Origin of the sequence: Pseudomonas fluorescens, from assembly GCF_000968015.1 — a bacterium.
GTDB classification, from domain to species: domain Bacteria; phylum Pseudomonadota; class Gammaproteobacteria; order Pseudomonadales; family Pseudomonadaceae; genus Aquipseudomonas; species Aquipseudomonas fluorescens_W.
In genome coordinates, this window is record NZ_LACH01000051.1 from 1 (window position 1) to 46559 (window position 46559).

At 59.3% G+C, this 46559-nt stretch carries 38 protein-coding genes, 1 other RNA gene and 2 pseudogenes; 23 read left to right on the forward strand and 18 right to left on the reverse strand.

The window, feature by feature from the left end; translation table 11 throughout:
• Positions 1-115: 115 nt before the first annotated feature.
• Genes recC through recD form a run of 3 tightly spaced genes read left to right on the forward strand, consistent with a single transcriptional unit; the run spans position 116 to position 9350 of the window.
• Positions 116-3565 carry an exodeoxyribonuclease V subunit gamma gene (gene recC / locus VD17_RS21660; RefSeq protein ID WP_046055584.1) on the forward strand — a complete coding sequence of 1150 codons (3450 nt, stop codon included), beginning with the start codon at positions 116-118 and terminating at the stop codon, positions 3563-3565.
• A complete protein-coding gene (recB, locus tag VD17_RS21665) occupies positions 3565-7251 on the forward strand; it encodes an exodeoxyribonuclease V subunit beta (RefSeq protein WP_046055585.1) in 3687 nt (1228 codons plus the stop codon). Before recC ends, recB begins: the two co-directional genes overlap by 1 nt.
• A complete protein-coding gene (recD, locus tag VD17_RS21670; protein ID WP_046055586.1) occupies positions 7248-9350 on the forward strand; it encodes an exodeoxyribonuclease V subunit alpha in 2103 nt (700 codons plus the stop codon). Before recB ends, recD begins: the two co-directional genes overlap by 4 nt.
• On the opposite strand, the gene VD17_RS21675 is transcribed toward recD, so the two are convergent.
• Entirely contained in the window at positions 9347-10294 is a 948-nt protein-coding gene (locus VD17_RS21675) for a LysR family transcriptional regulator (protein ID WP_046055587.1), read from the reverse strand. The two genes, recD and VD17_RS21675, sit on opposite strands and share 4 nt — an antisense overlap.
• A gap of 163 nt (positions 10295-10457) precedes the next feature.
• On the opposite strand from VD17_RS21675, the gene VD17_RS21680 reads away from it, so the two are divergent.
• Both VD17_RS21680 and mmsB read left to right on the forward strand, forming a co-directional pair.
• Complete coding sequence (locus VD17_RS21680) at positions 10458-11984, forward strand: CoA-acylating methylmalonate-semialdehyde dehydrogenase (RefSeq protein ID WP_046055588.1); 1527 nt, start codon at positions 10458-10460, stop codon at positions 11982-11984.
• 10 nt (positions 11985-11994) lie between these two features.
• Positions 11995-12882 (forward strand): 3-hydroxyisobutyrate dehydrogenase, encoded by an 888-nt coding sequence (mmsB, locus tag VD17_RS21685; RefSeq protein WP_046055589.1) that lies wholly within the window; start codon positions 11995-11997, stop codon positions 12880-12882.
• Positions 12883-13084: 202 nt separating this feature from the next.
• Here mmsB and VD17_RS21690 read toward each other — a convergent pair whose 3' ends face one another.
• Both VD17_RS21690 and VD17_RS21695 read right to left on the reverse strand, forming a co-directional pair.
• On the reverse strand, positions 13085-13429 hold the full coding sequence (locus tag VD17_RS21690) for a cupin domain-containing protein (RefSeq protein ID WP_007946320.1): 345 nt from the start codon (positions 13427-13429) through the stop codon (positions 13085-13087).
• A gap of 112 nt (positions 13430-13541) precedes the next feature.
• Positions 13542-14423, reverse strand: coding sequence for a LysR substrate-binding domain-containing protein (locus tag VD17_RS21695; protein ID WP_046055590.1), 882 nt, complete (start codon positions 14421-14423; stop codon positions 13542-13544).
• 234 nt (positions 14424-14657) lie between these two features.
• On the opposite strand from VD17_RS21695, the gene VD17_RS21700 reads away from it, so the two are divergent.
• Positions 14658-15422: a sulfite exporter TauE/SafE family protein gene (locus tag VD17_RS21700; RefSeq protein WP_046055591.1), complete on the forward strand. Its 765-nt coding sequence runs from the start codon at positions 14658-14660 to the stop codon at positions 15420-15422.
• Here VD17_RS21700 and VD17_RS21705 read toward each other — a convergent pair.
• A complete protein-coding gene (locus VD17_RS21705) occupies positions 15412-15726 on the reverse strand; it encodes a putative quinol monooxygenase (protein WP_046055592.1) in 315 nt (104 codons plus the stop codon). The genes VD17_RS21700 and VD17_RS21705 overlap by 11 nt on opposite strands.
• A gap of 160 nt (positions 15727-15886) precedes the next feature.
• Between VD17_RS21705 and VD17_RS21710 the strand changes: the two genes are divergently transcribed.
• The 10 genes and pseudogenes from VD17_RS21710 to VD17_RS21755 all read left to right on the forward strand — a co-directional run.
• Positions 15887-16477 carry an NAD(P)H-dependent oxidoreductase gene (locus tag VD17_RS21710; protein WP_046055593.1) on the forward strand — a complete coding sequence of 197 codons (591 nt, stop codon included), beginning with the start codon at positions 15887-15889 and terminating at the stop codon, positions 16475-16477.
• Between the two features lie 145 nt (positions 16478-16622).
• The gene (locus VD17_RS21715; protein WP_046055594.1) at positions 16623-17534 is read left to right on the forward strand and encodes a LysR family transcriptional regulator; all 912 of its coding nucleotides are present in this window, start codon (positions 16623-16625) and stop codon (positions 17532-17534) included.
• 103 nt (positions 17535-17637) lie between these two features.
• Positions 17638-18531, forward strand: coding sequence for an NAD-dependent epimerase/dehydratase family protein (locus VD17_RS21720; protein WP_046055595.1), 894 nt, complete (start codon positions 17638-17640; stop codon positions 18529-18531).
• 208 nt (positions 18532-18739) lie between these two features.
• Positions 18740-20185, forward strand: coding sequence for a SulP family inorganic anion transporter (locus tag VD17_RS21725; protein ID WP_046055596.1), 1446 nt, complete (start codon positions 18740-18742; stop codon positions 20183-20185).
• A gap of 189 nt (positions 20186-20374) precedes the next feature.
• The gene (locus VD17_RS21730; protein WP_008149082.1) at positions 20375-21724 is read left to right on the forward strand and encodes a GntP family permease; all 1350 of its coding nucleotides are present in this window, start codon (positions 20375-20377) and stop codon (positions 21722-21724) included.
• A gap of 15 nt (positions 21725-21739) precedes the next feature.
• Positions 21740-22600 (forward strand): MurR/RpiR family transcriptional regulator, encoded by an 861-nt coding sequence (locus VD17_RS21735; protein ID WP_008149080.1) that lies wholly within the window; start codon positions 21740-21742, stop codon positions 22598-22600.
• Between the two features lies 1 nt (position 22601).
• On the forward strand, positions 22602-24059 hold the full coding sequence (locus VD17_RS21740) for an N-acyl-D-amino-acid deacylase family protein (protein WP_046055597.1): 1458 nt from the start codon (positions 22602-22604) through the stop codon (positions 24057-24059).
• Between the two features lie 120 nt (positions 24060-24179).
• Positions 24180-24548, forward strand: a complete 369-nt coding sequence (locus VD17_RS21745) for a glyoxalase superfamily protein (RefSeq protein ID WP_046055598.1) — start codon at positions 24180-24182, stop codon at positions 24546-24548.
• A gap of 82 nt (positions 24549-24630) precedes the next feature.
• Positions 24631-24876 (forward strand): FitA-like ribbon-helix-helix domain-containing protein, encoded by a 246-nt coding sequence (locus VD17_RS21750; RefSeq protein WP_008149074.1) that lies wholly within the window; start codon positions 24631-24633, stop codon positions 24874-24876.
• Positions 24873-25289: pseudogene (locus tag VD17_RS21755) on the forward strand (type II toxin-antitoxin system VapC family toxin); the annotation flags it as partial. The gene VD17_RS21750 and the pseudogene VD17_RS21755, both read left to right, overlap by 4 nt.
• Positions 25290-25341: 52 nt before the next feature.
• On the opposite strand, the gene VD17_RS33150 reads toward VD17_RS21755, so the two are convergent.
• Both VD17_RS33150 and VD17_RS33155 read right to left on the reverse strand, forming a co-directional pair.
• The gene (locus VD17_RS33150; protein ID WP_411741511.1) at positions 25342-26205 is read right to left on the reverse strand and encodes a methyl-accepting chemotaxis protein; all 864 of its coding nucleotides are present in this window, start codon (positions 26203-26205) and stop codon (positions 25342-25344) included.
• Positions 26200-27261: pseudogene (locus VD17_RS33155) on the reverse strand (methyl-accepting chemotaxis protein); the annotation flags it as partial. The gene VD17_RS33150 and the pseudogene VD17_RS33155, both read right to left, overlap by 6 nt.
• Positions 27262-27521: 260 nt before the next feature.
• Between VD17_RS33155 and VD17_RS21765 the strand changes: the two are divergent.
• The 3 genes from VD17_RS21765 (at position 27522) to VD17_RS21775 (ending at position 30350) form a co-directional block, all read left to right on the forward strand.
• Positions 27522-28193, forward strand: coding sequence for a histidine phosphatase family protein (locus tag VD17_RS21765; RefSeq protein ID WP_046055600.1), 672 nt, complete (start codon positions 27522-27524; stop codon positions 28191-28193).
• Between the two features lie 26 nt (positions 28194-28219).
• Positions 28220-29053, forward strand: a complete 834-nt coding sequence (locus VD17_RS21770; RefSeq protein ID WP_046055601.1) for a phosphatase PAP2 family protein — start codon at positions 28220-28222, stop codon at positions 29051-29053.
• 364 nt (positions 29054-29417) lie between these two features.
• The gene (locus VD17_RS21775) at positions 29418-30350 is read left to right on the forward strand and encodes a metallophosphoesterase (protein WP_080932054.1); all 933 of its coding nucleotides are present in this window, start codon (positions 29418-29420) and stop codon (positions 30348-30350) included.
• Between the two features lie 12 nt (positions 30351-30362).
• Here the strand turns inward: VD17_RS21775 and rimJ are convergent, their stop codons facing one another.
• The 11 genes from rimJ to VD17_RS21825 all read right to left on the reverse strand — a co-directional run bounded on the left by rimJ (position 30363) and on the right by VD17_RS21825 (position 42609).
• Positions 30363-30929, reverse strand: coding sequence for a ribosomal protein S5-alanine N-acetyltransferase (rimJ, locus tag VD17_RS21780; RefSeq protein WP_046055602.1), 567 nt, complete (start codon positions 30927-30929; stop codon positions 30363-30365).
• A 211-nt stretch (positions 30930-31140) separates the two neighbouring features.
• Positions 31141-32547: a DUF2252 domain-containing protein gene (locus VD17_RS21785; RefSeq protein WP_046055603.1), complete on the reverse strand. Its 1407-nt coding sequence runs from the start codon at positions 32545-32547 to the stop codon at positions 31141-31143.
• Positions 32548-32788: 241 nt separating this feature from the next.
• The gene (locus VD17_RS21790) at positions 32789-33250 is read right to left on the reverse strand and encodes an isochorismatase family protein (protein ID WP_046055604.1); all 462 of its coding nucleotides are present in this window, start codon (positions 33248-33250) and stop codon (positions 32789-32791) included.
• A 182-nt stretch (positions 33251-33432) separates the two neighbouring features.
• Positions 33433-33826, reverse strand: a transfer-messenger RNA (tmRNA) gene (gene ssrA / locus VD17_RS31785).
• A gap of 95 nt (positions 33827-33921) precedes the next feature.
• Positions 33922-34200 (reverse strand): hypothetical protein, encoded by a 279-nt coding sequence (locus VD17_RS21795; protein ID WP_046055605.1) that lies wholly within the window; start codon positions 34198-34200, stop codon positions 33922-33924.
• Positions 34201-34611: 411 nt separating this feature from the next.
• Positions 34612-34884, reverse strand: a complete 273-nt coding sequence (locus VD17_RS21800) for a hypothetical protein (protein WP_046055606.1) — start codon at positions 34882-34884, stop codon at positions 34612-34614.
• Between the two features lie 119 nt (positions 34885-35003).
• On the reverse strand, positions 35004-37823 hold the full coding sequence (locus VD17_RS21805; protein WP_046055607.1) for an FAD-binding and (Fe-S)-binding domain-containing protein: 2820 nt from the start codon (positions 37821-37823) through the stop codon (positions 35004-35006).
• Positions 37820-38491 carry a LutC/YkgG family protein gene (locus VD17_RS21810; protein ID WP_046055608.1) on the reverse strand — a complete coding sequence of 224 codons (672 nt, stop codon included), beginning with the start codon at positions 38489-38491 and terminating at the stop codon, positions 37820-37822. The genes VD17_RS21805 and VD17_RS21810 overlap by 4 nt, the downstream gene beginning before the upstream one ends.
• On the reverse strand, positions 38491-39945 hold the full coding sequence (locus VD17_RS21815; RefSeq protein ID WP_046055609.1) for a LutB/LldF family L-lactate oxidation iron-sulfur protein: 1455 nt from the start codon (positions 39943-39945) through the stop codon (positions 38491-38493). Before VD17_RS21815 ends, VD17_RS21810 begins: the two co-directional genes overlap by 1 nt.
• Positions 39942-40766 (reverse strand): (Fe-S)-binding protein, encoded by an 825-nt coding sequence (locus tag VD17_RS21820; RefSeq protein WP_046055610.1) that lies wholly within the window; start codon positions 40764-40766, stop codon positions 39942-39944. The genes VD17_RS21815 and VD17_RS21820 overlap by 4 nt, the downstream gene beginning before the upstream one ends.
• Before the next feature lie 151 nt (positions 40767-40917).
• Positions 40918-42609 (reverse strand): lactate permease LctP family transporter, encoded by a 1692-nt coding sequence (locus tag VD17_RS21825; protein ID WP_046055611.1) that lies wholly within the window; start codon positions 42607-42609, stop codon positions 40918-40920.
• Between the two features lie 262 nt (positions 42610-42871).
• Between VD17_RS21825 and VD17_RS21830 the strand changes: the two genes are divergently transcribed.
• Entirely contained in the window at positions 42872-43639 is a 768-nt protein-coding gene (locus VD17_RS21830) for a GntR family transcriptional regulator (RefSeq protein ID WP_008149047.1), read from the forward strand.
• Between the two features lie 131 nt (positions 43640-43770).
• Here the strand turns inward: VD17_RS21830 and smpB are convergent, their stop codons facing one another.
• Entirely contained in the window at positions 43771-44253 is a 483-nt protein-coding gene (gene smpB, locus VD17_RS21835) for an SsrA-binding protein SmpB (protein WP_008149046.1), read from the reverse strand.
• 118 nt (positions 44254-44371) lie between these two features.
• Between smpB and VD17_RS21840 the strand changes: the two genes are divergently transcribed.
• Genes VD17_RS21840 through VD17_RS21850 form a run of 3 tightly spaced genes read left to right on the forward strand, consistent with a single transcriptional unit; the run spans position 44372 to position 46524 of the window.
• The gene (locus tag VD17_RS21840) at positions 44372-45775 is read left to right on the forward strand and encodes a sodium-dependent transporter (protein ID WP_046055612.1); all 1404 of its coding nucleotides are present in this window, start codon (positions 44372-44374) and stop codon (positions 45773-45775) included.
• A gap of 7 nt (positions 45776-45782) precedes the next feature.
• Entirely contained in the window at positions 45783-46217 is a 435-nt protein-coding gene (locus VD17_RS21845) for a type II toxin-antitoxin system RatA family toxin (protein ID WP_046055613.1), read from the forward strand.
• Entirely contained in the window at positions 46210-46524 is a 315-nt protein-coding gene (locus VD17_RS21850; protein ID WP_046055614.1) for an RnfH family protein, read from the forward strand. Before VD17_RS21845 ends, VD17_RS21850 begins: the two co-directional genes overlap by 8 nt.
• The last annotated feature ends 35 nt before the right edge of the window (positions 46525-46559 follow it).

Genomic DNA, 46559 nt, shown 5'->3' on the forward strand with positions numbered 1-46559 from the left:
TTGTTTTGTCCGCAGGAAAGTTCGTACAGCAATACCGGACGGCTCCCGGCTGTCACAGCCTCCCGACAATGCTAAGGTTCGGCCCTAGCTTTTGTATTTTCCCAAGGAAGCCTTTATGCCGGACGCGACGTCCCTCAGTGCTGGTTTTATGGTGGTCCACGGTAACCGCCTGGACGAGTTGCGCAGCCTTGTGGTCAGCTGGATGCGGCGTTACCCCTTGGCACCCTTGGAAAATGAAATTGCCCTGGTGCAGAGCAACGGCATCGCCCAATGGCTGAAGCTGGCACTGGCCGAAGACCCTGAAGACGATGACATGGGCGGCTGCGGAATCGCAGCAGCCATCGACGTGCAGTTGCCGGGTAGCTTCATGTGGCAGCTCTATCGCATGGTGCTTGGCCGTGACGAAATCCCGGTCAAATCCCTGCTTGATAAAGCTCCCTTGACCTGGCGTCTGATGCGTCTGCTTCCGCAGTTGATCAATCAACCGCACTTCGAACCGCTGCAGCGCTTCCTTACGAATGACACAGACTTGCGTAAACGCTATCAATTGGCGGAACGACTAGCGGATCTGTTCGACCAATACCAAGTGTATAGAGCCGATTGGCTCGAAGACTGGGCCGAAGGTCGCCATCAATTACGAAATGGCAGAGGCGAAACCAAACCTCTGACCCCGGCTAACTGCTGGCAGGCGGAGTTGTGGCGTGCGCTGTTGCTGGATGTGGGTGAACAAGGCATGGCGCAAAGCCGAGCCGGCGTCCATCAACGGTTTATCGAGCGCATAAACAGCCTCGACGTAGCCCCCAGCGGATTGCCTTCACGGGTGATCGTTTTCGGGATTTCTTCACTGCCCGCTCAAGCCCTGGAAGCACTGGCGGGGCTGGCCCGGTTCAGCCAGGTTCTGCTCTGCGTGCACAACCCGTGTCGTCATCATTGGGCGGACATCGTCGCCGATAAAGACCTGTTGCGGCACCAGTACAAGCGTCAGGCTCGCAAGAGTGGAATGCCGGTTGTGCTCGACCCGCAAACCCTTCACCAGCATGCCCATCCACTACTGGCGGCATGGGGCAAGCAGGGGCGGGACTATATCAATTTGCTCGACAGCTACGACGATCCCAACAGCTACCGCTCGGCATTCCGCGATGGTCGTATCGATCTGTTCAGCGATAGCCAGCCGCAGAACATGCTCAATCAATTGCAGGACGACATTCTTGAGTTGCGTCCCTTGAACGAGACGCGCGAGCGCTGGCCGGTTGTCAACCCGGCAAACGACGAGTCGATCCGTTTTCACATTGCCCATAGCGCCCAGCGCGAAGTGGAGATCCTCCACGACCAGTTGCTCGCACGCTTCAGCGCTGATCCGGACTTAAGGCCTCGCGACGTGATCGTGATGGTCCCGGACATCGACAGCTACGCACCGCATATTCGAGCGGTATTTGCTCAGCTTGAACGCCACGACCCGCGTTTCATTCCCTTCACGCTCGCCGATCAAGGCCAACGTGGCCGTGATCCGCTACTGATTGCTATCGAGCATCTGCTCAAACTGCCCGACAGCCGTTTCCCCGTGAGCGAGATCCTCGATCTGCTGGACGTTCCTGCACTGCGCGCTCGCTTCGGGGTAGAGGAACGTGATCTGCCGACCCTGCACCGTTGGATCGAAGGCGCAGGCATCCGCTGGGGTATGAATGCCGAGCAGCGCGCGGGTCTTGGTCTGCCGCAGGAGCTGGAGCAAAACAGTTGGCGTTTCGGCCTGCGACGGATGTTGCTCGGTTATGCCGTGGGCAGTGCCAGTGCCTGCGAGGGTATAGAACCCTACGACGAGATCGGAGGTCTGGATGCCGCGCTCATTGGGCCTTTGGTCGCGTTGCTGGACGCATTGGAGATTGCCCACCAGGAACTCACTCAGCCCGCAGCTCCCAAACAATGGGGCTTTCGATTGCATGCACTGGTTCAGTTGTTTTTCCTGGCCAGTAACGAGCATGACGACTATGTGTTGGCCCAGCTCGAAGAGCTGCGTGAAACCTGGCTTGAGACCTGCGAGTCAGTTGGCTTGCATGATGCACTGCCATTGACCGTGGTCCGTGAAGCCTGGCTTGCCGGCCTCGACCAAGGCCGTCTGTCCCAGCGTTTTCTGGCCGGTGCGGTTAATTTCTGCACCTTGATGCCCATGCGAGCGATCCCGTTCAAACTGGTCTGTCTGCTGGGCATGAATGACGGGGACTACCCGCGTGCCCAACCGCCACTGGACTTCGACCTCATGGGCAGTGATTACCGCCCTGGCGATCGCTCCCGACGTGAAGATGACCGCTATCTGCTGTTGGAAGCCCTGTTGTCGGCACGTGACCAGCTCTATATCAGCTGGGTCGGTCGCAGCATTCGCGATAACAGTGAACGCCCAGCGTCGGTACTGATTGGCCAGTTGCGAGATCATCTGGCCAGCGGTTGGCGACTGCATGATGTCGACGAAGATCTGCTGGAGGCCATCACTCAGGAACATCCACTGCAACCATTCAGCGCCCGCTACTTCCATGAAGGCGATGATTTGTTCAGTTACGCGAATGAATGGCAGGTGCTGCATCAAACCAGTGAGCCATCGACTGATATCGAGGTCCTTGATCCCTACATTCAGGAAGAGCCGCTGAGTCTCGGTCAACTGCAGGACTTTCTGCGTAATCCTGTGCGGCATTTCTTCAGTCAACGACTGAAGGTGTACTTCGAAGCGGCTGAAGTGCCCTTGGCTGATGAAGAGCCATTTGTACTCGATGCGTTGCAACGTTACAGCCTCAGCGACAGCTTGCTCGAAGCGGCGCTGGGACATCTGGATAGCACCGACCAGGTACTGGAAGCACAGGCCAAACGTCTGCAAAACAGTGGGCTTCTGCCCATGGCCGGATTCGGCGAATGCCTTCAGCGAGAGTTGATCGAACCGTTGCCGGATCTGTTGCAGCGTTACCAACAGCTTTTGGCGTTATGGCCAACGCCGCTTACCAACGCTCTGCCAGTGAATCTGGAGTTGCAGGGGCTGAGCCTGGAAGGTTGGCTCAGCGGCCTGCATCAACGAGCGGACGGTGGTTTGCTATCAGTCACTACAATCCCCAACAGCATCGGCTCGATCAAGTCGCGCAAATGGCATCGGCTGACACGGCCATGGGTCAATCATCTGGTTGCTTGCGCCAGTGGTATGGCGATGACCACCGCGTTGGTGGCCAGCGACGACAGTCTGCTGCTCGGTCCGATGGTGGAGGATGCAGCGTTGCGGATTCTGGGCGACCTGTTAATGGCTTGGCAAACCGGCATGCGTCAACCACTGCCGATTGCGGTGAAGACTGGCTTCGCATGGCTTGGTCAAACGGATCCGGTCAAAGCTCAAGCCGCAGCCCGCAAGGCGTATGAAGGCGATGGCCTGACTACCGATGGCGAGCGTCGGGAAAGCCCGGCACTCGCACGGCAGTTCGCCGACTACGACACACTTACCGCAGACGAAACATTCCCGGATTGGTGCAACGCATTGTACCGGCCGTTGCTTGAAGCGCCTTGGTGTTCGTTGAATAGCGAGGAGGCGCGCTGATGACCACAAAACCTTTGGCCTTGGCATTTCCCCTGCGCGGCAGCCAACTGATCGAAGCCAGCGCCGGGACCGGCAAGACCTTCACCATTTCCGCGCTTTATCTGCGCCTGGTCCTTGGCCACGGCGCAGAGTCGAGCGGCTTCGGACGTGAACTGTTGCCGCCGCAAATCCTCGTTGTGACGTTCACCGATGCGGCGACCAAAGAATTGCGCGAACGTATCCGCACACGTCTTGCTGAAGCCGCGCGATTTTTTCGCGATGAAACACCGGCGCCCGATAGCCTTATCGCGGAGCTTCGTAAGGAATACCATCCCGAGCAGTGGTCCGGGTGCGCAAACCGCCTGGACATTGCCGCGCAGTGGATGGACGAGGCAGCCGTTTCAACCATCCACAGTTGGTGCCAGCGCATGTTGCGCGAACACGCGTTCGACAGTGGCAGCCTGTTTACACAATCCCTGGAAACCGATCACAGCGATTTGCTGGGCGAAGTCCTGCGCGATTACTGGCGCCTGTTTTGCTACCCGATGCAAGGCGATGCGCTGAACTGGGTGCGCGGAAATTGGGGCGGTCCAGCGGCTTTACTGCCGCGAGTACGTGGTTTGTTCGCCAGTGAGCGAGACAGCGTTGAAGGCAAAGAGCCTGCCGAGCTGATCATTGAGTGTCTGCAAGAGCGACGGGCAGCCTTGCTCGAACTCAAGATGCCCTGGCGCCAGTGGGCGGACGAATTGCTTGCTATCTGTCACCAGGGTGTTGCGAGCAAGAGCGTCGACGGTCGCAAGATGCAGGCGCGCTATTTCGAACCCTGGTTCGAAAAGATCAGAGCCTGGGCTGAAGACGAATCCCTTGAGCAATTGGATATCGGCACCGGATTCACGCGCCTGACTCCCGACGGTATGGCTGAAGCCTGGAAGGGCGAAGTACCCCGTCATCCCGGGCTGGACGCGATGCCCGGCCTCAAGGCCAGTCTCGATGGATTGCCGACACCTGATGCCGCCGTGCTGCAACACGCCGCCCAGTGGGTCGGTACACGGTTCGAGGAAGAAAAGCGTCGCCGAGCGGAGATGGGATTCGATGACATGCTACTGCGCCTCGATGCAGCGTTGCAGTCCGATGGCGGTGAGCGGCTGGCGACCCTGATTCGCGAGCAGTTTCCGGTGGCGTTGATCGACGAGTTCCAGGACACCGACCCGGTGCAGTACCGGATCTTCGAGAGCATCTATCGCATCGAAGACAACAATCCCGAATGCGGTCTGTTTCTGATCGGCGACCCCAAGCAAGCGATCTACGCGTTCCGCGGTGCCGACATCTACACCTACTTGCGCGCCCGTCAGGCCACCGCTGGCCGATTGCATACCCTGGGTACGAATTTCCGTTCCAGCCATGGCATGGTCAGTGCGGTAAACCATGTGTTCGAGCGTGCAGAGTCTCGCGAGTCCGGGCGAGGCGCGTTCCTGTTTCGTGAAAAGAACGGTGAGAACCCGGTACCGTTCCTGCCCGTCGAATCCCAAGGGCGCAAAGAAGTTCTGCACATTGACGGTCAGGTCGTGCCCGCCCTGAACATCTGGCACCTGTCCGCCGATCAGCCGCTGTCCGGCGCGGTGTACCGACAACAACTCGCCGCTGCCTGCGCCAGTGAAATCACCGCTTTGCTCAACGGCGGGCAACAAGGTCGCGCGGGTTTCATACAGGACGGCAAGGACTTCAGAGGGCTGCTGCCAGCAGATATCGCGATCCTGGTCCGTGACGGTAAAGAAGCCCAGGCTGTTCGTGGCGAGCTCTCCGCCCGGGGTGTGCGCAGCGTCTATCTATCGGACAAGGACTCGGTGTTTGCCGCCCAAGAGGCCCACGACCTGCTGACCTGGCTCAAGGCCTGCGCCGAGCCGGATGTCGAGCGCCCGCTGCGAGCCGCGTTGGCCTGCATCACGCTGAACCTGTCGCTGGCTGAACTGGAGCGACTGAATCAGGATGAACTGGCGTGGGAAGCGCGGGTCATGCAGTTCCGCCATTATCGCGAGCTCTGGCGCAAGCAGGGTGTGTTGCCAATGCTGCGGCGATTGCTGCATGACTTCCAGCTGCCTCAGACATTGATCATGCGCAGTGACGGCGAGCGGGTGTTGACCAATTTGCTGCACCTGTCCGAGTTGCTGCAACAGGCCGCCGCGGAACTCGATGGTGAGCAAGCGCTGATCCGTCATTTGTCCGAGCATCTGGCGTTGTCCGGTCAGGCCGGCGAAGAGCAGATCCTACGTCTGGAGAGTGACGAACAACTGGTCAAAGTCGTGACCATTCACAAGTCCAAGGGGCTTGAGTATCCCTTGGTGTTCCTGCCATTCATTTGCTCGGCGAAACCGGTGGACGGCAGCCGTCTACCGTTGCATTACCACGACGCCACAGGCAAGGCTCAAGTGACCTTGAAGCCGACGGCCGAGTTGATAGTTCAGGCGGATGATGAGCGTCTTGCCGAGGATCTGCGCTTGCTTTACGTGGCCCTGACCCGGGCGCAACACGCCTGCTGGCTCGGAGTGACTGATCTCAAGCGCGGCAATAACAACAGCTCGGTGCTGCACCTGTCAGCATTGGGTTATCTGCTGGGCGGCGGAGCACCATTGGCCGAGTCGGCAGGTTTGAAGCGGTGGCTGTCAGACCTGCAGCAGGATTGTGCAGCGCTGAACTGCGGTGAAATGCCTGAAGCGACCGTCGAGCACTACCATCCGCCGCACAACGATGCGACGTTGCTTGCTCCGTTGATACCCAAACGCAAGGCCAGTGAAAACTGGTGGATTGCTTCCTACAGTGCCCTGCGCATTGGCGACAGCATGAGCGTGGGCACTGATGAAGCGCCGGAGAGCCCGCAGGCGCAAAAGCTATTCGACGACGAACGCCTCGATCCGCAAGCACCACGGGAAGTGGTGGCCGGTGGTGCTGACATCCATCGATTCCCTCGTGGTCCGAACCCCGGCACCTTTCTCCATGGTTTGCTCGAATGGGCCGGTGGCGAAGGTTTTGCCGCCACGCCACAAGCGGTGGAAGACGCCATTGCCCGTCGTTGCAATCGGCGTGGCTGGGAGGGCTGGATAACCGCCCTGAGCGACTGGCTGCAGCACCTGCTTGTGTCCCCGCTGCATATCGGTGGCGGGCAGCCCCCCGTGGTATTCGAGCAGCTCACCCAATACCGGGTCGAGATGGAGTTCTGGTTCGCCAGTCATAAGGTCGATGTGCTCAAGCTCGATGAACTGGTGCGTCAATACACCCACAACGGCGTGGCCCGGGTGGCTGCCGAGCCGGTGTTGCTCAATGGCATGTTCAAAGGCTTCATCGACCTGACGTTCGAGCACGACGGCCGCTATTACGTCGCCGACTACAAATCCAATTGGCTGGGCGTCGATGACGCGGCCTATACCGAGCAGGCCATGGAGCAGTCGATTCTCGACAACCGTTACGACCTGCAATACGTGCTGTACCTGCTGGCCCTGCATCGCCAGCTCAAGGCGCGACTTGCCGATTACGATTACGACCGGCATGTCGGTGGTGCGCTGTACCTGTTCCTGCGTGGTACGCGCGCGTCCAGCCAGGGCGTGTATTTCGCCCGTCCTCCAAGGGAGTTGATCGAGCGTCTGGACCGGCTGTTCCAGGGTAAGCCAGAACCCAAGGCCGAACCCGCCTGGGAACAGGGAGTTTTGCTATGAGTCGCACCTTCGCTGATTTGCTGCCCACTTCATTGACAGCCGAAAGCCTGGCGGATCTGGCGCCGTTGAGTCGCGCCGATGATCTGCTGATATTGCTGACACGCTGGGTTGAGCGCGGCTGGTTGCGAGCGCTGGACAAAGCCTTCGTCGCTTTTCTTCACGAACTTGCTCCCAGCGACGATCCGCTGGTGCTGCTGGCCGCCGCGTTGGCCAGTCATCAGCTGGGCCACGGTCATGTGTGCCTGGATGTGTTCGAGACGCTCAAGGAGCCGGACTTCGCCCTGTCGCTGCCACCGGAAGGTGATGTGCAAAGTGGCGCGATGTTGTTGCCGTCGCAATTGCTTGAGGCGCTGGACGGTGCCCATTGGTGCAAGGTACTGGCCTCCAGCAGTCTGGTCGCATTGGCGGTCGATGGTCGCGAGGCGGCGCAACACCGGCCATTGGTGTTATCGGGCAAACGCCTGTACTTACGTCGTTACTGGGCTTACGAACGGCGTATCGACAACTCGCTGCGCCAACGCCTGGTGGAACACGAAACCACGCCGGATGATTTGTCCCAACGCCTCACCAGCTTGTTCGGCCCTGCCAAGCCCGGCGAAGTGATTGACTGGCAGAAACTCGCCTGTGCCCTCGCAACCCGCAGCGCTTTCAGCATCGTGACCGGTGGCCCGGGGACCGGCAAGACGACGACGGTCGTGCGTTTGCTGGCGTTGCTCCAGGCGCCGGCAGTGGAGGCGGGCAAGCCGTTGCGTATTCGTCTCGCCGCACCCACCGGCAAGGCTGCAGCCCGACTGACGGAGTCCATCAGTCAGCAGGTCAGAACCCTGGAAGTCGATGAAACCGTACGAGTGAAGATCCCGTCAGACGTCACCACCGTGCACCGCCTGCTCGGCAGTCGTCCCGGTACTCGACACTTCCGTCACCACGCCGGTAATCGCTTGCCGCTGGATGTCTTGGTGGTGGACGAAGCCTCGATGATCGATCTGGAAATGATGGCCAATCTGCTCGACGCGTTGCCGGCCCATGCCCGACTGGTGCTGCTCGGTGACAAGGATCAACTGGCATCGGTGGAGGCCGGCGCCGTTCTGGGCGACCTGTGCCGCGACGCCGAGGCCGGTTGGTACAGCCCACAGACGCGCCTGTGGCTGCAAGCGGTCAGTGGTGAAAACCTGGATGCCAGCGGTTTGCAGGAAGACACCCAAGGGACTCATCCGCTGGCCCAGCAAGTTGTGATGCTGCGTCATTCACGCCGGTTTGGCGAGGGCAGCGGCATCGGCCAACTGGCTCGGTGGGTCAACCAGCAGCAACCCGAGGAAGCGCGCAAGTTGTTGGCAGCGCGAAGCCATGACGACGTGTTTTCCCTGTCTCTCAAGGGGGAGCAAGACCGGGCTTTGGAACGCTTGCTGCTTGAGGGGCATGGCGATGGACCGCAGGGTTATCGCCATTACCTGAGTCTCTTGCGCAGCCTGCGACCACCGCTCGACAGCACGCTTGATGATCCGTGCTGGACCGATTGGGCTCGCCAGGTACTGCAAGCCTTCGACGCCTTCCAGTTGTTGTGCGCCGTACGCAAAGGGCCGTGGGGCGTGGAAGGTTTGAATCAACTCGTGACCGCTGCGCTGCTCAAGTCTCGGCTGATCGACAGCGACCAGCAGTGGTACGAAGGTCGGCCGGTGCTGATGACCCGCAATGACTATGGTCTGGGTTTGATGAACGGCGACATCGGCATTGCCCTAAAGCTGCCGGAACGTGAGGGGCCAGAGGCTGGGAAGCAGGTATTGCGCGTGGCGTTCCCGCGTAATGATGGTCAGGGCGGCGTACGTTTTGTTCTGCCGAGTCGGCTCAATGATGTCGAAACCGTGTACGCCATGACAGTGCACAAATCCCAGGGCTCGGAATTTGCTCATACGGCGTTGATTCTGCCGGATGCCCTGAACCCTGTACTCACCAAGGAATTGATCTATACCGGGATTACCCGGGCCAAAAACTGGTTCACCCTGATCGAACCTCGCTCCGGCGTATTCGAAGAGGCGGTGCGGCGCAAGGTCAAGCGCTTGAGCGGGTTGATGCTGGAATTGGATGAGGTGAGCGCCGACTAATCGGCGAACATCATCTCCCGACTTTCGCCCATCAACAGCCTCTGATTCTGCTCGGTGACCGCACGGATGTAATCCCACAACAGGGTGATCCGCTTGAGCTTGCGCAGGTCCTCGCGGCAGTACATCCAGAACTGCCGAGTGATGTTGATCTCTTCCGGCAACACCGGCAGCAATCGCGGATCCTGGGCCGCCAGGAAGCACGGCAGAATTGCCAGCGACCGTCCTTGCTGTGCAGCCACGAACTGCGCGATCACGCTGGTGCTGCGCAGGTTGGCACTGGCGCCGGGCAACACATTCGCCAGGTACAACAGCTCCGAGCTGAACGCCAGATCGTCGACATAACTGATGAATGAATGTTTGCCCAAGTCAGCCGGGCGGCGGATGGGTGGATGCTTGTCGAGATAATCCTGAGTCGCGTAGAGCTGTAATTTGTAGTCGCAGAGTTTGCAGCAGACGTACGGGCCATGCTCCGGGCGCTCCAGGGCGATGACGATGTCCGCCTCGCGCTTGGACAGGCTGATGAAGTGTGGCAGCGGCAGGATGTCCACGGAGATTGCCGGGTACGCGTCGACGAAATGGCTAAGTTGCGGAGTGATGAAAAAGCTGCCGAAGCCTTCGGTGCAGCCCATGCGCACATGCCCGGACAACGCCACGCCAGAGCCTGATACTTGTTCGCAAGCCATGTGCAGCGTACTTTCAATCGACTCGGCGTAACCCAGCAACCGCTGGCCTTCGGCGGTCAGGACAAAACCGCTGGTCCGGGATTTCTCGAACAGCAAAGTGCCCAACGCCGCTTCCAGCGAACTGATGCGCCGCGACACGGTGGTGTAGTCGACCGCCAGGCGCTTGGCCGCGGTGCTGGCCTTGCGGGTGCGGGAGACTTCAAGGAAAAACTTGAGGTCATCCCAGTTCAACGAGCCTAGAGACGTGATGTTTTTTTGCATGATGGACCGGCTTTTATGTGCGTTCTTATTAGATGTTTGCACATCTATACTCCAAAAACAGTCCGACAACCAAGTCGCGACACACGCCTCATCTCAAGGCGACTTTATCGCCTTGGCTCCCAAGATCGCTCTCTAAATAAGAACAACTTCCCGGAGACCCAAAATGAACGCTTCGCTCACGCCAAACGAAACCACTGTCCAAACGGTAAAGCTGTTGATCGACGGCGAGTGGGTCGAGTCCCAGACCACCGAGTGGCACGACATCGTCAACCCGGCGACCCAGCAAGTGCTGGCGAAAGTGCCGTTCGCAACTGCACAGGAAGTGGACGCCGCGATCAGCGCCGCCCATCGCGCCTTCCAGACCTGGAAGCTGACGCCGATCGGCGCGCGGATGCGCATCATGCTCAAGCTCCAGGCGTTGATTCGCGAACACTCCAAGCGCATCGCCGTGGTACTCAGCAACGAGCAAGGCAAAACCATCGCCGACGCTGAAGGCGATATCTTCCGTGGCCTGGAAGTGGTCGAGCACGCTTGCTCCATCGGCAGCCTGCAAATGGGCGAGTTCGCCGAGAACGTTGCTGGCGGCGTCGATACCTACACCCTGCGTCAACCAATCGGCGTTTGCGCCGGCATCACGCCGTTCAACTTCCCGGCGATGATTCCGCTGTGGATGTTCCCGATGGCCATCGCCTGCGGCAACACTTTCGTGCTGAAACCGTCCGAACAGGACCCGATGTCGACCATGCTGCTGGTGGAACTGGCGATCGAGGCCGGTGTTCCGGCCGGCGTGCTCAACGTCGTTCATGGCGGTAAAGACGTGGTGGATGCGCTCTGCACCCACAAGGACATCAAGGCTGTTTCCTTCGTCGGTTCGACTGCCGTCGGCACTCACGTCTACGACCTGGCCGGTAAACACGGCAAACGCGTGCAATCGATGATGGGCGCGAAGAACCACGCCGTTGTGCTGCCGGACGCCAACCGCGAACAAGCGCTCAACGCGCTGGTCGGTGCCGGTTTCGGTGCGGCCGGGCAACGCTGCATGGCCACATCCGTCGTGGTGCTGGTGGGCGCAGCCAAACAATGGCTGCCTGATCTGAAGGCGCTGGCGCAGAAACTCAAAGTGAATGCCGGCAGCGAGCCGGGCACTGATGTGGGTCCGGTGATTTCCAAAAAGGCCAAGGCGCGGATTCTGGATCTGATCGAGAGCGGCATCAAGGAAGGCGCCAAGCTGGAACTGGACGGTCGCGAAATCACGGTTCCAGGCTTCGAGAAGGGCAACTTTGTCGGCCCGACCCTGTTCTCCGGCGTAACCCCCGAGATGCAGATCTACACCCAGGAAATTTTCGGTCCGGTGCTGGTGGTGCTGGAAGTCGATACCCTCGATGAGGCCATCGCACTGGTCAACGCCAACCCGTTCGGCAACGGCACGGGCCTGTTCACCCAAAGCGGTGCGGCGGCGCGTAAATTCCAGACTGAAATCGACGTCGGCCAGGTCGGCATCAACATCCCGATTCCGGTGCCGGTCCCGTTCTTCAGCTTCACCGGTTCGCGCGGGTCCAAACTCGGCGACCTCGGTCCGTATGGCAAGCAAGTGGTGCAGTTCTACACTCAGACCAAGACTGTCACCAGTCGCTGGTTCGATGACAACAGCGTCAACGACGGTGTGAACACCACCATCAACTTGCGTTAAGGAGCCGAACATGAAAATCGCTTTTATCGGTCTCGGCAACATGGGCGCGCCAATGGCGCGCAACCTGATCAAGGCTGGCCATGCACTGCAGCTGGTCGATCTGAACAAAACCGTTCTGGCAGAGCTGGAGCAACTGGGCGGCAGCATCAGCGCTTCGGCGCGTGAAGCCGCTCAAGGCGCAGAATTGGTGATCACCATGCTGCCCGCCGCTGTGCATGTGCGCAGCGTGTGGCTGGGTGAAGACGGCGTGCTGGCAGGTATCGCCAAGGGCGTGCCGGCGGTCGATTGCAGCACCATCGATCCGCAGACGGCGCGTGATGTCGCGGCGGCGGCGGCCAAGCAAGGCGTGGCCATGGCGGATGCGCCTGTGTCGGGCGGTACTGGCGGTGCGGCGGCCGGGACCCTGACGTTCATGGTCGGCGCTACCCCTGAGCTGTTCGCCACCCTGCAACCGGTATTGGCGCAGATGGGCCGCAACATCGTCCATTGCGGCGAAGTCGGCACCGGGCAAATTGCCAAGATCTGCAACAACCTGCTGCTGGCGATCTCGATGGTCGGTGTCAGTGAAGCCATGGCGCTGGGTGATGCTCTCGGGATCGACACAACAGTGCTGGCCGGGATCATCAACAGTTCCACCGGGCGTTGCTGGAGTTCGGAAATGTACAACCCGTGGCCGGGCATCGTTGAAACGGCGCCGGCCTCGCGCGGCTATACCGGTGGTTTCGGTGCTGAACTGATGCTCAAGGATCTGGGGCTGGCCACGGAAGCGGCACGTCAGGCGCACCAACCGGTGGTGCTCGGCGCGGTGGCCCAGCAGTTGTATCAGGCGATGAGCCAGCGTGGGGAAGGTGGCAAGGACTTCTCGGCGATCATCAACAGCTATCGCAAACCCCAATAAAGGGTTTTCCGGAATGGTGGCGAGGGGGCTTGCCCCCGTTCGGCGGCGAAGCCGTCGTAAAACCTGCCGACACGGTGTGACTGAAGGAATGTAGGGGAGTGCTGCGCACTCCAACGGGGGTAAACCCCCTCACCACAGGTCTGCATTGACCCAAAGATATTTACCGGGAGATCACGTCGGGTGATCTCCCGGTTTTTTTGCATCAGGCAAACACGAAATATTTGCGCACGGTTTCAACCACTTCCCACGTGCCTTTCATCCCCGGCTCAATGACGAAAATATCACCGGCGCGCAGATGGATAGGCTCTTTCCCCTCCGGGGTGATGATGCAATAGCCTTCGCGGAAATCGCAGTATTCCCACTTCACGTATTCCACATACCATTTGCCCGGTGTGCAGATCCAGGTGCCCATGATTTTGCTGCCGTCTTCACTGGTGTAGGCGTTGAGGTTGACGGTGTGCGGGTCGCCTTCGAGTTTTTCCCATTTGCAGGCATCGAGTACCGGCAGTGGGTGAGTGTCGCGAAGAACGGTAATAGGTGCGGTCATGTGGACTCCGGGGCAATGGACTAGAGAACTGAAGTCGCACCCTATAGCGCCCATGCTCCGCTCAGTTGTCTGTGGTCGACATCGAAGTATCCAGAAACGCGCAGACTCGACACTAAAGGGTCAAGGCGTGCAGCAGGGCTGTCGCATAGCCGGGCAGCGTCGCGAAGTCCCTGGCGCAAATCAGTAGTTTGCGTTGGGCCCACGATTCTTGCAGTGTGATGCTCTTGAATGGTGTCTCCCCCGGCCAACGCTCGACCGCTGCCAAGGGCACGATCGCCAGCCCGGCCCCCCGAGCGACCATGCGCATCACACCCTCAAAACCGTCGGCGCGGATGCGGATTTGCAGGCGTGACCCGGTGTGCAGCGCCTGTTCCTCCAGGTACACCGCCAACGCACTGTTGGCGTTCAGACCGACATAGTCGTGGCGCAAGGTGTCGATGAAGCTCACAACACTTGCGTGTGCCAAGGGATGATCGCGGGGCATGATCAGCACCAGCGGATCGTCGCGAAACGGGCGGGTCTGCAGGTCATCGGTGTCCACGGCGTCAGAGACGATGCCCAGGTCTGCCGCACCTTGGCGCAAGGCGTGGGTGATGCGTGCACTGGGCAGTTCCTGTAGATCGATGTCGAGGTTGGGGTGGCCGCGCAGAAAGTCCGCGAGCAACTCCGGCAGGTACTCGGTGATCGCCGTGGTATTGCACAACAGTCGCACTTGGCCTTTGACGCCGTTGGCGTATTCCGCCAGATCCTGCTGCATGCGTTCGGCCTGTTGCAGCAGGACGCGAGCGTGTTGCGCCAGGGCCTTGCCGGCCGGGGTAGGGCTGACACCGCGGCGACCACGCTGCAAAAACTCTATCCCCAACGAAGCCTCCATGGCGCGGATGCGTGCACTCGCCGCCGCCAGGGACAGATGACTGCGAGCGGCGCCGGCGGTGATGTTGCCGCTGTCGAGGATGTTCAGGTAAAGGCGCAGGTCGGTCAGGTCGAAGTGCATCGTACTGCCTCGGGATTTTGGTTGTTCCGGGGGGCCTCTTCGCGAGCAAGCCCGCTCCCACATTTGATCTCCACAACACACGAATTTAGTGTGCGACGAAGATCCAATGTGGGAGCGGGCTTGCTCGCGAAGGCGTCAGCAGCCGCAGCGAGGTTCTTAGCCTCTTGTCTTACAAGAGGCTGCCTCAGTATATGGCAGATTTCCAAGCAGCCAATCCAGGCCCACGATAGCGCCATGAATACTCTCGCCGCGTTCTATCAAAACCTCGGTCTGGCCCTTTCATTGATGGTCATCGCGACCTTTCTGCTGGCCGGAATGATCAAGGGTGTGATCGGCCTCGGTCTGCCAACCATCGCAATGGGCCTGCTCGGTCTGGCTATGGCTCCGTCGCAGGCTGCCGCGTTGCTGATCATCCCCGCGACGCTCACCAATGTCTGGCAATTGGCATTCGGTGGGCATCTGTCAGGGTTGATCAAACGCCTGTGGCCGATGCTGTTGGCGATCTTCATCGGCACCGGAGCCGGTACGTTGTGGATCGGCATGGCCGGTGGTCATTGGGTCGTGCGGGGATTGGGCGCGGCGCTGTTGCTCTATGCGTTGAGCGGATTGTTTCTGCCGACCTTGCGCGTCGGCTGTCACACCGAGCGTTGGCTCGGTCCGCTTTGCGGCGTGTTGACGGGCGTCATCACCTCGGCCACCGGCGTCTTCGTGATTCCGGCCGTGCCTTATCTGCAAGCCTTGGGCTTGAGCAAGGATGAACTGGTGCAGGCGCTGGGTCTGTCGTTCACCGTCTCGACCCTGGCCTTGGCCGCCGGCCTGTTATGGCGCGGCGCGCTGGGCGGCGGCGAATTAAGTGCGTCGTTGCTGGCGCTGATTCCGGCGGTACTCGGCATGTTGCTGGGGCAATGGCTGCGCCAGCGGATCAGCGCCGTGTTGTTCAAGCGTGTGTTCTTCATCGGCCTCGGCGTGCTCGGCGGCCATTTGCTGATCAGCGGGTAGCGGACGACGGGCTGAGCATGTCGATGGCGCGGATATCGAAATCCCGTTCCAGGTACTCATCGCGCTGCTCGAGGAACTGCTTCATGTGTGGCAGATTCGAGTGCACGTCGAGGTGGGCCTGGGACTGCCAAATCTCGTAGAAGATAAACAGCGTCGGGTCCTGTTTATCGCGCAGCATGTGGTATTCGATGCAACCGGGCTCGGCACGGCTTGCTTCCACATAGCTGCTGAAAAACGCGTCGAAGGCGTCAGATTTTTCCGGGCGGGTCTTGGCGTGCAGGATGAAGCCTTGCATTTCACTCATCAGAAATCTCCTCAAGTTCAGAATCGGCGCAAGTTTATGGCAACAATCACCTGTCGATTCGTGCGTATTGGTCAAATGAATTTTGTGAATTCAGCGCTTATTCCGCGCGAGGCAGATCGCTACTCTGCCGCCATCGAATTCCAACCTTCCGAGACTTCCCATGAAAAAAGTCCTGTTGCTCAATGGCGGCAAAAAATTTGCCCACTCCGATGGCCGCTACAACACCACCCTGCATGAAGCTGCGCTGAGCGTGCTGGATCGCGGCGGCGTCGACGTGAAAGCCACCTTCATCGACGAGGGTTACGACGTCGCCGAAGAAGTCGCCAAATTCCTCTGGGCCGACGTGATCATTTATCAGATGCCCGGCTGGTGGATGGGCGCGCCCTGGACCGTCAAGAAGTACATCGACGAAGTCTTTACCGAAGGGCACGGCAGCCTTTACGCCAGCGACGGCCGCACCCGTTCCGACGCGTCGCAAAAATACGGCAGCGGTGGCCTGTTGCAGGGCAAGCAATACATGTTGTCCCTGACCTGGAACGCGCCGCAGCAAGCCTTCGACGACCCGACCGACTTCTTCGAAGCCAAGGGCGTTGACGCGGTGTACTTCCCGTTCCACAAGGCCAACGAGTTCCTCGGCATGACCGGTTTGCCGACGTTCCTGGCCGTCGATGTGATGAAGCGCCCCAACGTCGAAGCCGATATCGCGCGCTATGAGCGCCATTTGACCGAAGTGTTCGGCCTGCCGGCGTAAGCGTTTCGGGCTACTATCCGTCGCAACGGCCGTAAAGATCGCAGCCTTCGGCAGCTCCTACAGGCGTACGCAAAACTCTGTAGGAGCTGCCGAAGGCTGCGATCTTGGCGATTGATGCCATGCCGATTTGCGAAAGAGGACACACGTGAAAGCCAGATCCGATGAGTTGCAGATTTTCGTCTGCGTGATTGAATGCGGGTCGATTTCCGCTGCGGCCGAACAGGTCGGGCAAACGCCTTCAGCGGTCAGCCGTACGCTGTCGCGGCTGGAGGCAAAACTTGATACCACGCTGATCAACCGCACCACACGACGCATGGACCTGACCGAAGAGGGCAAGTACTTCTTCGAGCACGCCAAGCTGATTCTCGATCAGATGGACGAGCTCGAAGAGCGCCTGACCTCACGCCAGCAAACCCCGTCCGGGCGTCTGCGGATCAACGCGGCATCGCCGTTCATGCTGCACGCCATCGTGCCGTACATCGACGAGTTCCGCCGGCTCTATCCGGACATCCAGCTGGAACTCAACAGCAACGACCTGATCATCGATTTGCTCGAGCAAAGCACCGACATCGCCATCCGCATCGGCACGCTCGCCGACTCGACTTTGCACGCTCGATCGCTGGGCTGCAGTCCGCTGCACATCGTCGCCAGCCCGGCCTATCTGGAAAAACACGGTGTACCGGCTGAAGTGGCGGATTTGTCCGGGCACACGCTGCTGGGCTTTACTCAGAACGAAGGCCTCAACCAATGGCCGCTGCGTTACGTTCACGGTGATCGCTGGCCGATTCAGGCATCAATCAGCGCGTCCAGCGGCGAGACGATCAGGCACTTGGCGCTCGAAGGTCAGGGCATTGCCTGCCTGTCGCACTTCATGACGATTGATGACATTCGCGCCGGACGTTTGCAGGTGCTGCTGGCGGATTTCAACAGCGGGTATCGCCAGCCGATCAATGCCGTGTACTACCGCAACTCGCAACTTGCCCTACGGATTCAGTGCTTCCTGGACTTCATCCAGGGCAAATTGGCGGTTTACGCGAACGCGGATTTCAAGGGCTGATTCGTGACCCCTGCGCAAGAGTGAATTGGGCAACGCTGTCTGTTTCCTTAGGCATCGGTCCTCGATACTGGCTGCATCACTTATTAACGCAGGGAGTTTCTCCATGAACGTATTCATTACCGGCGCCGCGGGTTTCATTGGCGGCTCCATCGCCACCGGTCTGGTCCGCGCCGGCCACAAAGTCACCGGCCTGGTTCGCAGTGCTGAACAAGCCAATGAACTGAGTGTTCTGGGCATCACCCCGGTGCTCGGCACGCTTGATGACAGCGCATTGCTGGGCGAACAGGCCCGCGCTGCCGACGCCGTGATCAACGCCGCCAGCAGCGACCATCGCGGCGCGGTCGATGCGCTGCTCGATGCACTTCGCGGTTCCAACAAAGTGTTCCTGCACACCAGCGGCTCAAGCATCGTCGGCGATGCGTCGGGCGGCAAATCCAGCGACGTTATCTATTACGAAGACAACCTGCCGGCACCTACCGTCGACAAGGCTGCTCGCGTGGCCATCGACAACCTGATCCTCGCCGCAGCAAAGGACGGGGTGAACTCGGCAGTGATCTGCAACACCCTGATCTACGGCCATAGCCTGGGCGTCAAACGTGACAGCGTGCAGCTACCGCGCTTGCTGAAACAGGCGCGTAAAAGTGGTGTGGTCCGCCATGTCGGTACCGGCCAGAACATCTGGTCCAACGTGCACATCGAAGACGTGGTTTCCCTGTACCTGCTGGCGCTGACCAACAACGTACCGGGCAGCTTCTACTTCGTCGAAAGCGGTGAAGCGTCGTTCATCGACATGACCACTGCGATTGCCCAAGCGCTGAATCTGGGTGAGCCACAAGACTGGCCGCTGAAAGAGGCCGAAGCCGAGTGGGGTTATGAAATGGCCAACTATGGCCTGGGCTCCAACAGCCGGGTTCGCGGTAAAAAGGCGCGCGAATTGCTGGGCTGGGCACCGAAGCGGACATCGGTGATTGAATGGATTCGTGACGAGATGGTGTGAGTTCGCTCTAGATCGCGTAATCGTTCATCGCGAGCAAGCTCGCTCCCACATTTGATCTCCACTCGACACAGATTTTGTGTACGACAAAGATCCACTATGGGAGCGAGCTTGCTCGCGATTGCGTTTCAGGTGACCCAATAACTGGCCGGGCCGCCCTCAAGTCCGTAACATCCGCCCCCTCTTTTCCCGCCTGTATTTTAGGTCACCCATGAAACCCAAACGTCTGCGCGCCGATGTCCTGGCCGGACTCACCACGTCTTTCGCCCTGCTGCCCGAATGCATCGCCTTCGCGCTGGTTGCTCACCTCAATCCGTTGATGGGGCTTTACGGCGCTTTCATCATTTGTACGCTGACCGCGTTTTTTGGTGGGCGGCCGGGCATGGTGTCCGGCGCCGCCGGATCGATGGCCGTGGTGATCGTCGCGCTGGTGGTGCAGCACGGCGTGCAGTACTTGCTGGCCACCGTGTTGCTGGGTGGGTTGATCATGCTGGCGTTCGGGTTGCTGAAACTGGGCAAGCTGGTGCGCATGGTGCCGCACCCGGTGATGCTCGGCTTCGTCAACGGCCTGGCGATCATCATCGCCCTGGCGCAGCTGGAACACTTCAAGAACGGTGACGTCTGGCTCAGCGGCACGCCGCTGTACCTGATGGCAGGACTGGTTGCCGTGACGATGGCCATCGTTTACTTGCTGCCGCGACTGACGCGCGCCGTGCCGCCAGCGCTGGTCGCGATTCTGGGTGTTGGTCTGGCGGTTTATCTGCTCGGTCTGCCGACTCGAACCTTGGGCGACATGGCGCACATCGCCGGCGGCTTGCCGACCTTTGCGCTGCCAGACATCCCCTGGAACCTGGAAACCCTGCGCATCATCGCCCCCTACGCGATATTGATGGCGTTGGTCGGTCTGCTGGAAACCCTGTTGACCCTGAACCTCACCGACGAGATCACCGAGAGCCGTGGCTACCCGGATCGCGAATGCGTGGCGCTGGGCGCGGCCAACATGGTCTCTGGTGTATTCGGCGGCATGGGCGGCTGCGCCATGATCGGGCAGACGGTGATCAACCTCAGTTCCGGTGGTCGCGGTCGGCTGTCCGGTGTGGTGGCCGGGGTGATGATTTTGCTGTTCATCCTCTTCCTTTCGCCGCTGATCGAGCGCATCCCGCTGGCCGCATTGGTCGGGGTGATGTTCGTGGTGTCGCAGCAGACGTTTGCCTGGGCCTCGTTGCGGGTGGTGAACAAGGTGCCGCTAAACGACGTGTTAGTGATCATCGCCGTAACGGTCATTACGGTGTTCACCGATCTGGCTACCGCCGTGCTCTGCGGGATCATCATTGCGGCGCTCAACTTTGCCTGGCAACAGGCCCGTGAGCTTTATGCGGACAGTCACCTCGAAGCCGATGGCAGTAAGCTTTACCTTCTGCATGGCACGCTGTTCTTCGCCTCGACTGCGCCTTTTCTCAATCAGTTCGATCCCGCCAACGATCCGCCCGTCGTGACGATCGATTGTCGCCACCTGAGCTTCGTCGACTATTCGGCCATCGCCGCGCTGAATGCGCTGCGAGAGCGCTACACCAAGGCCGGCAAGCACCTGCGCGTGCTGCACTTGTCCGAACGCTGCAAGAAACTGCTCAAACGCGCCCGCGTGAATCACGACTGACGCCTGACTCCTCAGCAGGCGTGATGAAAATCCGCCTGCCCGATTTTCATAACACACGACCCCGCATACCTCTGCGCGACAACCCTTATCCCTTCACGAAAATTACTTTCACCTCGTTTGAAAATCACACCTCGAAATGTTTTATGAGTTTCACAACCCATTCGACGTGACCCTTTCGAGGAGTACCGCATGACACCGTCCTTCGGCTATTGGCTGCTGGTTTACGCCGCCATCGCCATCATCGCGCTGATCGTTCTGATCGCCCGTTACCGGCTCAATCCGTTCATTGTTATCACCTTGGTGTCCATCGGCCTGGCGCTGTTGGCGGGGATGCCGCCGTCGGGCGTGGTGGGGGCTTACGAGGCGGGCGTCGGCAAGACTCTGGGGCATATCGCGCTGGTGGTCGCACTGGGCACGATGCTCGGCAAAATGATGGCCGAGTCCGGCGGTGCCGAGCAGATGGCGCGAACGTTGATCGACCGCTTCGGTGAGAAAAATGCGCACTGGGCGATGGTCTGCATCGCTTTCCTTGTAGGACTGCCGCTGTTCTTCGAGGTCGGTTTTGTACTGCTGGTGCCGATCGCTTTCACCGTAGCGCGGCGCGTGGGCGTGTCGATTCTGATGGTCGGTTTGCCGATGGTGGCCGGGCTCTCGGTGGTCCACGCCCTGGTGCCGCCGCACCCGGCGGCGATGCTGGCGGTGCAGGCTTATCAGGCCTCGGTGGGGCAGACCTTGCTTTACGCGATCCTGATCGGGATACCGACCGCGATCATCGCCGGCCCCCTCTACGCCAAGTTCATCGTGCCGCGCATTCAACTGCCGGAAGATAACCCGCTGGAGCGTCAGTTCCTCGAGCGTGAACCGCGCGACAGCCTGCCGGGTTTCGGCATCACCATGGCGACCATTTTGTTGCCGGTGGTGCTGATGCTGGTCGGCGGTTGGGCCAATCTGATTTCTACGCCGGGCAGCGGTTTCAATCAGTTTCTGTTGTTCATCGGCAATTCGGTGATCGCCTTACTGCTGGCGACTTTGCTGAGCTTCTGGACGCTTGGCCTGGCCCAAGGCTTCAACCGCGAATCGATCCTCAAATTCACCAACGAATGCCTGGCACCGACCGCCAGCATCACCTTGCTGGTGGGCGCGGGCGGCGGATTGAACCGGATTCTGGTGGACGCTGGTGTCACCGATCAGATCGTCAGCCTGGCCCAGGTATTCCACCTGTCGCCGCTGTTGATGGGTTGGCTGTTCGCCGCGCTGATGCGCATCGCCACCGGTTCTGCCACGGTGGCCATGACCACCGCGTCGGGGATCGTCGCGCCGGTGGCCATTGGTCTGGGTTATCCCCATCCGGAGCTGTTGGTGCTGGCGACGGGCGCGGGGTCGGTTATCTTTTCCCACGTCAATGACGGCGGCTTCTGGTTGATCAAGGAATACTTCAACATGACCGTCGCCCAGACCTTCAAGACCTGGACGGTGCTGGAGACCATTATCTCGGTGGTCGCCTTCGGTCTGACCGTGGGTCTTTCTTATCTGCTTTAGCCGGAGCCGCCTGCCATGGACATCCTCTACCAGATCCGCGCCCGTCAGGACTCCTTCAGCGCGGGCGAAGGACGCATCGCTCGGCTGATGCTCGACGACGTAGGATTTGCCTCCGCCGCCAGCCTCGATGAACTGGCGCTGAGAGCGGAAGTCAGCACCGCCACGCTCTCGCGTTTTGCTCGCACCGTCGGCTGCCGCGACTTGCGCGATCTGCGGCTGCAACTGGCCCAGGCCAGCGGCGTCGGCAGTCGATTTTTGGACCCTGCTGGCACGCCCGAGCAGTCGGCGTTTTACGGGCAGATCGTTGGCGATATCGAGTCGACCTTGCGCCAGCACCTGTCGGCGTTCGATGAGTCGCGTTTCGCCGACGCGGTGAAACTGCTGGGCAAGGCGCGGATGATTCATGCGTTCGGCATGGGTGGTTGCTCGACCTTGTGCAGTGATGAACTGCAAGTGCGACTGGTGCGGTTCGGCTACCCGATTGCGGTGTGCCACGACCCGGTGATGATGCGCGTCACCGCCGCCAGCCTCGATGCCGAACGCGCAGTCATTGCCTGCTCGCTGACCGGCATCACGCCCGAACTGCTCGAGGCCGTCGAGCTGGCGCGCAGCTATGGCGCACGAATTCTCGCCATCACCCGGGCCGACTCGCCGCTGGCGCAATTGGCGGATGTGCTGCTGCCGCTGCAAGGCGTCGAAACCTCCTTCATCTACAAACCCACGGCAGCACGCTACGGCATGTTGCTGGCCATCGACGTGCTTGCCACCGAGCTGGCGCTGGCCAATCCTGAAGACAATCAAGAGCGTCTGCGGCGGATCAAACTCGCCCTGGACGATTACCGCGGCGGCGACGATCACTTGCCGCTGGGAGACTGAGATGATGTACGACACGCTGATTCGCAACGCCCTGATCATCGACGGCAGCAACGCCCCCGGTTATCCCGCCGACGTGGCGATTCTGAACGGCCGCATCGAGCGCATCGGCGACTTGCACGATGCCAGCGCCACCGAAGAAATCGACGCCGCTGGCCGCGTGTTGGCGCCAGGTTTCATCGACGTGCACACCCATGACGACACCGTAGTGATCCGCCAGCCGCAGATGCTGCCCAAGCTCAGCCAGGGCGTAACCACAGTGATTGTCGGCAACTGCGGGATCAGCGCTTCGCCGGTGAGTTTGCGCGGCGATCCTCCCGACCCGATGAACCTGCTCGGCACCGCCGCAGCGTTCGTTTATCCGAGGTTCAGCGACTACCGCGCCGCCGTCGAAGCGGCGAATACCACGCTGAACGTGGCCGCACTGGTCGGCCACACGGCGCTGCGCAGCAACCACCTCGACGATCTGTTTCGCACTGCCACGCCAGACGAAATCAGCATGATGCGCGAGCAACTGCGCGAGAGTCTTGAAGCCGGTGCGTTGGGCCTGTCCACGGGGCTTGCCTATGCCAACGCCTTCTCTGCTTCCACCGATGAAGTGATGCAATTGACCGAAGAGCTGACCGCATTCGGCGCGGTCTACACCACCCATTTACGCAGCGAATTCGAGCCGGTGCTGGAGGCCATGGACGAGGCATTCCAGATTGGTCGCCATGCTAAATCGCCGGTGATCATTTCCCACCTCAAATGTGCTGGCGCCGGTAACTGGGGGCGCAGTCCGCAACTGCTGGCGTCCCTCGAACACGCGGCGAAAACCCACCCAGTAGGCTGCGACTGTTATCCCTACGCGGCGAGTTCATCGACGCTGGACCTCAAGCAAGTCACCGACGCCCATCGCATCACCATCACCTGGTCAACGCCGCACCCTGAAGTGGGCGGCCGTGACCTGATGGACATCGCCGCCGAATGGGGCGTGCCGCTACTTGATGCCGCTCGACGCCTGCAACCGGCCGGCGCGGTGTACTACGGAATGGACGAGGCGGATGTACGAAGAATCCTCGCCCATCCGCTGTCGATGGTGGGCTCTGACGGATTGCCGGAAGACCCGTTTCCGCATCCACGCTTGTGGGGCGCATTCCCACGGGTGCTCGGACATTTCAGTCGCGATGTAGGGCTGTTTCCGCTGCACACCGCCGTGCACAAGATGACCGGGTTGTCGGCGGCGCGATTTGGCTTGAAGGAGCGTGGCGAAATCCGTGAAGGACATTGGGCGGATCTGGTGTTGTTCAATCCTGTGACGATACGCGATGTGGCGGATTTCAATGATCCGCAACGGGCAGCGGAAGGTATCGATGGGGTTTGGGTCAACGGTGTCTTGAGTTACAGCGAAGGCCAGGCAAACGGAAGAAGGGAAGGGCGGTTTCTGGCGCGGCAAGGAGACTTGCGTGACGGATTCCAGTAAACATTCCGAGTGCTGCGTCACAGTGATGGCACATTGCAACTAAAGAAAGCCATCGCCAAGCCGAAGCGCTGACATCTCGCCCAGCTACACTCTGGGCCTTATCAGTCTGGGAGCAACTCCATGAGCTTCGGCAAAACCACCCCGATCCTGCGGATTTTCGATGAAATCGAGGCCGTGGAGTTCTACGTCGACTTCCTGGGTTTCAAGATCGACTGGCAGCATCGCTTCGAGCCGAATTTTCCGCTGTACCTGCAAGTCTCCCGCGGCGAATGCGTGCTGCACTTGTCCGAGCACCACGGTGACAGCACACCGGGCTCGGCGTTGCGGATCGAGACTGATGAGTTGGAAGTGTTCCAGCAGCAGTTGCTGGCCAAGGAATATAAGTTTGCGCACCCACAGATCCAGGCCATGCCGTGGGGCAGCCAGGACATGACCATCAGCGATCCGTTCGGGAATCGGTTGGTGTTTACCAATGCGATTTGTGTGTAAGCCCGTTCGGCAGCTCTGCGAGTTTTGATGGAGCAAGGTGTGTTAGCCTCAATCAATGATTTCATTGATTGCAGGAGGCATCATGGCCAGCATTACGATCCGAAACCTGGACGATCAGATTAAGGAACAGCTGCGCATCGCAGCGGCCCACAACGGGCATTCGATGGAAGAAGAGGCTCGCCTGATTCTTGGCAGAGCGCTGGCGACTGTAGATCGTGCAGGAGGGCTTGGAAGCCGAATCCGCAACAGGTTCAGCGCCAGTGGTGGGGTCGAGCTCGATCTTCCTTCGCGTCATGAGAAAGCGACAGCGGTGGATTTCTCCGAATGATAGTGCTCGATACCAATGTTCTTTCAGAGTTCATGCGGGTCGAGCCTGACACTCAAGTACTTGCCTGGGTTGATGCGCAACCGGCGATGGAATTGGCAATTAGTGCTATCACCGTGGCAGAGATTCTCCATGGCATTGCCCGACTCCCGTTTGGTAAGCGCAAACAGAAACTTGAAGCTCATGCGATGGCGATGTTCGAAGAGGACTTTGCAGGAAGGATTTTGCCTTTTGATGCTCACGCCTCCGTGGAGTACGCGACGCTGGTAGCTGGCTGTGAAGCTAATGGTCGGACGGCGTCGATGGCCGATGCGCAAATTGCCGCAATCTGCCGAAGCCACGGAGTTCCTATTGCGACCCGTAATGTCCGGGATTTTGAGTTTCCTGGCGTAGAGGTGATCAATCCATGGCAGGCCTCAGCGCTTGATGTTCGTTCCCACGCGGGAGCGTGGGAAAGAACAGGTGTGATTACACCCGGAAGTGACTGACCATCATCTGCAACTGATTACCCAACCGCGCCAGTTCAACACTGGACGCAGCGGTTTCATCGCTGGCGGCGGCGGTCTGTTCGGACACGTCGCGCACGTTGATGATGCTGCGGCTGATCTCTTCGGCCACGGCGCTTTGCTGCTCGGCAGCGGCGGCGATCTGCTGGTTCATCGACTGGATGTTGGACACCGTGCGGGTGATGTTTTCCAGTGACACACCAGCCTTGCGGGTCAGCGCGACGCTGCTGTCGGTCAGGGCGCGGCTGTTGTTCATCACCGCCGACACTTGTTGCGTGCCGTTCTGCAGTCCGGCCACCAGGCCTTCGATTTCTTCGGTGGATTTTTGCGTGCGTTGAGCCAGGCCACGGACTTCGTCGGCAACCACGGCAAAACCACGACCGGCTTCACCTGCACGGGCCGCTTCGATGGCGGCGTTGAGCGCCAGCAGGTTGGTCTGTTCGGCCACGGCTTTGATCACGTCCATGACGCTGCCGATCTTGTCGCTTTCCTGTTGCAGCACGCTCATGGCTTCGGTGGAACGTGCCACTTCAGTGGCCAGGCGTTCGATCTGGGCGATGGCTTCGTTCACAACCTTGTCGCCTTCACGGGCTTCGCCGTCAGCAGCGGCGGCCGCCTGGGAGGCTTCTTCGGCGTTGCGCGCGACTTCCTGCACGGTGGCAGTCATCTCGTGCATGGCGGTGGCCACTTGATCGGTTTCGATCTTCTGGCTGTTAACGCCAGCGCTGGTTTGCTCGGTCACGGCGGACAGCTCTTCGGCTGCGCTGGCGATCTGGGTGACGCCGTCGCGGATGCCGCTGATCAAGTCGCGCAGGGTTACACCCATGCGAGCGATGCCTTGTTGCAATACGCCGAGTTCATCGCGGCGCGTCACTTTGACGTCCTGGGACAGGTCGCCGCTGGCGATGCGTTCAACCACGGCCAAAGTGTCGCGCAGCGGGCCAGTAATCTGACGGGTGATGATCACGGCAGCAATGATGCCCACCAGCAACGCCAGCAAGGTGCTGATCAGCTGCAGCGTGCGAGCTTGCGCGCTTTCGGCGTCACGGCGGTCGAGCTGGATTTGATACAGCTGCTCGCTGAGGCTCACGATGGCGGCGCCCTGCTCAGTCATTTCCTTGCGCGCCTGTACCGCGTCGCTGTTCGCCGCTTTATAAGCCTGCAAGGCGCTGCGGTAGTTGGTCAGTGCGGTTTCCAGCTGACGCAGGGCGTCTTGCTGAGTGTCGGAGAAATGTACGTTGAGGGGTTTCAGGCTGGCGATGGCCACGTCCAGTTGGCCGACGGCTTTTTGCTCGGTCTCGGCGTTGGTGGTCGCGGTGTAGCCGCGCACTTCGTAGCGGGCCAGCAAGAACGCTTCCTTGGCCGCCGTGATGGCCTGGAATTGTTCGAAGCGTTGGTCGCTCAGAGGCATTTGCTGCACGTTGGTGTTGATGACATTGATCAGCGTGTTCGCGGTGTCGGCATTGGCGCTCATGGTGTCGCGCGCGCTGTTACCGGTGCGGTACGCGCTGCGCATTTTGTTCAGGGACGTCTTGTAGGCGTCGATGACGGCGCCTTGCTCTTTGAGCAGCTTGAGGTTTTCCGGGCTCTTGAATTTCACCAGCAGCGCTTGTTGCTGAGCGGAGAACGCCTCGAGCGTGGTCTGGACGTTCTGCGCGGCGGTTTCGTCGCCGTTGGTCAGCATGTATTGCAGGCGAACCACACGCAGCTTGGTCAGGCCGGCATTGAGCTGGGTGATGTCGCTCATCCAGTTGCTGCGGTCAATCAATCCGCCCAGGCTCGTCCAGCCGGTCAAGGCGAGGACGCAGGTCAGGGCCAGGACCAGGCCGAACCCCAAGCCCAGCTTCATGTTCACGCTGATATTGCCGAACCAGCTATTCATCAAAAGTCCTCCAGGAACGTTGTGCTTCTAGATCGTCGGTTGGCTGGAAGATTGTTGTTTTTGGTCGCCAGCAAGGTGTGTAGCAGGACTGTATCGGCAGCAATTGCGAGAGCTGAATGGTTTTTGCAGGACACATGTGTAACAAGACCTTCGCGCGGTCTTAAGCTTTTTTTCACATGAGTTTCACTGGCTGCCGACGCCTGCCTCTCTAACCTCGCGGCATCGAATGACAGTGATGCGTGCCGGCGAGGCGGTTTGATGTGGAATTGAGACTGAGTCTGTTCGGGATAAAACGCTCGATTGATCTGAGCCGTTTTGCCCGCTATCGCAATGCGGCTGTCGTGCTCGCCTCGGCGCTGGTGGTGATTCCGCTGACGGTGTGGCTGTTGCAGCCGGCCGCTGTACCGGACCTGGCCCATGGCAATGTGGCCGGCGCCCGGGGGTTGACGGCCGATTGGGCCAAAGGCAATGTGATCGTGCTGGTGCGGCACGTCGAACGCTGTGATCACTCCAGCGCCCCCTGCCTGAGCGGTAACGATGGCATTACCGATCGCTCTCGCAGCGTCGCGGTGGGTGTCGGTGCACAGTTCGAACAACTGGGCCTGAACAAGGCTGACATCTACAACAGCCCCCTGATCCGTACAGCGCAGACCGCTGGCTACATGTTCAACAAGGTAGGGGTGGGTGAAGAATGGTTGATCAATTGCAAGGGCACGATGCTGCGTGACGCTTTGGCGCACAAGGTTGCCGGGCGAAACCTGATTCTGGTGACCCACAGCGAATGCATGTCGCAACTGGAGAAAGACCTCAAGTTGCCGGCCTCTACCCTCGGTTATGGCGCGTCTTTGTTTATCTCGGCCGAAACGCCTCAGGCACCCCACATGCTCGGTTTCATCGAAGCCTCGGACTGGCACTCGGTGACCACCGAATGAATTCATTTTCTGGATCAGGACACACGATGCTGACGTCTTCCCGTTACCGCTTTTATTGGGTGAACTTTGGTATTCCGCTGGCCTGTGCGGTCGTGGTTTTCCTGATGTTTGATCTGACCAAAATCGACATCGCATTCAATGATCTTTTTTATGATCCGGTCACGCAGACGTTTCCGCTGGATCATGTCCAACTGTTCGAAAAGATCACCCATAAATGGGCACGGATCATCCCGAACTGGACCGGTGAGCTAGCGATCGTCGGCGCCTTGCTGTCGTTTCTCTGGCCGCGCCTGAAGGCCGAAAAGCATTCGAAAATCATCGCATTCCTGGAAAAAATCAAAGTCGCACCGGTGCTACGGTTCGCCAGCAAGCACCGCCGGGACTTCCTCTACGTGGTGTTCGCATTCTCCATCAGCACCGGCGTGATCCACTACCTCAAGGGCCACACCAGCGTGTACTGCCCGATCGAAACGACCCAGTACGCGGGGAAAATCGAACACAAGGAGTGGTATGAGAATTTTGATCTGCTGAAAGTCGCTGGGGCAGGTCGCTGCTGGCCGGGCGGACATGCCTCGGGCGGCTTCACCATGCTGGCGTTGTACTTCGTGGCGCGTCGTTACCGCTGGCGCTATTCCAAAGCGGTGATGTACGGCTCGCTGCTGCTCGGTTTCGTCTACGGCACGACGCGGGTTCTGCAAGGCTGGCACTACATGTCCCACACCTTCTGGGCCGGGATCTTCGTATGGCTGGCGTGTTTGCTGACAGCGCTGGCGTTCTATGGGCGAGCGCGGCTGGAGCAACCGGTGCTCCAGGCGCATGAACGGCCTGAACGCGTTGCACAGCCGCAGACGGCTAGCTGATTCAAAAGACTTGAACGACAAAGCCCGCCAACCCTGTAGAGGGTGGCGGGTTTTTTGTTGTCCGTCTTGTGGGGGGAGTCAGGAGATTGCCTTCGCGAGCAGGCTCGCTCCTACAGAAAAACAACGAGCTAAAAAAGGTATACGGGGCGAATTCTTAACAAAGTGTGAATAACTGGTGTGATGTATTAATAGCAACCATTGCTTTCCCTTAATGCCTGGCTGGCCATGCCAAGTGAGCCCTTGATTGAAACGCCCTCCAATTCCATCGCCGGCTGCAAAACGTTTTGTGCCCGGAAAAGCTGTTCGCAGGTTAAGCATCATCGCGGTCATCCTACTGATTGGCGCAGCGACGGTCGGGTACTGGATGTTTACACCGCCGGCGCCGTTTGTTCCGTTGAGCGGTCTGGATCCTTCCGCCGTGTCGATGATTGCCTTGGGCGACCAAGGCAGCGGGAATCTGCAACAGTGGCGAGTGGGGCAGGCCATGGAGCGAGTCGCGGCCAGAGACGGGCGGCTGGATATGGTCGTGTTGTTGGGCGACAACTTCTATGGCAAACCGCTGACCAGTACCCACGACCTCGGCTGGCAAATGAAATTCGAGCGCGTCTATTGGGGCCAGTGGCTGAGTCATGTGCCGTTCTACGCCGTGCTGGGCAATCACGATTACCCCACGTCGCAAAAGGTCGAACTCGAATATGGCCGGCAGCGCAAGGGCTCGGGTCGCTGGCAGATGCCGAGCAATTTCTACGTCAAGGATTTCGGCAGCGTCGATGGACGCCCGTTGGTGCGAATGGTGTTCCTCGACACCTCGGCGCCACGGGAAACCTTTCAGCGTCAGATCGACTTGCTTGACCAAGCCTTCCAGCAACCGGGACCGGCACCTGTATGGCGCATCGCGGCGGCCCATCACCCGGTCCGCAATCATGGCCAGCATGGTGAGGACGGTGAACTGGTCAACCTGTTGTTGCCTGCACTGGAGCGCAACAAGGTCGACATGTTCCTGGCCGGGCACGACCACAACCAGCAACTGCTGCTACGCGCCGCCGAGCCAGCCTGGGTGATTTCCGGGGCCGGGGGCCAGAAACTTTACGCCGTTGGCGCCGGATCGCAGGACACCTCGTTTGCCACCGGACACGCTGGTTTTGCCAAACTTGATTTGAATCCCGGCCAATTGCGGCTGACCTACTATGACGATCGAGGCAACCTGGAAACCGGTTATCGTTGGGACCGGGATTGTCAGTGGATGGCCAAAGGCTGCCTGTTGCCCGATATTGCGCAAAAGGTGGTCGTGCAATAACACGATGAGTGCTTAGCGGTACTCGGCACTTGGCGCCGGGTTGATCAACGCCGTCAACACATGATCCTGCCAACGCCCGGCGATACTCAGGTAGGCCTTGGCATAGCCCTCGCGTTCAAATCCCAGACGCTCCAGCAGCCGCGCACTGCGTTCATTGCCAGGGATGTAATTGGCCATGATCCGGTGCAGCTTCTGCTCATCGAACATGTAGCCGATTCCCGCTTCCAGGGCTTCCTGCATCAAGCCCTGGCCTTGATGAGATTCGTCGATGTGGTAACCGAGATAGCAGGCCTGAAACGCCCCGCGAGTGATGCCGCTGAAGTTGCAGGCGCCGATCATCTGGCCGTTGTCCGGATCCAGCAACGCGAAATGCACCGCCAGACCGGCCTGGAAAGCGCTGGCTTGCACCTCAAGGCGCGGGCGGATCCGTTCAGGGCTGTGATAATCGACGGGGCGAATCGGCGACCACCGGGCGAGATGCCTCAGGTTGCGCCGGTAGAAGTCGCTTTCCAGCGCCGCCTGCTCAGGGTCGAGCACCGCCAGCGTCAAGCGTTTGCAGGGCAGGGATAGCAGCGGCATAGGGCGCTCCGGTTCACAGGGATCGTCGCGCAAGCATTGCGTGGCCAGCGGGAAAACACAACAAAACAGCAGGCGAAAAAAAGCCCGCGGGAGGGCGGGCAAACCGTAGTTTCTTGAATGAGCAAGCACAATGTACCCGTTGGTGAAGGGGCGTGGGGTGAAGAAAAATTCATGTCGACGAGTGCCCGCCGCTTCACGCCCTGAGACATGCCTAAGGCAAGTGATCCGCCGCAAAGTCGGCTTCCGAGCGCGCCCGCAAACGGCCCTTGCGGCAGGCCTGCTGGAATTGTTCGAAGTCGCGCTCATTCTGCGCGGTGTAGCTTTGCGCATACTTGAATAACGCGTCGGCCAGCGCATCGCTCTTGCCGATGTAGCCGCTGATGTGTGCGGCGTTTCCCGACGATTTGGCATGGGCGCGGGCCAACGCGCGCCCACAAACGCGTCCGTAGGCGGCGAAGGTGTCCGCATCGAACGTCTCGAGTTCAGCCGAGACTTTCATGTCGCGCAACTGGCGCACATAGAAGTGTCGCCCGCTGGGGCCGGTGGTCCAGCCGAGGAACAGGTCACTGGCCGATTGCATCAACCGTTGGCCATCGACCACGCGCTGACCGTTATGCCGCACCCGCGATTTAGTCTTCACGTAATCAGCCAGCACCGAACGACGTGCTTCCTTGAACTGCAGGAACAGCGGGAACTCCTGATCATCGGTCAGCAGGGCCACCAGGCAACGAGTCCCGACGCTGCCCACACCAACCACTTTGAAGGCCATGTCGTGGGCATGAAAACGCGACAACAGCTCGCGACGGTCGGCTTGCAGCGTGCCGGGATAGTCGCGCATGAACGCGTCATAAAGCGCACGCCAGTTCGACAGGCGCAGCCAGTCGTCGTCGGCATCCAGCAACGTGGTGTTTTCGTGTAAATGGAAAATTTCCGGCAGGTCATCGCGAATGATCAGTCGGCCATCTGCGTCACGGTCACTGATTTTCGGCAGCAGTTCAGCATGGGTACGCCGTTCGGCTTTTTCGATGGCGCGCTCTACATGCTCCAGTGTCGCTTTGCTTGCCTGCTGCCGCAGATCGCTGTAACTGATGGACTCGTACCAGGTTTCCAAGGCGCTTTGTTCGGCGCATTCGAGCATGGTCTGTTGGTAGGCGCCGACCACCTGGCGGCAGACCGTTTCTTCGACCGTGTCGCCATGACGCAGGTCGCGCGCGGCCACCACGAAACTTGCCACCAGCCGTTTCAAGTCCCACTCCCAAGGGCCGGGATGGGCTTCGTCGAAATCGTTGACGCTGAACAGCAGATTGCGTTCCGGTGTTGCAAAACCGCCGAAGTTCATCAGGTGACTGTCGCCGCAGATGGGCGATAGCAGCCCCATGTTGGAAGTTGCCGCCAAGTCGTGGGCTTGCAGCAGCGCGTTGCCGCGATAGAAGGTGAAGGGCGAGACCAGCATGCGGCCGTAGCGCAACTCGACCAGCGACTTGATCCGGCCTTCACTGGACGTTTTGATCAGCGGCAGCGGGTCGCGATTTATTTTCCCCATGGACGCCTGCGAACTGCGGGAGCAGTTCTTGCGAGCATCCTTGCCTTGCTTCAAGCGATCTTTGAGGGCGGTCATGTGGGCTCGTTTGGTGAGTGTATTAGACGTGTGAGAGATGAGTGTAGAAGGGCTTCGGGTCTTCATCCGAAGTGTTTGGGCTTTGACCGTGGGGGCGAACGGGAGCAATTCACCAACAAGCATCCTTCAATACTCAGTCGTCCCCAAAGCCCTCAAAATCCACCCGGCCTCACCAGGTATCAGTGTGTATTGAACCTGCCGAATTTCTCCCGTTGCGTTTAATCGCCGACCAATACATTGGTTACAGCTCACTCGATTTGAGCGTGTGCTTGAAATGATGCTTCCAAAGCCTGACACCCAACTCTCCTGTCCGATCCAGCGAGGACCCCACCGTCAAATCCGTAATCAACGTCGGCTGCAACCCCGCATCAAACAACGCAAACCCAGCCGCCAGGCAGCAGGTCTCGGTTTGAAGGCCGCAGACGAGCACGCGATCAACTTTCAGGCTTTTCAAATAGTCGATGGTTTCCGGCGAAGGCGCGTAGCCGTGCTTGATGAAGATGCGGTCGGCCTGAATCAGGCTGTCATCGTCAGGTGCGGGGTGCCAGCCGAGTTGTTTCTGGAACGGGGTTTTGGATTCGTCGTGGCGCTCGACCGTGGCGACGCTGGGCAGGGTGCCGATGAGTGTCTGGATACCTTCGATGAGCCATTGAGGTGGGGCAAAACCGGGCTGGACATCGATGATAAGGAGGGCTTGGCGCATGGGCGTCTCCGTGGGAGGTCGCGACGATGATGGTGGCTTGGCCGCGGGTTTTTTGGGGGGGCTTGCGAGCCTTGTCGTGGGCAGGCCTGCTTTTGCCGGGGATGGTGATGCTTCCTGCAGAAATGACCAAACCCCAGATGCAACAAAACCCGCACTTGGCGGGTTTTGTTTTGCTTCGTATTTGGTGGAGCCGGGGGGATTTGAACCCCCGTCCGCCAGTACTCCGCTGTCGGTACTACATGCGTAGCCGTGTCTATTAAGTTAACCCTCAGCGACCCGACGGGCAGGGTGCTTTGGGCGAGTTGTGTAAGTTTTAGCCGCTTCGTCCACAACGTACTGCACGGCGATTCTGTTCTATATGACAATCACTTTGGGTTTACAGACATCCCCTGATGATTGCTGGACCCGAAGGTACCAGGAGGGAAGGGCTAAGGCTGCTTACGCAGCGAGAGCGTATTCCCCGTAGGTTTCGTCATTGGCAACTATAGAAAGTTGCAACAGTGGATTTACGAGTTCTGTTACCAACTCGGCATGCACCTAAAGTTTCGCAACCGGCGTCGAATCCTAAACGGCCCCGAGCCTGTTGCTCTGTGAATCAAAGTGAGCAACAAGCACGCGCAGTGTACGCCAACACGCCTCAGAAGGCCAACCCGAAGGTTGGCTCCCGCAGATTATGGGGTGGGTTGATTGCTCAGGTTGTTAGCAAGTGACAATCCCTGGGTGGCCTCGGTGACGCATTTTTTGTCATCCCCGGAGGCTTTTGAAGCTTCGGCGCTGGACATCAGTCTTTTGACCTCCATGGCGGTGTTGCTGGAGGTCACCGGCAGTGAAGTCACTTTGTTTTTGAGCTCTTGCAGCTTGCTCGTACAAAGGTCGTTGTCCGCAGCAAATACGGGGTAGGCCAACATTGCAGCAGAGATGAACAGACCAGCGAGTGCGGTACGTTTCATGGATATCACCTTGAACTGATGGTCTCGGTGCTGCCGTATGAGTGGGCTCCGCGGCCGAGGTCGGAAAACAAGCCACGATTGATGGGGCCTACTTAAAAGACTACGGAGCGGCGCAAGAATTCGGTTTTGGCAGAAAGGCTATGAAAAAATTGTTTGATAGAAACAGTTGCATTATAAGCGGGCGCAATCGCTTCTTTTCGCTGGTGGCCTATTCCAGAGCCTCGCTCCAATGGGCTTCGCACCTTCAGCGGATGTGGGCATTGGGTCGAGTTTTTTTCACGGCGACGCGGGCGGTTTGCACATGACCCACCGCAGATGCAACAAAACCCGCGATTGGCGGGTTTTGGTTTGCTTCATATTGGGTGGCACCGGAGGCCACAAGCCCAACCCGAAGGTTGGCCATGTGCTGGATTACTTCGCACCTTTGTTCGCGTTCTTGATTTCCTGGATAGTTTGTTCGGTCTCAGCAATGCAGTCATCAGTCCCTTCCTTGGTGCCTTTTGCCTGATCGGCTTGGGCTTTCTTGACGCTGTCCATTACCTGATCAGCCATCTCCGGAGGAGTCTGTGCCTTGGCATTTTCGATGGTTTTCAAGTTGACCGCACAGAGGTCTTCGGCGGCAAACGAGGTGGACGCCATCAGCGAGACAGTAACGAACAGACCTAACAGTACAGAACGTTTCATGAGTATCTCCTTGAACTGAGGGTCCAGGCATCGCTGGCCATCAGGACGGGTTGCCGAGTTTGGGTAAAGCCCGGTAACGTCCGGGCTTATTCTGAGGACTATGGCAGCGCATCAGGGTTCTATTTTTCTTGCACAACCCTCGCCTGCGTTACCCGATCCACCAAATAGACTAGCCCGTGGTAATCAATTCCACCGTGTTGCGTCAGACCTATCTCACACGTGCGGCTGGTAGAAATCCCCTCGCTGCACTGCTGAACCGCATCCTTGAGCGTGCGCAGTGAATGAGCGTTCAGCTCTGGCGTGGTAAAGCCCTTGTCGCCGGCAAACCCACAGCAATGAATGCCTTCAGGGATAACCACGTTTTTGCTGCACTTGCGCGCCAGATCGATCAACGCCTGACTTTCCCCAAGGTGCTGGGTGCTACAGGTGACGTGCACTGCGATTGGCGCTTCCTGCGGCGTGAAATCCAGACGATCCATCAGATGCGTGCGAATGAAACGCACCGGGTCGTAAAGGTCCAGGCGCACATCGCCCAAGTCCTGGGCCAGGCGCAAGGTGCAGGGGCTGGTGTCGCAGTAGATTGGGTCGAGCCCGCCGCGACTGGCGTGCAGCAAGGCGCCGATCAGTTCCTGGCGTTTGTGTTCGGCCTGTTCGGCGTAGCCCTTGGAGGCGAATGGTTGCCCGCAGCAGAGGTTGTCCAGATTGTCCGGGAAGACCACTTGATAACCGGCCTTTTCTAGCAGCCCTCGGGTTTTGTCGTACAGCGACATTTGCTCTTTATCACCCGCTGCCGGGCCCATTGCCCGCGACACGCAGGCCGCGAGGTACACCACTCGAGGGCGTTCGTCCGACACAGTCGGGCTGAAGCGAATGGCTTTTTCCGGTTGCGGCATGGCGTTGGTCCATTGCGGGACCTGACCTTTGGATAGGCGCGTCAACGTTGCCGAAAGCTTTGCCAGTCGTGGCGCCCCCAACAGCATTCGCGCACCGTTGGCCACGTGCAGGGTGAACCGCGCGCCTTGCAACGCAGTGGCGAAATTACCTTCCAGCCAATTGGCGGTTTTCGTATGAGTTGCCTTCCGGCTACGGAGCTTTTTCACCAGCTCGCCGGTGTTTATTCCTACAGGGCAACGCTGCGCGCAGAGGCCGGTGGCGGCGCAGGTGTCGATGCCTTGGTATTCGTAAGCGGCTTCGAGTTCGGTGGTGTCCACGCCAGCGCGTTTCTTCGCCTGAATGTCACGCCAGATCACGATGCGCTGGCGCGGGCTCAGGGTAAGGCCTTTAGAGGGGCAGACCGGTTCGCAGAAGCCGCACTCGATGCACTTATCCACAATCTCATCGGCGGCCGGCAACGGCTTCAGGTGCTTGAGGTGGACCTGCGGATCCTCGCTGAGCACCACGTCCGGGTTGAGAATGCCGTTGGGGTCGAGCAGACGTTTAAGCTGCCACATCAACTGGTAGGCATCGCTGCCCCACTCCAGTTCGACGAAAGGCGCCATGTTGCGGCCGGTGCCGTGTTCGGCTTTCAGCGAGCCGCCGAACTCCACTGCCACCAACTGTGCCACGTCGTCCATGAACGCCTGATAGCGTGCGACTTCTTCCGGGTTGTTGAAGCCTTGAGTGAAGACGAAGTGCAGATTGCCTTCCAGCGCGTGTCCGAAAAGGATCGCTTCGTCGTAGTGATGTTTGTCGAACAGCTCGATCAAGCGGTTTACGCCGATGGCCAGTTGTTCCACCGGGAAGGTCACGTCTTCGATGATCACCGTGGTGCCGGTTTTACGCACGGCGCCGACGGCAGGGAAGGTGTCTTTGCGGATCGCCCAGAGCCGGGCGTTTTCCACCGGGTCTTCGGTGAAGTCGACCTGTTTTTCCACCGGGAACGAGGTCAGCGACGCCATGATGTGCGCCAGTTGTTCCTGCAGCAATGTGGACGATGCGGCGCGGGATTCGATCAGCAGCGCGCAGGCTTTGTTCGACAACTGTTGTACGAAAGTGGGCATGCCGGGTTTGTCCTGCACCGAACGCAGACTGCGTCGGTCCAGCAGTTCCACGGCCGACACCGGTTGGCTTTTCAGCACGGTAACGGCGTTGCAGCAGGTTTCCACATCCGGGAATACGATCAGTGCCGAGGCTTTGTTCGGATGATCGATTACCGTGTCGTAAGTGACCGCGCTGATGAAGCCAAGGGTGCCTTCGGAGCCCACCAGCAAGTGGCTCAAGATATCCACAGGCTCGTCGAAATCCACCAGCGCATTCAGTGACAGCCCGGTGGTATTTTTCAGACGGTATTTGTGGCGAATTCTCGCCGCCAGTTCGGCATTGGCGCGGGTCTCGCGGCCCAACGTTGCCAGACGTTCAAGCAGCGAAGCGTGGCTCTCACGAAACGCCGCAACACTGGCCGCATCTTCGGTATCGAGACGGCTGCCGTCGGCCAGCACCAGACGAATGCCAGCCAATGTGTGATAGGTGTTTTGCGCGGTGCCGCAGCACATGCCGCTGGCATTGTTGGCGACGATACCGCCGATTTTGCAGGCATTGATCGACGCCGGGTCCGGGCCGATCTTGCGCCCGAACGGTGCCAGCCATGCGTTGGCCTGTGCGCCGATCACACCCGGTTGCAGACGGATTTGCGTACCTTGCCCGCGAATCTCGCGACCGTTCCAGTTATCCCCCAGGACGATCAACACCGAGTCGCTGATGGCCTGGCCGGACAGGCTGGTGCCGGCGGCGCGGAAGGTCACCGGGACTTTATCCCGTTGCGCCAGTTTGAGCAGCGCAACCACTTCATCTTCGGACTCGACACGAATCACCAGTTTCGGAATCAGCCGATAGAAACTGGCGTCGGTGCCGAAGGCCAAGGTCGACAGCGGATCGTCGAAACGTCGCTCCTGGGGAATCAGTTGCTGCGCATCTCGCAGGAAAGCCGCGGGTAGATTCATTGGTCCTCCAGGATCATGACCACGAGGTCTTTCGGACCGTGAGCGCCGTAGGCCAGGACCTGCTCGATGTCAGCGGTTTTTGACGGGCCGGACACCAGCAGGGCATTGGTCGGCATGCCTTGGGCCCACTCGAACTCCTGCTGCACTTGATAGAAGTTGTCGCGGATTTCACTGGCCTTGAGCAGGGCGAAATGCACCGGCGGCACGAGGCTCATCAGTCGCGGTTCTTCCCGCGTCGGCCAGATTATCAGACTACCTGTGGCGGCGATTGCACCCAGTGTGCCGGTCAGGCTGGCCGGCGTGTCGTTGAACAATTCGGTCTTCCATTCTTCAACCGGACGGTCGTAGGACTTGAGCGTTGGCAGATCAGGAATTTTCGCCCAGTGCTGAGTGACGCGTTGCCCGTGCGGTGTAGTCGGTGCGATCAACAAGCTCGGCAGCTGACGGTCCCGCAACAACTGAGCAAGCAACGAAGTCCAACCTTCGCCGGACGTCAGATGGATTTCGGTATGCACCGCTTCCATCAGTTTGCGCAGCTGCGGGATGCGTTGTTCTGCGGTGTACGTATAGGGCGCTGTCACCAGTTCGACGTCGAACTCGTCAGGCACCGGCGTGGTGCCCGTCAGACTTTTACGCAATTTGGCGAGGATATTTTGCTTGGCGCTCATCAGCGATCTCCCTGTTTGGCCAGATGCTCGCGGGCCATATCATGCAGTGAGCGGGCAGCGGGTTTCGGTGCGCTGTGGTTTTGCGTCCAGGGGCCGATGTTGCTCGGCGTCAGCGCACGCAGGCGCGTGGCGAAAAAGCCGAACAGACGATAGAGCGTAGGTGAACTGTTGAGCCTGGCCCAGGCGTTCCAGATAAAGCGTTCCTTGCGCGAATACTTGCTGCCTTGGCCGCGCATGATCTGATGCGGGTTGTCCGGTGCTTTGACGTTCTCTTCCCGTAGGCGCCGCAGCAGCGCCGGAATCGGAATTTTTACCGGACAGACTTCACCGCAGGCGCCACACAGTGACGAGGCACTCGGGTGGTCCGGGACTTTCGCCAGGCCGACCATGTGCGGGGTGATGATTTTTCCGATAGGCCCAGGGTAAACCTCCCCATAGGCGTGACCGCCAATTCGGGTGTAGACCGGGCAATGATTCATACAGGCGCCGCAGCGGATGCAGTTCAGGGTCTGGCGTAATTCGCTGTCGGCGAAGGCCTGGCTGCGACCGTTGTCGAGCAATACCAGGTGCACTTCCTGAGGGCCGTCGAGTTCATGTTCCTTGCGCGGGCCGGAAATCATGTTGACGTAAGTAGTGATCGGCTGGCCGAGGGCTGAGCGGGTCAGCAGTGACAGCAGCGGCACCACATCGCGCAGGTTTTCCACGACTTTTTCGATGCCGGTGACGGCGATGTGCACCGGTGGCACGGTGGTGGTCATGCGCCCGTTGCCTTCGTTTTCCACCAGCAGCAGGGTGCCGGTTTCGGCCACGGCGAAGTTGACGCCGGAGACGCCGATGTCCGCTTCGAAGAATTTCTGCCGCAAGACCTTGCGACCGATCTGAATGAGTTGGTCAACGTCCTTGGTGTATTCCACGCCAAGTTTGTCGTGGAACAAGGACGCGACCTGACCGGCATTCTTGTGGATCGCCGGCATAATAATGTGTGAAGGCTTCTCGTGGTCGAGCTGGACGATGTACTCGCCCATGTCCGATTCCAGGCATTCAATGCCCTGTTCAGCGAGGAAATGATTCATTTCCATCTCTTCGCTGACCATCGATTTGCCCTTGATCACTTGCCGCCCCTCGTGAGCGCGGATGATCGAGAGGACGATGCCATTGGCCTCGTCCACCGTTTCCGCCCAGTGCACTGTCACACCGTTGCGGGTCAGGTTCTGTTCAAGCTGCTCAAGCAGGTCGGGCAACTTGGATAAAGCACGGGCGCGGACAGCATTGCCCAGCACTCGCAAATGTTCTCTTTCGTGGGCATCGCTGAAGGACGCTGCCCGTTTTGTCATCAGCGAATCCATCGCCGTGCGAAAGTTATTTCGCAGTTGCTTGTCATCCAACGCCTTGTGAGCACGGGTGCGGAAATCTTCTTCTACGGCAACCGTAGGAATAATCGCGGAAGCGTTCATAGAACACCTCCGGTTCGCTGCCAAAGGAAGCTGGCGAGGTGTTGGCCGCGCAACGCTTCCTTCTGTTTCTCCAGCGAGCCATTGATGTTCATCAGGCAACCGCAGTCGGCACTCAGTACCTTGTGCGCGCCGGATTCCTTCAATGAGCGGGTCTTGTCAGCCACCATCGCGCCGGAAATGTCTGGCATACGGACGCTGAAAGTCCCACCGAAGCCACAGCATTCACTTTCATGGTTGTGGTCGACTCGCTCCACGTTGCTCAACTGCGCCAATAACTCACGGCCATGCAAGTGGGTGTTCATTTCACGGCGTGCCGAGCACGACGTGTGCAGCGCTACTTTGATTGGCTCGCCACTGTCCTTGAGCTGCACCTTGCAGACAAACAACAGAAATTCGGCCAGTTCATAAGTCCGGGCAGCCAGCGCCTGAACCTGTTTCAGCGTGTCCGGCTCGTCCTTGAACAAGTCGGCGTAGTGTTCGCGCAACATCCCGGCACACGACCCCGATGGCACCACCACTGGATAGTCCCCGGCAAACAGCGCCAGTTGCGAGCGTGCCACGGTCCTCGCCTGCTCGGTGTAACCCGAGGTGTAGGCCGGTTGCCCGCAGCAGCTTTGCCCCTGCGGATACTCGACACGAATGCCTTCGCGTTCGAGCAAGTGAATCGCGTCCATCCCGGCTTCAGGGTAGAACAAATCCACCACGCAAGTTCCGAACAGGTAGACCCGTGATGGTTTCTCGCTGGGGTATTGCCGAGGCTCGGGCAGTGGCGGGGCGACGCGGGTCGCATTCGGCACAGCGTTGTAAAAAAGCTCGCTCATCAGGCGTGTCTCCGGGTTGTCCCGGTTATCCGTCTGTTGAGGCTGCTGAATATAGAGAGACAAGCTTTCAGCAGCCTTACAGACCAGGTAGTGAATAGCTGACGCCGGAATCGTGGTCCGGCGTCGGTTTTTGCTTTTTATCGTGTAGTACTTAGTGCACCAGCATGCCGGTGAACCAGTAGGCCTGAGCCAGCGTGATCAAGCCGACGATCGTTGCAAAGAACAGGCTGTGCTTGAGGGTGAAACGGAACAGATCCGATTCCTTGCCCACCAGACCGGTCGCGGCGCAGGCGACGGCGATCGATTGTGGCGAGATCATCTTGCCGGTCACGCCACCGCTGGTGTTCGCAGCAACCAGCAACACATCGTTCACACCGATCTGGTGTGCAGTGGTCGCTTGCAGAGAACTGAACAGCGCATTGGACGACGTATCGGAACCGGTCAGGAATACGCCCAGCCAGCCGAGAAACGGCGAGAAGAACGGGAAGGCTGCGCCGGTGCCAGCCAGAACCAGCGCCATGGTCGAGGACATGCCCGAGTAGTTAGTGACGAAGGCAAAGGCGAGCACCATACCAATGGACAGAATCGGCCAGCGCAGCTCGTAGAAGGTCTCTTTCAAAGTGGTCAGACCAGTTTTGATATTGATCCTCAGTACCAGCATCGAGATCAGCGCGGAGAAGAAAATCGCCGTGCCGGTCGCGGAAATCGGGTCGAGTTTGAACACCGCCGGCATCGCCGTCGGTGCGGTCACGATCGGTGCGATCTTGATCACCATTTGATCCAGGTGCGGGATAGCGAAGTTGAACACCCAGCTATACATCGAGCCACCTGCAGCGAACATGGCCTTGAACGGTTTCAGCGTCCAGATCGTGACCAGCACGGTGAGGATTAGAAACGGCGACCAGGCTTTGAAAATTTCCCCCAAGCTGTAAGGCGAAGCCACGGTGGTGCGCTTCTGGCCGAAACCACCGGTGCTGGCCACCACGGAAGCCGAGACGGCGCCGACGATGTGTGCGCCTGCGGCGCGTTTTGGCTGCCAGACTTTCAGGAACAGGGTCAGAGAAATCAGGCTGACCAGCGCCGAGGTGATGTCCGGCAACTCCGGGCCAATGAAGTTCGAAGTGAAGTATTGGGTGACGGCAAAGCTCAAACCGGCCACCAGTGCGGCAGGCCAGGTTTCCCGAACTCCACGCAGGCCATCCATCATGAACACCAGCCAGAACGGCACGAACACCGACAACAATGGCAGTTGCCGACCGGCCATGGCGCCGATCTTGAACGCGTCGATACCGGTCACTTGCCCGGCGACGATGATCGGAATCCCCAAGGCACCGAAGGCAACCGGCGCGGTGTTGGCGATCAGGCACAGGCCAGCGGCGTACAGCGGGTTAAAGCCCAGCCCAACAAGCAGGGCGGCAGTAATCGCGACCGGCGCACCGAAACCGGCTGCACCTTCCAGGAAGGCACCGAAGCAGAAGCCGATCAGCAGCACTTGCAGGCGCTGGTCGTCGGTAATCGACAGCACCGAGCTGCGGATCACTTCGAACTGACCACTCTTGACCGTCAGTTTGTAGAGGAATACCGCCGCCACGATGATCCAGGCAATCGGCCACAGACCGTAGGCGAAACCATAGCCGGCGGCGGCGAAGGCCATGTCGACCGGCATCTGGAAGGCGAAGATCGCCACGGCAATGGACAAGGCCAGCGTGATGCTGCCGGCCACGTGTCCTTTGAGTCGGAACACGGCCAATGCCAGGAAGAAAAACACGATGGGGATAACGGCCGCGAGCGCGGACACGCCGAGACTGCCGAGCGGAGAATAGAGCTGTTGCCAGGTTTGCATATGGGGTGGCCCCTAATTGTTGTTGGTCAGGCACTGGTCAGCGTTCTTGGATAATTGGTAATACCAATTTACAATCGCTGTTGGCTAGGGTAAAAGCCTTGTAGGCGATGTGTCAATTTGCCGTCCTAGAACTTTTGTCGAATACGTGGTGCAGCAGTCATCTGGTCTGCTCGACCAAATGCCGTCTGGCAGGTGCTGACACAGCCCTGATAGGCCAGAATAGAGACCCCGGCGAGCCGTCGGGATCGTGGAGAAATGAGTTATGGGGTTTGATCAAATTCGTCAGCGCCGTTTGTCTGACGATATTGTCGAGCAGCTCGAGGGGATGATTCTCGAGGGCACGCTGAAGGCGGGTGAGCGCTTGCCGGCCGAACGTGCGTTGGCCGAGCAGTTCGGCGTGTCACGCCCTTCGTTGCGCGAAGCGATTCAGAAACTGGCGGCCAAGGGCTTGCTGGTCAGTCGCCAGGGTGGCGGCAATTATGTGGTGGAGTCGCTGGGGTCAACCTTCAGTGATCCGCTGCTGCATCTGCTGGAAAGCAACCCTGAAGCGCAGCGCGACCTGCTGGAATTTCGTCACACCCTGGAAGCCTCCTGCGCCTATTACGCAGCCATGCGTGCGACGGATGTTGATCGCGAGCGATTGACCGCGGCCTTCAATGAATTGCAGGACTGCTATACGCGTCACGACGAGGTAAGTCGGGCGGAAGAGGGGGCGGCGGATGCGAAATTCCACCTGGCAATTGCTGAAGCCAGTCACAACGCGGTGTTGCTGCACACCATTCGCGGGTTGTTCGATTTGCTCAAGCGTAACGTGGTGACCAACATCGGCGGGATGTACAAGCAGCGTACGGAAACCCGCGACATGCTGATTACCCAGCATCGTGAGTTGTACTTGGCGATTATCGAAGGACGGGCCGAGCAGGCGCGGGAAGTCTCCAGCCGACATATCTTGTATGTGCAGGAAGTGCTGGAAGAAGTGCGTCAGGAAGTACAGCGCATGGCTCGGGCGGAGCGGCGCAAAGGGATGTAGTCAGTGAGTTTTGTGGTGGTTTGTGCGATCGCCATCGCGAGCAAGCTCGCTCCCACATTTGTATTGTGTCGTTCACAAATCCAATGTGGGAGCGAGCTTGCTCGCGATGGCGGTCTCAGGCAAAAAGCGAATTAATCTTCCTTGCCCTTGTTGCGCACCGCACGCTGCAACTCGCGACCGGCGTCGCGTTCGCGTTCGGTATCACGCTTGTCGTATTCCTTCTTGCCCTTGCCCAGAGCGATCTCGCACTTGACCATGTGCTTGCTCCAGTACCAGGACAGGCACACGCAGGCGTAACCTTTTTGCTGCACGGCCGTGGCCAGCTTTTCCAGCTCGCGCCGGTTGAGCAGCAATTTTCGGGTGCGGGTCGGATCAGCGATGACGTGGGTGCTGGCGGTCATCAGCGGCGTAATGTGGCTGCCGAGCAGCCAGGCTTCGCCATCCTTGAGCAGCACGTAACTGTCAACCAGTTGCAGCTTGCTTGCCCGCAGACTTTTTACTTCCCAGCCGGCCAGGACCAGACCAGCCTCGAACTTGTGCTCGATGAAGTAATCGTGTCGCGCCTTTTTATTCTGCGCGATGGTCCCTGTTGGGTGTTTCTTCTGTTTAGCCATAGGGGCGGCATTATAGGGAGTTGCACGCGAGTCGGCTACGGTATCGCTACGTGCTTGAGCAGGTTGATTGAATCCCGGACAATGCGGCCTCTTTTTTGAACGCTTGGGCGTGATAACGATGTCGACAGACAAGGTTTCTGTCCACGGCAGTTGGGCTAGCCGCTGGGTCTTCATACTCGCCGCGACCGGTTCGGCCGTGGGTCTGGGTAGTATCTGGAAATTCCCGTACATGGTCGGCCTCTATGGCGGCGGCGCCTTCGTGTTGATGTTCCTGGCCTGTATCGCGCTGATCGGTGTGCCGGTCATGCTGGCCGAAACCCTGATCGGTCGCCGTGCACGGCATAGCCCGGCCAACGCCCTGAAGGTGTTGGCGCTGGAAGCCGGGCATTCGACGAAGTGGTCCTGGGGCGCATTTGCCGGGATGATCACGGCGTTGTTGATTCTGTCTTTCTATAGTGTGGTCGGCGGCTGGTCGCTGGATTACATCATCGACATGGGCCGTGGCGACTTCCAGGGGGTGACGCCGGATCAGGTCGGCGCGTACTTTGGCAATGTGATCGCCGACCCCTGGAGGCTGACACTTTGGCACACGATTTTCATGCTGCTGTCGGCTGTAGTCATTGCAAAAGGTGTAGTTGCCGGTCTTGAACGCAGTCTGCGCATCATGATGCCGCTACTTTTTGTGATGATTCTGGTGCTGCTGGGTTACAGCATGACGACCGGCCATTTCATGGACGGCGTGCACTTCATGTTCGACTTCCACCCGGAAAAGGTCCTCGACGGTTTACTGCCCGCTATGGGGCATGCGTTCTTCTCCCTGAGCGTGGGCGTCGGTTCGATCATGATCTACGGCGCCTACATGCCGAAGAACTCATCGATTTCCGGCACCATCGTCGGCGTGGCACTGCTCGATACCTTCGTTTCCCTGGTCGCTGGTCTGGCATTGTTTCCGATCGTGTTCGCCGCAGGCCTGAACCCGAGCGAGGGCCCTGGCCTGATGTTCGTCAGCCTGCCCTTTGCCTTTGGTAACGTAGCGTTCGGCCAGTTGATGGGCGTAGTGTTCTTCGTGCTGGTAGCGATTGCAGCCTGGAGCTCGGCGATTTCCTTGCTTGAGCCGATGGTGGCTTACTTGGTTGAGCGCACGAAAGTCAGCCGCGCCTGGGTGACCTTTTGGCTGGCATTCATCTGCTGGTTCGTCGGTCTGGGCACGGTGTTTTCCTTCAATATCTGGAAGGAAGCCAAATTTTTCGTGAACGAAGGCGGGATGTTCCACCTCTATCAATGGGGTGCGGCCGGTGGCCTGGACTTCTTTGGTGTGATCGATTTCTTCACCTCGCGGATCATGTTGCCACTCGGTGGTTTGTGTTTCGTGGTGTTTGCTGGCTGGGTGATGGGGCGTGAAGCGGTACGCGACGAGTTGTCGATTCGCAGCCCCGTATTGTTCGCCCTGTCCCTGTTCTTGATGCGCTATGTAGCGCCCATCGGCATTCTCGTAGTGTTTGCCGCCCAGCTGTGGAAGTGACGCTGACATGACGACACACATTCAACGTTCGGCCCTGCTGCCGTATCCGGCACAAGCGCTGTATGACCTGGTCAACGACGTGGCGCGTTACCCGGAATTTCTGCCATGGTGCTCATCGGCCGATGTCCTGGAGAGTTCTCCTGAACATATGCGCGCTAGCGTCGGTGTGGCCAAGGGCGGTCTCAGCCAGCATTTCGTAACGCGCAACACGCTGGTGCCTGGGCATTCAATCGAGATGAACCTCGAGGAAGGCCCGTTCAATCAATTGCATGGCGTCTGGGTGTTCAAGCCGTTGGGCGAGAAAGCCTGCAAGATCAGCCTGGATCTGTCGTTCGATTACGCCGGTCCGATTGTTCGCGCGACCTTGGGGCCGTTGTTCAATCAGGCGGCCAATACGCTGGTGGATGCCTTCTGCCAGCGCGCCAAGCAGATGCATGGTTGAGGCCATGATCGACGTTGAGGTGGTGTATGCCGCCATTGATCGTCAGGTGCTCCTGTCGGTGTCGGTACCGGCAGGAACAACCGTGCGTGCGGCCTTGCTGAAGTCAGGCATCGGCGAGGCGTTTTCCGAGCTGGATCTGGCCAGTTGCCCGGTGGGGATCTTCGGTAAAGTGATCGCTGATCCGGACAAGCATCCTGTCCAGGCTGGAGATCGCATCGAGCTATACCGACCATTACTGGCTGATCCGAAAGAAGTTCGTCGGTTGCGCGCAGCCAAGGCTGCCGAGGCCAAAACCCGGAATCAGTGATTCGCTCAAACGCTGGGCAATAAAATGTATGGTCA

Coding starts and splice junctions, on each gene's coding strand:
- recC (WP_046055584.1), top strand. CDS start 116: ATGCCGGACGCGACGTCCCTCAGTGCTGGTTTTATGGTGGTCCACGGT.
- recB (WP_046055585.1), top strand. CDS start 3,565: ATGACCACAAAACCTTTGGCCTTGGCATTTCCCCTGCGCGGCAGCCAA.
- recD (WP_046055586.1), top strand. CDS start 7,248: ATGAGTCGCACCTTCGCTGATTTGCTGCCCACTTCATTGACAGCCGAA.
- VD17_RS21675 (WP_046055587.1), bottom strand. CDS start 10,294: ATGCAAAAAAACATCACGTCTCTAGGCTCGTTGAACTGGGATGACCTC.
- VD17_RS21680 (WP_046055588.1), top strand. CDS start 10,458: ATGAACGCTTCGCTCACGCCAAACGAAACCACTGTCCAAACGGTAAAG.
- mmsB (WP_046055589.1), top strand. CDS start 11,995: ATGAAAATCGCTTTTATCGGTCTCGGCAACATGGGCGCGCCAATGGCG.
- VD17_RS21690 (WP_007946320.1), bottom strand. CDS start 13,429: ATGACCGCACCTATTACCGTTCTTCGCGACACTCACCCACTGCCGGTA.
- VD17_RS21695 (WP_046055590.1), bottom strand. CDS start 14,423: ATGCACTTCGACCTGACCGACCTGCGCCTTTACCTGAACATCCTCGAC.
- VD17_RS21700 (WP_046055591.1), top strand. CDS start 14,658: ATGAATACTCTCGCCGCGTTCTATCAAAACCTCGGTCTGGCCCTTTCA.
- VD17_RS21705 (WP_046055592.1), bottom strand. CDS start 15,726: ATGAGTGAAATGCAAGGCTTCATCCTGCACGCCAAGACCCGCCCGGAA.
- VD17_RS21710 (WP_046055593.1), top strand. CDS start 15,887: ATGAAAAAAGTCCTGTTGCTCAATGGCGGCAAAAAATTTGCCCACTCC.
- VD17_RS21720 (WP_046055595.1), top strand. CDS start 17,638: ATGAACGTATTCATTACCGGCGCCGCGGGTTTCATTGGCGGCTCCATC.
- VD17_RS21725 (WP_046055596.1), top strand. CDS start 18,740: ATGAAACCCAAACGTCTGCGCGCCGATGTCCTGGCCGGACTCACCACG.
- VD17_RS21730 (WP_008149082.1), top strand. CDS start 20,375: ATGACACCGTCCTTCGGCTATTGGCTGCTGGTTTACGCCGCCATCGCC.
- VD17_RS21735 (WP_008149080.1), top strand. CDS start 21,740: ATGGACATCCTCTACCAGATCCGCGCCCGTCAGGACTCCTTCAGCGCG.
- VD17_RS21740 (WP_046055597.1), top strand. CDS start 22,602: ATGATGTACGACACGCTGATTCGCAACGCCCTGATCATCGACGGCAGC.
- VD17_RS21745 (WP_046055598.1), top strand. CDS start 24,180: ATGAGCTTCGGCAAAACCACCCCGATCCTGCGGATTTTCGATGAAATC.
- VD17_RS21750 (WP_008149074.1), top strand. CDS start 24,631: ATGGCCAGCATTACGATCCGAAACCTGGACGATCAGATTAAGGAACAG.
- VD17_RS33150 (WP_411741511.1), bottom strand. CDS start 26,205: ATGGGTGTAACCCTGCGCGACTTGATCAGCGGCATCCGCGACGGCGTC.
- VD17_RS21770 (WP_046055601.1), top strand. CDS start 28,220: ATGCTGACGTCTTCCCGTTACCGCTTTTATTGGGTGAACTTTGGTATT.
- VD17_RS21775 (WP_080932054.1), top strand. CDS start 29,418: ATGTTTACACCGCCGGCGCCGTTTGTTCCGTTGAGCGGTCTGGATCCT.
- rimJ (WP_046055602.1), bottom strand. CDS start 30,929: ATGCCGCTGCTATCCCTGCCCTGCAAACGCTTGACGCTGGCGGTGCTC.
- VD17_RS21785 (WP_046055603.1), bottom strand. CDS start 32,547: ATGACCGCCCTCAAAGATCGCTTGAAGCAAGGCAAGGATGCTCGCAAG.
- VD17_RS21790 (WP_046055604.1), bottom strand. CDS start 33,250: ATGCGCCAAGCCCTCCTTATCATCGATGTCCAGCCCGGTTTTGCCCCA.
- VD17_RS21795 (WP_046055605.1), bottom strand. CDS start 34,200: ATGAAACGTACCGCACTCGCTGGTCTGTTCATCTCTGCTGCAATGTTG.
- VD17_RS21800 (WP_046055606.1), bottom strand. CDS start 34,884: ATGAAACGTTCTGTACTGTTAGGTCTGTTCGTTACTGTCTCGCTGATG.
- VD17_RS21805 (WP_046055607.1), bottom strand. CDS start 37,823: ATGAATCTACCCGCGGCTTTCCTGCGAGATGCGCAGCAACTGATTCCC.
- VD17_RS21810 (WP_046055608.1), bottom strand. CDS start 38,491: ATGAGCGCCAAGCAAAATATCCTCGCCAAATTGCGTAAAAGTCTGACG.
- VD17_RS21815 (WP_046055609.1), bottom strand. CDS start 39,945: ATGAACGCTTCCGCGATTATTCCTACGGTTGCCGTAGAAGAAGATTTC.
- VD17_RS21820 (WP_046055610.1), bottom strand. CDS start 40,766: ATGAGCGAGCTTTTTTACAACGCTGTGCCGAATGCGACCCGCGTCGCC.
- VD17_RS21825 (WP_046055611.1), bottom strand. CDS start 42,609: ATGCAAACCTGGCAACAGCTCTATTCTCCGCTCGGCAGTCTCGGCGTG.
- VD17_RS21830 (WP_008149047.1), top strand. CDS start 42,872: ATGGGGTTTGATCAAATTCGTCAGCGCCGTTTGTCTGACGATATTGTC.
- smpB (WP_008149046.1), bottom strand. CDS start 44,253: ATGGCTAAACAGAAGAAACACCCAACAGGGACCATCGCGCAGAATAAA.
- VD17_RS21840 (WP_046055612.1), top strand. CDS start 44,372: ATGTCGACAGACAAGGTTTCTGTCCACGGCAGTTGGGCTAGCCGCTGG.
- VD17_RS21845 (WP_046055613.1), top strand. CDS start 45,783: ATGACGACACACATTCAACGTTCGGCCCTGCTGCCGTATCCGGCACAA.
- VD17_RS21850 (WP_046055614.1), top strand. CDS start 46,210: ATGGTTGAGGCCATGATCGACGTTGAGGTGGTGTATGCCGCCATTGAT.